The organism is Actinomycetospora soli (assembly GCF_021026295.1).
GTDB classification, from domain to species: Bacteria; Actinomycetota; Actinomycetes; order Mycobacteriales; family Pseudonocardiaceae; genus Actinomycetospora; species Actinomycetospora soli.
In genome coordinates this window covers 1-56196 of sequence record NZ_JAJNDA010000020.1, presented here as the reverse complement: position 1 = coordinate 56196, position 56196 = coordinate 1, and the positions used below count along the sequence as shown (strand labels likewise).

Annotated in this window: 54 protein-coding genes and 5 pseudogenes (1 of these 59 only partly in view); 22 read left to right on the top strand and 37 right to left on the bottom strand. The window is 73.9% G+C overall.

All coding sequences use genetic code 11. The annotated features are described in order from the left end of the window. From LN037_RS25660 to LN037_RS25635, 6 genes are all read right to left on the bottom strand, one after another. Window positions 1–54, bottom strand: partial view of an acetyl-CoA C-acetyltransferase gene (locus LN037_RS25660; protein WP_230758845.1) — the beginning only. The gene continues 1098 nt to the left of window position 1, outside the view; only the first 54 of its 1152 coding nucleotides appear in the window; the start codon lies at window positions 52–54; the stop codon falls past the left edge of the window. A 133-nt stretch (window positions 55–187) separates the two neighbouring features. Beyond that, window positions 188–808: a TetR/AcrR family transcriptional regulator gene (locus tag LN037_RS25655; protein ID WP_230758843.1), complete on the bottom strand. Its 621-nt coding sequence runs from the start codon at window positions 806–808 to the stop codon at window positions 188–190. Window positions 809–817: 9 nt separating this feature from the next. Then, complete coding sequence (locus tag LN037_RS25650) at window positions 818–1051, bottom strand: hypothetical protein (protein ID WP_230758841.1); 234 nt, start codon at window positions 1049–1051, stop codon at window positions 818–820. Beyond that, on the bottom strand, window positions 1051–1539 hold the full coding sequence (locus LN037_RS25645) for an aromatic-ring-hydroxylating dioxygenase subunit beta (RefSeq protein WP_230758839.1): 489 nt from the start codon (window positions 1537–1539) through the stop codon (window positions 1051–1053). Before LN037_RS25645 ends, LN037_RS25650 begins: the two co-directional genes overlap by 1 nt. Beyond that, on the bottom strand, window positions 1536–2792 hold the full coding sequence (locus LN037_RS25640; RefSeq protein ID WP_230758836.1) for an aromatic ring-hydroxylating oxygenase subunit alpha: 1257 nt from the start codon (window positions 2790–2792) through the stop codon (window positions 1536–1538). The genes LN037_RS25645 and LN037_RS25640 overlap by 4 nt, the downstream gene beginning before the upstream one ends. Beyond that, on the bottom strand, window positions 2789–4006 hold the full coding sequence (locus LN037_RS25635; RefSeq protein WP_230758834.1) for an enoyl-CoA hydratase-related protein: 1218 nt from the start codon (window positions 4004–4006) through the stop codon (window positions 2789–2791). The genes LN037_RS25640 and LN037_RS25635 overlap by 4 nt, the downstream gene beginning before the upstream one ends. Window positions 4007–4068: 62 nt before the next feature. Between LN037_RS25635 and LN037_RS25630 the strand changes: the two genes are divergently transcribed. Further along, window positions 4069–4827, top strand: coding sequence for an enoyl-CoA hydratase/isomerase family protein (locus LN037_RS25630; RefSeq protein WP_230758830.1), 759 nt, complete (start codon window positions 4069–4071; stop codon window positions 4825–4827). Window positions 4828–5410: 583 nt separating this feature from the next. Continuing rightward, complete coding sequence (locus LN037_RS25625; protein ID WP_230758826.1) at window positions 5411–7117, top strand: class I adenylate-forming enzyme family protein; 1707 nt, start codon at window positions 5411–5413, stop codon at window positions 7115–7117. Window positions 7118–7186: 69 nt separating this feature from the next. Here the strand turns inward: LN037_RS25625 and LN037_RS25620 are convergent, their stop codons facing one another. Further along, window positions 7187–8500, bottom strand: a complete 1314-nt coding sequence (locus tag LN037_RS25620; RefSeq protein WP_230758823.1) for a phytoene desaturase family protein — start codon at window positions 8498–8500, stop codon at window positions 7187–7189. A gap of 73 nt (window positions 8501–8573) precedes the next feature. On the opposite strand from LN037_RS25620, the gene LN037_RS25615 reads away from it, so the two are divergent. The 3 genes from LN037_RS25615 to LN037_RS25605 are packed head-to-tail and all read left to right on the top strand — an operon-like array spanning window position 8574 to window position 11009. After that, window positions 8574–9026, top strand: a complete 453-nt coding sequence (locus LN037_RS25615) for a MaoC family dehydratase (protein ID WP_230758821.1) — start codon at window positions 8574–8576, stop codon at window positions 9024–9026. A 14-nt stretch (window positions 9027–9040) separates the two neighbouring features. Beyond that, entirely contained in the window at window positions 9041–9904 is an 864-nt protein-coding gene (locus LN037_RS25610; RefSeq protein ID WP_230758820.1) for an SDR family oxidoreductase, read from the top strand. Between the two features lie 4 nt (window positions 9905–9908). Then, window positions 9909–11009, top strand: a complete 1101-nt coding sequence (locus tag LN037_RS25605) for an LLM class flavin-dependent oxidoreductase (protein WP_230758818.1) — start codon at window positions 9909–9911, stop codon at window positions 11007–11009. Here the strand turns inward: LN037_RS25605 and LN037_RS25600 are convergent. After that, complete coding sequence (locus LN037_RS25600) at window positions 10997–11740, bottom strand: SDR family NAD(P)-dependent oxidoreductase (RefSeq protein WP_230758816.1); 744 nt, start codon at window positions 11738–11740, stop codon at window positions 10997–10999. The genes LN037_RS25605 and LN037_RS25600 overlap by 13 nt on opposite strands. A gap of 18 nt (window positions 11741–11758) precedes the next feature. Between LN037_RS25600 and LN037_RS25595 the strand changes: the two genes are divergently transcribed. Further along, complete coding sequence (locus tag LN037_RS25595) at window positions 11759–12901, top strand: CaiB/BaiF CoA transferase family protein (protein ID WP_230758812.1); 1143 nt, start codon at window positions 11759–11761, stop codon at window positions 12899–12901. A 17-nt stretch (window positions 12902–12918) separates the two neighbouring features. Here LN037_RS25595 and LN037_RS25590 read toward each other — a convergent pair whose 3' ends face one another. Genes LN037_RS25590 through LN037_RS33880 form a run of 3 tightly spaced genes read right to left on the bottom strand, consistent with a single transcriptional unit; the run spans window position 12919 to window position 16704 of the window. Next, window positions 12919–14517 carry a class I adenylate-forming enzyme family protein gene (locus LN037_RS25590; RefSeq protein ID WP_230758809.1) on the bottom strand — a complete coding sequence of 533 codons (1599 nt, stop codon included), beginning with the start codon at window positions 14515–14517 and terminating at the stop codon, window positions 12919–12921. A 10-nt stretch (window positions 14518–14527) separates the two neighbouring features. Beyond that, on the bottom strand, window positions 14528–15724 hold the full coding sequence (locus LN037_RS25585; RefSeq protein ID WP_230758806.1) for an acyl-CoA dehydrogenase family protein: 1197 nt from the start codon (window positions 15722–15724) through the stop codon (window positions 14528–14530). Continuing rightward, window positions 15721–16704 carry an acyl-CoA dehydrogenase family protein gene (locus LN037_RS33880; RefSeq protein ID WP_230758803.1) on the bottom strand — a complete coding sequence of 328 codons (984 nt, stop codon included), beginning with the start codon at window positions 16702–16704 and terminating at the stop codon, window positions 15721–15723. Before LN037_RS33880 ends, LN037_RS25585 begins: the two co-directional genes overlap by 4 nt. Before the next feature lie 248 nt (window positions 16705–16952). Between LN037_RS33880 and LN037_RS25575 the strand changes: the two genes are divergently transcribed. Further along, window positions 16953–17111 carry a DUF6131 family protein gene (locus tag LN037_RS25575; protein ID WP_230758801.1) on the top strand — a complete coding sequence of 53 codons (159 nt, stop codon included), beginning with the start codon at window positions 16953–16955 and terminating at the stop codon, window positions 17109–17111. Between the two features lie 153 nt (window positions 17112–17264). On the opposite strand, the gene LN037_RS25570 is transcribed toward LN037_RS25575, so the two are convergent. From LN037_RS25570 to LN037_RS33875, 4 genes are all read right to left on the bottom strand, one after another. Further along, entirely contained in the window at window positions 17265–17822 is a 558-nt protein-coding gene (locus tag LN037_RS25570) for a GNAT family N-acetyltransferase (RefSeq protein WP_230758798.1), read from the bottom strand. An 85-nt stretch (window positions 17823–17907) separates the two neighbouring features. After that, on the bottom strand, window positions 17908–19170 hold the full coding sequence (locus tag LN037_RS25565; RefSeq protein WP_230758795.1) for a M23 family metallopeptidase: 1263 nt from the start codon (window positions 19168–19170) through the stop codon (window positions 17908–17910). A 115-nt stretch (window positions 19171–19285) separates the two neighbouring features. Beyond that, on the bottom strand, window positions 19286–19924 hold the full coding sequence (locus LN037_RS25560) for a response regulator transcription factor (protein WP_230758793.1): 639 nt from the start codon (window positions 19922–19924) through the stop codon (window positions 19286–19288). Further along, on the bottom strand, window positions 19912–21666 hold the full coding sequence (locus LN037_RS33875; RefSeq protein ID WP_230758790.1) for a sensor histidine kinase: 1755 nt from the start codon (window positions 21664–21666) through the stop codon (window positions 19912–19914). The genes LN037_RS25560 and LN037_RS33875 overlap by 13 nt, the downstream gene beginning before the upstream one ends. 199 nt (window positions 21667–21865) lie before the next feature. On the opposite strand from LN037_RS33875, the gene eat reads away from it, so the two are divergent. Genes eat through eutC form a run of 3 tightly spaced genes read left to right on the top strand, consistent with a single transcriptional unit; the run spans window position 21866 to window position 25391 of the window. After that, entirely contained in the window at window positions 21866–23278 is a 1413-nt protein-coding gene (gene eat, locus LN037_RS25550) for an ethanolamine permease (protein ID WP_230758787.1), read from the top strand. Then, on the top strand, window positions 23275–24654 hold the full coding sequence (locus LN037_RS25545; protein WP_230758786.1) for an ethanolamine ammonia-lyase subunit EutB: 1380 nt from the start codon (window positions 23275–23277) through the stop codon (window positions 24652–24654). Before eat ends, LN037_RS25545 begins: the two co-directional genes overlap by 4 nt. Then, window positions 24651–25391, top strand: a complete 741-nt coding sequence (eutC, locus tag LN037_RS25540) for an ethanolamine ammonia-lyase subunit EutC (protein WP_230758785.1) — start codon at window positions 24651–24653, stop codon at window positions 25389–25391. The genes LN037_RS25545 and eutC overlap by 4 nt, the downstream gene beginning before the upstream one ends. Before the next feature lie 31 nt (window positions 25392–25422). On the opposite strand, the gene LN037_RS25535 is transcribed toward eutC, so the two are convergent. Together LN037_RS25535 and LN037_RS25530 are read right to left on the bottom strand one after the other, a co-directional pair. Beyond that, complete coding sequence (locus LN037_RS25535) at window positions 25423–26142, bottom strand: SGNH/GDSL hydrolase family protein (protein ID WP_230758784.1); 720 nt, start codon at window positions 26140–26142, stop codon at window positions 25423–25425. A 180-nt stretch (window positions 26143–26322) separates the two neighbouring features. Next, window positions 26323–26592, bottom strand: coding sequence for a DUF2277 domain-containing protein (locus tag LN037_RS25530; protein ID WP_230758783.1), 270 nt, complete (start codon window positions 26590–26592; stop codon window positions 26323–26325). 157 nt (window positions 26593–26749) lie between these two features. On the opposite strand from LN037_RS25530, the gene LN037_RS25525 reads away from it, so the two are divergent. Then, window positions 26750–27880 carry a hypothetical protein gene (locus LN037_RS25525; protein WP_230758782.1) on the top strand — a complete coding sequence of 377 codons (1131 nt, stop codon included), beginning with the start codon at window positions 26750–26752 and terminating at the stop codon, window positions 27878–27880. Window positions 27881–27957: 77 nt separating this feature from the next. On the opposite strand, the gene LN037_RS25520 is transcribed toward LN037_RS25525, so the two are convergent. The 5 genes from LN037_RS25520 to LN037_RS25500 all read right to left on the bottom strand — a co-directional run bounded on the left by LN037_RS25520 (window position 27958) and on the right by LN037_RS25500 (window position 32797). Continuing rightward, window positions 27958–29415, bottom strand: a complete 1458-nt coding sequence (locus LN037_RS25520; RefSeq protein ID WP_230758781.1) for a phytoene desaturase family protein — start codon at window positions 29413–29415, stop codon at window positions 27958–27960. Window positions 29416–29546: 131 nt separating this feature from the next. Beyond that, a complete protein-coding gene (locus LN037_RS25515) occupies window positions 29547–30146 on the bottom strand; it encodes a DUF3556 domain-containing protein (protein WP_372460535.1) in 600 nt (199 codons plus the stop codon). Window positions 30147–30395: 249 nt separating this feature from the next. Continuing rightward, the gene (locus tag LN037_RS25510) at window positions 30396–31280 is read right to left on the bottom strand and encodes an IS3 family transposase (RefSeq protein ID WP_230758776.1); all 885 of its coding nucleotides are present in this window, start codon (window positions 31278–31280) and stop codon (window positions 30396–30398) included. After that, window positions 31280–31579, bottom strand: a complete 300-nt coding sequence (locus tag LN037_RS25505) for a transposase (RefSeq protein ID WP_230758773.1) — start codon at window positions 31577–31579, stop codon at window positions 31280–31282. The genes LN037_RS25510 and LN037_RS25505 overlap by 1 nt, the downstream gene beginning before the upstream one ends. A gap of 276 nt (window positions 31580–31855) precedes the next feature. Continuing rightward, window positions 31856–32797, bottom strand: coding sequence for a GlxA family transcriptional regulator (locus LN037_RS25500; RefSeq protein ID WP_185717352.1), 942 nt, complete (start codon window positions 32795–32797; stop codon window positions 31856–31858). A 107-nt stretch (window positions 32798–32904) separates the two neighbouring features. Between LN037_RS25500 and LN037_RS25495 the strand changes: the two genes are divergently transcribed. Next, window positions 32905–33216, top strand: a complete 312-nt coding sequence (locus LN037_RS25495; protein ID WP_006247389.1) for a putative quinol monooxygenase — start codon at window positions 32905–32907, stop codon at window positions 33214–33216. Between the two features lie 777 nt (window positions 33217–33993). Beyond that, window positions 33994–34611: pseudogene (locus LN037_RS25490) on the top strand (transposase family protein); the annotation flags it as partial. Between the two features lie 48 nt (window positions 34612–34659). Here the strand turns inward: LN037_RS25490 and LN037_RS25485 are convergent. After that, window positions 34660–34749, bottom strand: a pseudogene (locus LN037_RS25485) (hypothetical protein); the annotation flags it as partial. A 127-nt stretch (window positions 34750–34876) separates the two neighbouring features. Between LN037_RS25485 and LN037_RS25480 the strand changes: the two are divergent. Together LN037_RS25480 and LN037_RS33870 are read left to right on the top strand one after the other, a co-directional pair. Beyond that, window positions 34877–35680 (top strand): annotated as a pseudogene (locus LN037_RS25480) (RsbRD N-terminal domain-containing protein); the annotation flags it as partial. Next, a pseudogene (locus LN037_RS33870) lies at window positions 35581–35997 on the top strand (helix-turn-helix domain-containing protein); the annotation flags it as partial. The pseudogenes LN037_RS25480 and LN037_RS33870, both read left to right, overlap by 100 nt. A 134-nt stretch (window positions 35998–36131) precedes the next feature. Here the strand turns inward: LN037_RS33870 and LN037_RS25470 are convergent. Next, complete coding sequence (locus LN037_RS25470) at window positions 36132–36788, bottom strand: DUF3159 domain-containing protein (RefSeq protein ID WP_230758769.1); 657 nt, start codon at window positions 36786–36788, stop codon at window positions 36132–36134. A gap of 183 nt (window positions 36789–36971) precedes the next feature. Between LN037_RS25470 and LN037_RS25465 the strand changes: the two genes are divergently transcribed. Next, window positions 36972–37820, top strand: a complete 849-nt coding sequence (locus LN037_RS25465) for a helix-turn-helix transcriptional regulator (protein WP_230758766.1) — start codon at window positions 36972–36974, stop codon at window positions 37818–37820. Window positions 37821–37855: 35 nt separating this feature from the next. Beyond that, complete coding sequence (locus LN037_RS25460; RefSeq protein ID WP_230758763.1) at window positions 37856–38788, top strand: magnesium transporter CorA family protein; 933 nt, start codon at window positions 37856–37858, stop codon at window positions 38786–38788. A 3-nt stretch (window positions 38789–38791) separates the two neighbouring features. Here the strand turns inward: LN037_RS25460 and LN037_RS25455 are convergent, their stop codons facing one another. The 4 genes from LN037_RS25455 to LN037_RS25440 are packed head-to-tail and all read right to left on the bottom strand — an operon-like array spanning window position 38792 to window position 41839. Beyond that, on the bottom strand, window positions 38792–39550 hold the full coding sequence (locus tag LN037_RS25455; protein ID WP_230758760.1) for an alpha/beta fold hydrolase: 759 nt from the start codon (window positions 39548–39550) through the stop codon (window positions 38792–38794). Next, window positions 39547–40239 (bottom strand): DUF998 domain-containing protein, encoded by a 693-nt coding sequence (locus LN037_RS25450; RefSeq protein WP_230758758.1) that lies wholly within the window; start codon window positions 40237–40239, stop codon window positions 39547–39549. Before LN037_RS25450 ends, LN037_RS25455 begins: the two co-directional genes overlap by 4 nt. Before the next feature lie 2 nt (window positions 40240–40241). Continuing rightward, a complete protein-coding gene (locus LN037_RS25445; protein ID WP_230758756.1) occupies window positions 40242–41321 on the bottom strand; it encodes a DUF1206 domain-containing protein in 1080 nt (359 codons plus the stop codon). 38 nt (window positions 41322–41359) lie between these two features. After that, on the bottom strand, window positions 41360–41839 hold the full coding sequence (locus tag LN037_RS25440) for a cupin domain-containing protein (RefSeq protein ID WP_230758754.1): 480 nt from the start codon (window positions 41837–41839) through the stop codon (window positions 41360–41362). Between the two features lie 140 nt (window positions 41840–41979). On the opposite strand from LN037_RS25440, the gene LN037_RS25435 reads away from it, so the two are divergent. The 3 genes from LN037_RS25435 (at window position 41980) to LN037_RS25425 (ending at window position 44991) form a co-directional block, all read left to right on the top strand. Next, the gene (locus tag LN037_RS25435; RefSeq protein ID WP_230758752.1) at window positions 41980–43335 is read left to right on the top strand and encodes an MFS transporter; all 1356 of its coding nucleotides are present in this window, start codon (window positions 41980–41982) and stop codon (window positions 43333–43335) included. A gap of 57 nt (window positions 43336–43392) precedes the next feature. Continuing rightward, the gene (locus LN037_RS25430; RefSeq protein ID WP_230758750.1) at window positions 43393–44160 is read left to right on the top strand and encodes a GAF and ANTAR domain-containing protein; all 768 of its coding nucleotides are present in this window, start codon (window positions 43393–43395) and stop codon (window positions 44158–44160) included. Window positions 44161–44244: 84 nt separating this feature from the next. Then, window positions 44245–44991 (top strand): SDR family NAD(P)-dependent oxidoreductase, encoded by a 747-nt coding sequence (locus LN037_RS25425; RefSeq protein ID WP_230758747.1) that lies wholly within the window; start codon window positions 44245–44247, stop codon window positions 44989–44991. A gap of 15 nt (window positions 44992–45006) precedes the next feature. Here the strand turns inward: LN037_RS25425 and LN037_RS25420 are convergent, their stop codons facing one another. Further along, entirely contained in the window at window positions 45007–45993 is a 987-nt protein-coding gene (locus tag LN037_RS25420; protein ID WP_230758745.1) for a TIGR03617 family F420-dependent LLM class oxidoreductase, read from the bottom strand. A 130-nt stretch (window positions 45994–46123) separates the two neighbouring features. Next, the gene (gene glsA, locus LN037_RS25415) at window positions 46124–47113 is read right to left on the bottom strand and encodes a glutaminase A (protein ID WP_230758742.1); all 990 of its coding nucleotides are present in this window, start codon (window positions 47111–47113) and stop codon (window positions 46124–46126) included. 173 nt (window positions 47114–47286) lie between these two features. Here glsA and LN037_RS25410 point away from each other — a divergent pair, with 173 nt between their 5' ends. Beyond that, a complete protein-coding gene (locus LN037_RS25410) occupies window positions 47287–47733 on the top strand; it encodes a hypothetical protein (protein ID WP_230758739.1) in 447 nt (148 codons plus the stop codon). 54 nt (window positions 47734–47787) lie between these two features. On the opposite strand, the gene LN037_RS25405 is transcribed toward LN037_RS25410, so the two are convergent. The 6 genes from LN037_RS25405 to solA form a co-directional block, all read right to left on the bottom strand. Next, window positions 47788–48552 (bottom strand): alpha/beta fold hydrolase, encoded by a 765-nt coding sequence (locus LN037_RS25405; protein WP_230758736.1) that lies wholly within the window; start codon window positions 48550–48552, stop codon window positions 47788–47790. A gap of 96 nt (window positions 48553–48648) precedes the next feature. Next, window positions 48649–49752 (bottom strand): mandelate racemase/muconate lactonizing enzyme family protein, encoded by a 1104-nt coding sequence (locus tag LN037_RS25400; protein WP_230758733.1) that lies wholly within the window; start codon window positions 49750–49752, stop codon window positions 48649–48651. Continuing rightward, on the bottom strand, window positions 49753–50685 hold the full coding sequence (locus tag LN037_RS25395; RefSeq protein WP_230758728.1) for a PDR/VanB family oxidoreductase: 933 nt from the start codon (window positions 50683–50685) through the stop codon (window positions 49753–49755). It lies immediately after the preceding gene. After that, window positions 50676–52106: an aldehyde dehydrogenase family protein gene (locus LN037_RS25390; protein ID WP_230758725.1), complete on the bottom strand. Its 1431-nt coding sequence runs from the start codon at window positions 52104–52106 to the stop codon at window positions 50676–50678. Before LN037_RS25390 ends, LN037_RS25395 begins: the two co-directional genes overlap by 10 nt. Further along, a complete protein-coding gene (locus LN037_RS25385) occupies window positions 52103–53407 on the bottom strand; it encodes an aromatic ring-hydroxylating oxygenase subunit alpha (RefSeq protein WP_230758722.1) in 1305 nt (434 codons plus the stop codon). The genes LN037_RS25390 and LN037_RS25385 overlap by 4 nt, the downstream gene beginning before the upstream one ends. A 73-nt stretch (window positions 53408–53480) precedes the next feature. Next, window positions 53481–54665, bottom strand: a complete 1185-nt coding sequence (gene solA / locus LN037_RS25380) for an N-methyl-L-tryptophan oxidase (RefSeq protein ID WP_230758718.1) — start codon at window positions 54663–54665, stop codon at window positions 53481–53483. Between the two features lie 129 nt (window positions 54666–54794). On the opposite strand from solA, the gene LN037_RS25375 reads away from it, so the two are divergent. Then, window positions 54795–55727 carry a LysR family transcriptional regulator gene (locus LN037_RS25375; RefSeq protein WP_230758715.1) on the top strand — a complete coding sequence of 311 codons (933 nt, stop codon included), beginning with the start codon at window positions 54795–54797 and terminating at the stop codon, window positions 55725–55727. 152 nt (window positions 55728–55879) lie between these two features. On the opposite strand, the pseudogene LN037_RS25370 reads toward LN037_RS25375, so the two are convergent. Further along, window positions 55880–56196, bottom strand: a pseudogene (locus tag LN037_RS25370) (alcohol dehydrogenase); the annotation flags it as partial.

The following is a 56196-nucleotide window of genomic DNA, read 5'->3' as shown; positions in this document are numbered from 1 at the left end:
GTTGCGCCGGCCGACCGGGCTGCGGACGGCGTCGACGATGTAGGCCTCGGGCATGGGCACCTCCGCGTGCGGGAACTGGGTGCGCCGAGTTTAATCCAGAGTAAGAACTTCGGACAGGGGAGTGTGGCGACCTGCTGACGTCCAGCGTCAGCGGTGGGCCACGGCTGACCCGCACCCGCACCCGCCGTCAGGACGGGCGGAGACCCCGGCGCACGATCCGCTGGGTGATCGCGACGACCTCCTCCAGCGGGTTGCGCTCCGGGTCCCACCACTCCGGCGCCCAGTTGAGCGCGCCGAGCACGAGCATCCGGGCGGCCCGGGTGTCGACGTCGGGGGACATCTCCCCGGCGGCGACGGCCTCCTCGACGAGCCGGCGCCAGACGTCCGCGTACTCCCGCTGCCCGACGAGCTGGCGTTCGCGGATGTCGGCGGGGAGCTGTCCGGCGTTGCGGATCGCGGCCTGGGAGAAGTCCGAGCGGCCGAGGACCACCTCGAGGTGCGCGGCGACCGCGCGGGCGATCCGCTCCATCGCCGGGGTGCCGACGGGCAGCGCCTCCATGGATGCGACGACGTGCTCCATGGTGGCCCGCTGGCCGACGGTGACGACCTCCTCGAGCAGCTCCTCGCGCGAGGTCCAGTAGTAGTAGACGGCGGGCGCCTGGACCTCGGCGAGCGTGGCGACGTCGGAGAGCCGGGTCCCGGCGTAGCCCTTCCGGCTCAGCACCTGGGCGGCGGCGAGCAGGATGCGCTCCCGCGTCCGCGCGGACTTCGCTCCCTCGCGCACCGGCCCGGGCCGTTCTCGTGCCACGGCCGGAGCCTACGGTCCGCCGCCCGCGGACCCGTCGTCACGCCACCGGTGCCGGGACGGGTCGAGCAGCTCGCGCAGGAAGCCCTCGGGCGCCCAGACGATCGACTCGAGCTCCAGCGCGTCGAGGAACCGCACGGCGCCGGACCGGAGGTCCTCGAGGCGCAGCCGAGGGCTGTTGCCCTGCGTGTCGAGCGAGACCCGCACGGTGGCGAACTCGCTGGCCACCAACCCGTCGTCGTCCATCAGAGCAGGAACGACATCGAGGGCAGCGCGCGGTCGGAGTCGACGAGCACGACCTTCTTGCCCGCCATCCGCAGCTCGCCGTCGACCCGGCGCAGCCGGTGGGTCACGCGGCCCACCCACCACGTCGAGCCGCGGTCGCGGGACTCCAGGACCTGCACCACCGAGGTGACGACGGTGTCCGTGCCCTCCTGCCCGAGGACCTCGACGTTGGTGACCGAGCGGCACAGCCGGGAGAGCGGTCGTTGGGAGTGGCGCTTGCCGGTCTGCAGCTGCTTGATGCGGGTGGCGATGCGGTTCCGGTTGTCGAAGATGATCGACATGTGAGTCCGTGGGTCCTGGGCGTCGTCGACCGGGACGTGGTAGGTCGCGTCGTCGGTCCAGAGCGCCTCCCACGCCTCGAGCTCCCAGGCGTCGGCCAGGCGCGCCTCCCGGTAGAGGAACGCCGCGGCCTCGGCGAGCGCGATCGTGCCCTCCTCGACGGCGGTCATGCCGGGTCCATGAGCGTGAGGTAGTGCGCCCACATCGCGCGCATCGACGTCTCGTCGGTGGCGGTCCCGACGGTGAACCCGCGCTCGTCGGTGCGCTCGCGCTGGAGGCCCCGGCTGAGGTCGAGCCACTCCGGTTGCCGCTGGGCGACGCCGCGCTGGTTGCGCTCGTACATCTCGGCGTCGTCGGCGAGCAGCATCCCGGCGGGGCCGACGGAGCCGACGCACTGGGTGACCAGCCGGCGGTTGAGGTCGGGCGCGCCGGCGAACTGGATGGCCGTGACGTGCTGGACGGTGCGGTCGACCGCGAGCGGCTGGATGACGAAGAGCTGGATCTCGGCGATGAAGAGGTTCGGGAAGATCATGACGTGGGGTGACCCGTTGATCATGATCTCGTCGCCGGTCTCCTTCCCGTACGCCGCGCGCATCGCGGCCGCGTAGTCCGGAATCCTCGCCTCCGGGGTGCCGGCCCACCCCATGGGGACGCCGAGCTTGCGGAACTCGGGGCTCAGGTCGTTCTCCGAGTGCCCGCCGCCCAGGGCGCGGGTCACCGCGGTCGACTTGTCGCTGTAGAGCGCGCCGATCCCGCTGCCGGAGATCGAGAAGATCGACGAGTGCACGAACTGCGGGTGGTAGCCGTCGGTCTCGTTCTCGACGAGCATCTTCCAGTTCGCGGTGACCTCGTGGCGGACCCAGCCCGCCGTCAGCTCCACCTCGCCCTCGGGGGAGAGGCGACACAGCTGGTCGATGCGCTCGGCGGCCGCGCCGAGGTGCTCGCGCAGGGTCGGGCCCTCGGCGGCGAGGCTCGCGAAGACGAAGCCGCGGTAGCTCTCGACGCGGGGGGCGGCGCCGAGTCCGGCGAGCCGCTCCTTCGCCTGCGCACCCCCGTAGCCCTGGTTGAACGGGAACCCGAGGAGCTCGCCCGTGTTCGCGAACGTCCACCCGTGGTACGGGCAGCGGAACGACGAGGAGTTGCCGCGGTCGGCGTCGCAGACGAGGTTCCCGCGGTGCGAGCACCGGTTGTGCAGGACGTGGATCGCCCCGGTGCGGTCGCGGGTGAGTACCACCTGCTGCGGGCCGATGTTCTTGCGGACGTAGTCGTTGGGCTGCGGGATCTCACTGGTGTGCCCGACGTAGACCCACGTCGTGTACCAGATGCGCTCGAGCTCCTGCGCGTAGATCGCGGGGTCGGTGTAGAGCGACCCGTGGACCCGGTCGGGCTCGACCCGTGACCGGAGGTCGGTGGTGGTGGTCAACGGTCTCCTCCTGCGTGCCCACGGAACACGGGACGACGCTTGGCGACGAAGGCCCGGATGCCCTCGCCCGCGTCGGCGGTGGCCCCGGCCGCGCTCATCTCGGCGGTCTCGGCCACCAGCTGCTCGGAGAGCTCGGTCTGCCAGCTGGCTCGGAGCAGCCGCCGCATCCGCCCGAACGCGGCGGTGGGTCCGGCGGCGAGGCGGTCGGCGAGGGCGCGGGCGCGCGTCTCGACCTGGTCGGCGGGCAGGACCTCGGTGACGAGGCCCCACTCGTACGCCTCCCGCCCGTCGAGGCGACGGTTGAGCAGGAACATCTCCTGCGCCCGCCGCATCCCGACCACGCGGGGCAGGTACCAGCTGTTCGCGCCGTCGATGGCCAGCCCGATCGCGCCGTAGCCGAGTACGAAGGCCGCGTCCTCGGCGGCGACCACGATGTCGGCGACGTGCGCGAGGCCCATCCCGCCACCGGCCGCGGCGCCGCGCACCGCACACACGACGGGGACGTCGAGCGCGGCGAACCGGTCGAGCGCCAGGTGGTAGAGGTCGGTCATCTGCCGCAGGCGAGAGGCGCGCTCGGCGTCGTCGGTGTGCGCGAAGAACGGCAGGTCGCCGCCGACGCTGAGGTTCCTCCCGGCCCCGCAGATCAGGACGGCGCGCACCGCAGGGTCGGCGCCCGCCCGGAAGGACGCCTCGTAGAGGTCCTCGACCATGGTCGGGTCGATCGCGTTCCCGGCGTCGGGCCGGTTCAGCCGAACCGTCGCCACCCCGCCGTCGACCTCGTACTCGACCACCCGCAGCGGGCGCTGCCCGGCAGGCGGCGCGGGGAGCGCGGCCGCCCAGCGGGCGCTGTCGGTGTACTGCGCGAGCCCGACGATCCGGTCGTCGTCGAAGGTCAGGACGTGCGCGAAGGCCGCGTCCAGCGGGGCGCCGCCGTCGCGGGCGCTGCCGGTGTAGCGGCCGAGGACGACGAGCCCGCCGTCGGCGAGGGGGAGCATCCGCTCCGGCTCGGCGCGCGCCCGGTAGTTACGCCCGATCGCCCACCAGAAGTCCTGCGTCATCGCCTCGGGGCCGGTGTGGCGACCGCCCAGGTCGAGGGGCAGGCCCTCCGTCGTCTCACCGACGAAGTCCGGGTGGAGCAGGTCGGCGAGCGTGGCGGCGTCGCCCGCGGCGAGCGCGTCGTAGAGCGTGCGCGCGAGCTTCTCGCGGTCGGACATCGGCACTCCCTCGGCTACAGTTCTAATCCAGATTAGAACATAGCTCGACGAGGAGGTCTCCCATGTCGGACGCCCCGGTCCGCACGCGGGTGGAGGGGCGCGTCGGCCACGTGACGCTGAACCGGCCGCACGCGCGCAACGCCGTGACGATCGGTCTCGCCGACGGGCTGCACGACGCGCTGGTCTCGCTGGCGGGTGGGGTCGCGGTCATCGTCGTGCGGGGCGCCGGGGGCACGTTCTGCGCCGGGGGCGACGTCGACGAGGTGGCCCGGCTGGCGGCGGACGGGCCGTCGGCGCTGCGGGTGCTCTTCGAGCGCTTCGGGCGCGCCTGCGCTGTGGTCGCCACGCTGCCGGTGCCGGTGGTGTCGGTGGTCGAGGGCCACGCGATGGCGGGCGGCTTCGAGTTCATGCAGGCCAGCGACATCGCGCTGGTCCGCGACGACGCGGTGATCGCCGACAACCACCTCGCCGTCGGCCAGGTGCCCGGGGGCGGCGGGTCGCAGCGGTTGCCGCGGTTGGTCGGCCCGCAGCGGGCGCTCGGGCACATCCTGCTCGGCGACCGGCTCTCCGGCCGGCAGGCCGTCGAGTGGGGGCTGGCCTACCGCTCCGCGCCGGCCGAGGAGTTCGAGGCGATGGTCGACGCCGTGGTGGCCCGGTTGGCGAGCCGCGATCCCCAGGCTGTGGCCCGCACCAAGCGTCTGGTGCACGAGGGGCTGCGGCTGCCGCTCGAGGACGGGTTGGCGCTGGAGACCGACGTCGTCGTGGAGCACCTGGCGGACGGGGCGGCGGAGCGGCTGGTCCGAGCAGTGCGGGCGCGGTAGGCGGCTCCCCGGGGCCTTGTCGCGGGCTTCCGGCGCCTGCGCCCCGCCTTGTCGCGGGCTCTCGACGCCTGCGCCCCGCCTTGTCGCGGTGAGTCACGGCCCCGGCCACCTTGTCGCGGGCTTCCAGTGCCTGCGTCCCGCCTTGTCGCGGTGATTCACAACGACAGGGTGGCCGGGGCGGGTGAGCTCACAACGACAAGGTGGCCGGGGCGGCCTGCGGTCCGGTCCGCGCGGGTCCGGCCACCCCGCCTTGTCGCGGGCTTCCAGCGCCGGCGTCCCGCCTTGTCGCGGTGATTCACAACGACAAGGTGGCCGGAGTGAGTGAGCTCGCCGCGACAAGGTGGCTCGGGGTGGGTGAGCTCGCCACGACCAGGCGACCGGGCGCCGGGCGACCAAGATCCCGACGAGCCGCGCAATGTGATCGCCCAGCGATCACATCGCGCGGCTCGATCAGATCTTGGGACCACCGACGTCGTCACCACCCGTGGCGATCACGTGACGGAACTGGACATGGTCCGGCCCACATCTCTTCTCTACTCTTGATTAAAAGAACCGGGGGCCAACGATCAGGAGTGGGTGCTGCATGACCGAGAGCCTCGACGAGCGCCGGGACGCCCTGCGTCGCCGGTTCCCCGTCTGGACCCCGATGACGTTGCACGAGCGGCTCGCGCAGCTCGCGGGCGAATTCGGTGAGCGCCCCTTCGTCATCACCGACGACCGCACGGTCACCTACGCCGAGACCGACGCCTGGTCGCGCCGTCTCGCCGACGGTCTGGCGGCACTGGGTGTCCGCCCGGGCGACCGGGTCGGGATCGTCATGGCCAACTACCTCGAGTTCGTGCCGCTGAAGTTCGCCGTTGCGCGGGCGGGGGCGGTCGCGGTGCCGTTCAACTACCTCTACCGCACCGACGAGCTGCGCTACGTGCTCGAGCAGTCGGCGTGCCAGGTCCTCGTGACGATGACCGGGTTCATGGGCCTCGACCAGCTCGGAATGCTCGACGAGATCGCCCCCGGGTGGGACCGCGGCGAGCAGACGGCGCTGCCGGAGCTGCGCGAGGTGGTCGTGCTGTCCACCGACGGGCGCACCCGCGACGGCGTCCGCTCCGTCGCCGACCTGGAGAGCCTGGGTACCGCGCACGCGGGTGCCGCCGACGGCCGTGGCGCCGAGCCGGGCGACGTCGCGGACATCCTCTACACCTCGGGCACCACCGGCTCGCCCAAGGGCGTGCTGATCACGCACGACGCGAGCCAGCGCACCGGCTACGCCTCCGCGCTGACCCGCGCCTTCGGGGACGGGCGCCGCATCCTGTTCTCGCTGCCCTGCTACCACATGTTCGGCTACGTCGAGGGCCTCATGGCGGCGATGATGGTCGGTGGCGCGATCGTCCCGCAGACCGCGTTCGATCCCGGGCGCTACCTCGAGGGCATCGAGCGCCACCGTGCCACGGACATCCTCTGCGTCCCGACGATGACGGTGGCCCTGCTCGAGCACCCGGACCTCGCCACCCGCGACCTCTCGAGCCTGCGCGCCATCCTCTCCGGTGCGGCGCCGGCTCCGGTGTGGCTGTGGGAGAAGGTCCGCGACGGCCTCGGGGTCGACGAGATCGTCACCGGCTACGGCATGACCGAGCAGGGCGGCGCCATGACCCTCTCGCTGCCCGAGGACCCGCTCGAGGTCATGGCGACGACGGTGGGCCGGGTCAAGATGGCCGGCGTCGCCGGAATCCCGGAGCGCGACGGCGACCTCACCGAGTTCCGCACGATCGACGTGTTCGACGGCGAGCCGTTGCCCGACGGGCAGGAGGGCGAGCTCACCGCGCGCGGGCCGACGAACATGCTCGGGTTCTGGGGCAAGCCCGAGGAGACCGTACTCGCGCTGTCCGACGACGGGTGGGTGCGCTCGGGCGACCTCGGCATCGTCCGCGCGGACCGCTACCTCGTGCTGACCGGGCGCAGCAAGGAGCTCTACAAGTCCGGCGGCGAGCTCGTGATGCCGAAGGAGGTCGAGGAGGTCCTCTCCCGCCACCCCGGCGTCAGCCAGGCCTACGCGGTGGGCGTGGCCGACGACCGGTGGGGCGAGATCGGCGTGGCGTGCATCGTCCGGAAGCCCGGCGCCGAGGTCGAGGCCGAGGAGCTGATCGCGCTGTGCAAGGAGCAGCTGGCGCGGTTCAAGGTCCCGCGCCGGGTCGTGTTCCTCACCGCCGAGGAGCTGCCCAGCACCCCGACCGGGAAGATCCAGAAGTTCCGGCTGGCCCGGATGGTGGCCGAGCGCGCCCCGGTGGCGGGCTGAGCCGCCGTCAGCCGTGGCCCACTGCTGACGACGGACGTCAGTGGTGGGCCACGGCTGACGCGGGCGACCTCAGATCGTCGCCGGGACCGGGTACCGGGCGGTGATCTCGGAGACCACGATCTTCGCCGTCTCGGCACAGGCGGTCGTGCCGCCGTTGGCGTACTGCTTCACGGCGTCGCCGACGTTCCACAGGTTCGGCACCGGCGTGGTGTGCGTGATGTCGAAGCCCGCCACGGCGCGCTGGGGCGGCCAGCCGTCGCGCCACACCGACGTCGAGAGGATACGGGCGTCGGCGAACCCGGGGATCTGCTCGTGCAGGTCCTGGTGCAGCAGCTCGGTCTCGGCGGCCTCGTCGAACGGACCGGTCGCGGGCTGGGGCACCGACGTCCCGTTGTAGAGGTGCCAACCCTCCGGCGCGGTCTCCGGGCAGGTGGCGGTGAAGTTCGCGACGTAGGCCATGCGCCGGGTCTTCGCGAACGACAGCAGGCCCGGTGCGTCGACCAGCGGCGTCCGGCTCGCGAAGTTGACGACGATCATCGAGCACGGCGTGGTGTCCACCGTCGCCACGTACTCCGCGGCGAGGCGCTCCCGCCCGACGAGGTCGGCGGTCGCGGCGGGCCCGACGTCGCTGACCGCGACCCGGCAGTCCACCTCGACCTGCTCGCCGGGGCGCGCGACGGTCACCCCGGCGACCGACCCGTCGTCGTGCAGGCGCAGGTCGGTGACCTCGCTGTCGAGCCAGACCTCCCCGCCGCATCCGACGACGACCTCGGCGAGCGCCTGCCAGATGCCGATCGTGCCCTCGGGGCAGAACCCGAACTTCTTGAAGGCGCTCTTGCGCGTGAAGTAGGTGAGGAACACCTGCGCGGGCAGCTCCTCGGAACTGACCGCGAACACCGACCCGCACATGTTGCGGAAGATGCCGTGCACGTTCTCGTTCGACGTGTAGCGCCGGATCCAGTCGGCGGTGGAGAGTGACCCGGTCGGCATCCCCTCGTCGGTGCGGGCGGCACCCAGCCCGTCGAGCAGCTTCGCGCCCTGCCGGGTGAGCTGGGAGAGCAGGAAGCCCCAGCCGCCGCCGGTCACGTCCACGTCCTTGCCGCCGATCCGATAGAGGATCGGCGGCTTCGGACGGCGGACGTCGAACCGCGCCCCGACCTCGGCGAACGTCTCCTCGGTGACACCGCCGACCTCGATGACGATCGCCCCGTTGTTCACGGTGAACCCGTCGATCACCTCGCTCGAGGCGCGGCCGCCGACGCGGTCGAGCCGCTCGACCACGAGCGTCCGGTAGCCCTGGTGCGACAGGCGGGCGGCAGCGAAGAGGCCGCCGGCCCCGGCACCGATCACGAGCGCGTCGAACCGGTGCTCCGGGTTCGCCATGGGTGTCCTCCTCGACCGCAGCATGTTTTAATCGAGATTAGAACAAGGGCTCGTCGAGCAGCAAGGAGGTCCGATGCGGACGTTCGCCGGGGTCGACGAGGTGCTCGCCGCGGTCGGGGAGACGCTCGGGCCGGGGGAGTGGGTGACGGTCGACCAGAAGACCGTCGACACGTTCGCCGACGCGACCGGGGACCACCAGTGGATCCACGTCGACCCGGAGCGCGCGGCGCAGGGGCCGTTCGGCGGGCCCATCGCGCACGGGCTGCTCACGCTCTCGCTGCTGCCGGTCCTGCTGGCCGGGCTGTACCGCATCGAGGGCGTGCGGATGGGTGTGAACTACGGCTTCAACAGGGTCCGCTTCCCGGCGCCCGTCGCCGTGGGGTCCCGGGTCCGCGCCACTGCCACGGTCGCGGAGGTGACTCCGCTGGACGGGGCCGTGCAGGTCGTGTTCGCCACCGTCATCGAGATCGAGGGCGAATCGAAGCCCGCCTGCGTGGTCGAGAGCGTCGGCCGCTTCTACGTCTGAGAACGGGAGGACCAGTGTCCGGAGTCGAAGGTCGCGTCGTCGCCGTCACCGGGGCGGGCGGTGGGCTCGGCCGGGAGTACGCCCTGCTGCTGGCCCGGCACGGCGCGCGCGTCGTGGTGAACGACCTGGGCGGTGCCCGGGACGGCACCGGGTCGGGCCACTCCGCGGCCGACGCCGTCGTCGAGGAGATCCGCGGTGCCGGCGGTGAGGCGGTCGCGAACCACGACAGCGTCGCCGACCCGGCGGGCGGCGCGCAGGTCGTCGCCGACGCGGTCGAGGCGTTCGGGCGCATCGACGGCGTCGTGGCCAATGCCGGGATCCTGCGCGACGGCGCGTTCCACAAGATGAGCGAGGCGGACTGGCAGGCGGTGCAGGACGTCCACGTCGGCGGCGCCTTCCACGTCGTCCGCGCGGCCTGGCCGCACTTCCGCGAGCAGCGCCACGGGCGCGTCGTCGTCGCCACGTCGACGTCGGGCATCTACGGCAACTTCGGCCAGGCGAACTACGGCACCGCCAAGGGCGGGCTGATCGGACTGATCCGCACGCTCGCGATCGAGGGCGCCCGGTACGGAATCCTCGCCAACGCGATCGCGCCGATGGCCGCGACCCGGATGACCGCGGACATCGCGCCGCCCGAGGTGCTGGAGAAGCTCGGGCCCGCGCACGTCGCGCCCGTGGTGGCGCATCTGCTCGGCGACGAGTGCACGGACTCCGGCGAGGTGATCGTCGCGGGTGGCGGGCAGGTCCACACGGTGGCCTGGTTCCAGTCGAAGGGCGTCACGTTCGCCGACGTCCCGACCCCGGAGCAGGTCACCGACCGCTGGGCCGAGATCACCGACCTCTCCGGCGCCACGCCCGGCGTCAACCCGGTGGGGTGAGCGCGTGCACGTCGGGATGGGGCTGTTCTTCCAGGGGCTGGAGCCCGGCCGCGACGACCACGACGTCGTGCGCGGCGGCCTGGCGCTCGCCGACCAGGCCGAGCCGCGCGGGTTCGACTCGATCTGGACCGCCGAGCACCACTTCACGCGCTATCACATGATGCCGAACCCGGCGCAGCTGCTGACCTATCTCGCGGGCCGCACGCGCACCGTCCGGCTCGGCACCATGGTCATGGTGCTGCCGTGGCACGACCCGGTCCGTGTCGCCGAGGAGATCGCCTGGCTGGACTCGGTGTCCGGCGGCCGGGTGCTGCTCGGCCTCGGTCGCGGGCTCGGCGCGATCGAGTTCGACGACTTCCGCCTCGAGATGGGGGAGTCGCGGCAGCGGTTCGTCGAGTACGCCACCGCGATCTCGGCGGCCTTCGAGTCCGGGGCGATCGAGCACGACGGCGAGCTCTACCGCCAGCCCCGCGCGGAACTGCACCCGCCGGCGTTCACCACGTTCCGCGGGCGCACCTACGCCTCGGCGGTGTCGCCGGAGTCCGCCCGCATCATGGCCGGTCTGGGTTATGGCCTGATGCTGATCGCGCAGAAGCCGTGGGAGGTCACGGTGCGGGAGACCGCGGAGTACCGCGAGCTCTACCGGTCGATCCACGACGAGGACCCGCCCGCGCCGGTGCTCGTCAACTTCACGACGATCGACCCCGACCCGGCCCGCGCGCGGGACCTGCACGACGAGTACGCCACGGCCTACGCCCGCTCGACGATCGAGCACTACGGGTTCACCGACCCGCGCCTCGAGACCGTGCCGGGCTACGAGTACTACGCCGGGCTGCGCCGGAACATCGAGAAGCACGGCCTGCCCGCGTTCAACCGGTTCCTCGCCGACCTGCAGATGGGCGGTACGCCCGACGAGCTGGTCGAGCAGACCGTCGAGCGGGTCCGTGCCCTCGACGCGGGCGGTGTGGTCAACCTGTTCGCCTTCGGCGGCATGCCCCAGCACGTCGCGCAGCGGGCGGCGGACGTCTACGCCGAGCAGGTGCTCCCGCGGCTCGCCGCGATCGACGTCCACCGCGACGTCGGGCTCACGGCTCAGAGGGCGTAGCCGCCGTCGACGTTGAGCGTCTGACCGGTGATCCAGCCGGCGCGGGCGGAGACGAGGAAGCGCACCGCCTCGGCCACGTCCTCCACCGACCCGAACCGCCGCAGCGCGAGGTTCGCGCGTGCCGTGGCGAGGAGCTCCTCGGTGTAGTCGCCGCGCGCCACCAGCTCGGACCACATCCCCTCGCCCTCGAGCAGCCCGACCCCGACGCAGTTCGCGCGCACGCCGTACCGGCCCTCCTCGGCGGCGATGCCGCGGACGGTGGCCGCCACCGACGCCTTGGGTGCCGAGGAGAGCATGTCCTTCTTCGAGTAGCGCTCCACCGCGGGCGTCACCAGCGCGACCATCGACCCCTGCGTCCCGCGCAGCACCTCGATGGCCGGGTGCAGCAGGTTGTAGGCGGCCACGGTGTCACCGAGGAGCTGGTCGCGGTACTGCTCCGGGGTGATCGTGGAGATGTAGCGCATCGGGATGTGCGGGCCGGCCGCGTAGACGACGGCGCCGAACGGTGCGGACCGGACCACCGCTGCGGTCGCGGCGGCGTCGGTCAGGTCGACCTGCGCGACGACGGCCCGCCGCCCGGCCGCCTCGACCTCACCCGCCGCGACCCCCGCGGCGTCGACGCCGTGCCGGTAGGTGAGGACGACGTCCCACCCGTCCTGCGCCAGTGCCCGGCACACCGCCCGGCCGATCCCGCCCGATCCGCCCGCCACCAGTGCCCAGGAACCGTCCACCCCCGTATTCTAATCTGTATGAGAATCGCGGGTCCGCTCTCCGGTGTCACGGTCGTCGAACTGGCCGGGATCGGTCCGGGGCCCTTCGCCGCGATGCTGCTCGCCGACCTCGGCGCCGACGTGATCCGCGTCGACCGGCCCACCGGCGCGGGACTGGCCCCGGCGCCGCCCACGGCCGACGTGCTGAACCGCGGGAAACGCTCGGTCGTCCTCGACCTCAAGCGTCCGGAGGCGGTCGAGGCCCTGCTGGCGCTCACCGCGACCGCCGACGTCCTCATCGAGGGCAACCGCCCGGGCGTCACCGAACGCCTCGGGGTCGGACCCGACGACGTGTGGGCCCGCAACCCGCGCCTGGTCTACGGCCGCATGACCGGCTGGGGGCAGGACGGGCCCTGGGCGCACACCGCCGGCCACGACATCGGCTACATCGCGCTCACCGGCGCGCTGCACGCGATCGGTCCGGCGGACGGTCCGCCCGTGCCGCCCCTCAACCTCCTCGGCGACTTCGGCGGCGGGTCCACCTACCTCGTCATCGGCGTCCTCGCGGCGCTCGCCGAGGCCGCGCGCACGGGCCGCGGGCAGGTCGTCGACGCCGCGATCCTCGACGGCGCCTCGCACCTGCTCGCCGCGATCCACGCCATGCTCGGCTCCGGCCGCTGGACCGACCGCCGCGGCGCGAACATGCTCGACGGCGGGACGCCCTACTACGCGGTCTACGCCACCGCCGACGGTGGACACATGGCGGTCGGGGCACTGGAACCGAAGTTCTACGCCGAGTTCCTCCGCCTGCTCGGCGTCGACGAGGACCCGGCCCGCCAGCACGACCGCGACCACTGGCCGGAGCTGCGCGCCACGATCGCCGCCGCGTTCGCGAGCCGCACGCGCGACGAGTGGGCCACCGTCTTCGCCGGCACCGACGCCTGTGTCGCGCCCGTCCTCGGACTCACCGAGGCCGCGACGCACCCCCAGGTCGCCGCGCGGGGCAGCGTCGTCGAGCACGACGGCCGCCTCCAGCCCGGCCCCGCGCCCCGCTTCTCGGGCCATCCCGTGGCCGACCCCGCGCCGTCCCCGGCGCCGGGTGCCCACTCCCGGGAGGTGCTCGCCGCGGCCGGCGTCGACGTGGACGCGCTGCTCGCCTCGGGTGCCGCCGTCCAGGCCTGAGCGTTCCCGACGTCGGGTCAGGTCAGCTCGCGGAGCTCGCCGGACGTCGCGAGCTCCGCGAGGCGGAACTTCTGCACCTTCTGCGTGGGCGTCAGCGGGAAGTCCTCCACCACGAACCAGCGGCTCGGGATCTTGTGCGGGGACAGCCGCTCCCGGCAGTGCGCGACGAGCTCGTCGCGCAGACCGGACCGTTCCTCCCGCACCCGCAGCACGGCCGCGACGATCTCCCCCGACCTGTCGTCGGGAAGGCCGAGGACCGCCGCCCCGACGACCGCCGCGTGGCTGACCACCACGTTCTCGATCTCCGGCGGGGCGATGTTCTCGCCCTTGCGGATGATCAGCTCCTTGAGCCGGCCGGTGAGGCGGAGGTGGCCGCGGTCGTCGAGCGCCCCGAGGTCCCCGGTGTGCAGGAAGCCGTCGGCGTCGACGGTCGCGGCGGTGGCCTCCGGGTCGTGCAGGTAGCGGAGCATCTGCTGGTACCCGCGGGCGCAGATCTCGCCCGGTTCGCCGAGCGGGACGACCTCGCCGTCGACCGGGTCGACGACCTTCACCTCGACGTGGGGCAGCGGGCGACCGACGGTCTCGAGCTGGTCGGTGCGGGCGTCGTCGGGGCGGGTGGCGGTGAGGACGGGAGCGAGCTCGGTCTGCCCGAACAGGTTGATCACGGAGGCCCCGAAGACGTCCTCGGCGGCCTGGATCATCGTGGGGGAGACGGTCGCGGCGCCACCCATCGCGGTGGTCAGTCGCGGGGCGGGCCGGTCGGCGGCGCGCTGGGCCTCGAGCAGGGCGCCGAGCACCGCCGGGACGTAGAACAGGACCGACGCCGCCTCGCGGTGGATCAGCGCGAGGACCGGCCCGGGCGCGAACTGCTCCACGAGCACCTCGGTGCCAGCGAGACACAGCGGGCCGAGGGTGCCGATGACGCACGCCGCCGTGTGGAACATCGGCAGCGGGTTCACGCACGCCGCGCCCGGCGCGGCCCGCGTGACGTGCATCGTCAGCTGCGCGACGTTGACCAATGACCGGTGGCAGAGCAGGACGCCCTTCGGGTTCCCCGTCGTCCCGGACGTGTACTGCAGCATCACCGGCGCCGACGGGTCGGCCGGCTCCGCGGCGACCACCGCGTCGTCCGCCGCGTCGGCCTTCCAGCGGGCGGTCTCGGCGAGGCTGATCGCGGTGACGCCGGGGAGGTCGCGGGCGATCGCCGCCATGTCATGGTCCCGGCTGCGGTCGGCGTGCAGCAGCACCGTCGCGCGCGAGTGGTCGAGGGCGTACTCGAGCTCGCGCCGGCGCAGGACCGGGTTCAGGGCCACGAGGACCACGCCCGCGAGCGCGGCGCCGTACTCGATCACCGGCCACTCGACGACGTTCGGCGCCCACAACGCGACCGGCTCCCCGGGCTCGACGAGGCGGGCGAGGGCGGCGGCGACGCGGCGGGCCTCGTCGAGCAGTTCGGCGTAGGTCAGCCGGACCTCGGTGCCGTCGCCGTGCCGCGTGCCGACGAGCGCGAACCGGTCGGGGTGCTCGGCCGCCCGACGGACGAGCAGGGCGCCGACGGTCTCCTCCCACAGCGGGGGCGTGGTGTCCGCGGGGCGGTACGAGGTCGTGAGGGCCATCGTCGGCTCCTCACCCGCGCCGCAGGTCGCGGAACGGGACGTCACGGTCGGTCTGCGGCTCGCGGGGCAGCCCGAGCACCCGCTCGCCGAGGACGGTGCGCTGGATCTGCTCGGTGCCGCCGGCGATCGAGAGCGACGGCGCGTAGAGCTCGCCGTAGGCCCACAGCTCGCCGTCGGGGTCGGCGGGGTCCCACGCGACGGCGTCCGGTCCCGCGACCTCCAGCGCGAGCGCGGCGACCTGGGTGGCGAGCCGTCCGGCGGCGAGTTTGCCGATCGACGCGAGGGCGCCCGGGTCCCGCCCGACGCGCACGTCGCCCGCGACACGCCGGGCGAAGAGCTCCACCTGCTGCTGCATGACGTAGGCGTCGGCCACGGCCCTCCGGACGAAGGGGTCGCCGGTCCGGCCGGTCCGCCGCGCCAGGGCGACGACGGCCTCGAGCGTGACCGGCGAGCCGATCGGGCTGTCGGCGAGCGCCGCCCGTTCGTTCATCAGCATCAGCGTGGCCGCGCGCCAGCCCTCGTCGACCGCGCCGACGACGTCCCCGGGCCCGACCCGGACGTCGTCGAGGAACACCTCGTTGAACTCGGCGTCGCCGGTGGCCTGCCGCAGCGGGCGGACCGTCACCCCGGGCGCGGCCATGTCGAGCACGAACATCGTGATGCCGCGGTGCTTGGGCTTCCCGGGGTCGGTCCGGGCGAGCAGGAGGCCGCGGTCGCTCTGGTGGGCGTAGGTCGTCCACACCTTCTGCCCGGAGACCCGCCAGCCGTCGCCGTCCGGGGTCGCACGGGTGGCCAGCGCCGCCAGGTCGGACCCCGCGGCGGGCTCGGAGAACAGCTGGCACCAGACCTCGTCGGCCCGCAGGAGCGGCGGCAGGTACCGCTCCCGCTGCTCCGGCGTGCCGAGGGCGAGCAGCACCGGACCGCACATGCCGAGGCCGATGGTGAACAGGGCGGAGAACGTCTCGAACCCGGCGGCCTCCTCGTCGAAGGCCGCCCGGAACTCCGGGCCCAGCCCGAGTCCGCCGTACTCGGCCGGCCAGGTGATCCCCGCCAGCCCGTGCTCGGCCAGGGCGTGCTGGTGGACCCGGGCGGCGGCGACGTAGTCGCCGGGGGCGCGCGACCGGCTCGGGGCGTCCTCGTGGCGGCACCCCTGGCGGGCGAGGAAGTCCGCCGCGCGGCGGCGGAAGGCGGGCACGGTCTCGGTCACGACGCGGCCCTCGCCAGGCCCGCGTGCTCGGCGAGACGGTCGGCGTCGTCGGCGGGGGACCCGAAGAGGACGGCGGAGGCACGGGCCCGCCGGAAGTACCGGTGTGCGTCGTGCTCCCAGGTGTAGCCGATCCCGCCGTGCGCGCGGATCGCGTCGCCGGTGAGCCGGACGAACGCGCGCGTGCAGGCCACGTGCGCGGTGCGCGCGGCCGCGTCGAGCTCCGGGGCGGTCGTGGCGGGGTCGGCGGCCAGCGCCACCGCGTGCTGCTGGGCCGACCGCGCCAGTTCGAGCTCGACGAGCATGTCGGCGAGCAGGTGCTTCACGGCCTGGAACGACCCGATCGGCCGCCCGAACTGGACGCGCTGCGTTGCGTACGCCGTGGACATCTCCAGCACCCGCTCCGCGCCGCCGATCTGCTCGCAGGCCAGCAGGGTGACGGCGAGGGCGGCGATCCGGTCGGGGTCCGCGGCGATCGTGCGGCGGGGCGCGTCCGCGAGGTCGAGGTGGGCCTGACCGCGCGTGAGGTCCATCGTCGTGAGCGGGGTCCGGACGACGGACGCGAGCTCGACCACCGTGACCGTGCCGGCGGTGTCCCCGACCAGCACGAGCACGTCGGCGACGTCGCCGTCCACGACGTGGCGGCCGTCGGAGGAGAAGGACACGGTCGCGAGGCGGTCGCCGCGGACGACCGGGCCGACGTCCTCCCCGCCGGCCGCGAGCGCGAGACCGGCCAGCGTCGTCGTCAGGAAGGGGGAGGGGAGGTTGGCGCGGCCGACCTCCTCGGCCACGACGGCGAGCTCGACGGGCCCGTAGCCCGAGCCGCCCTGCTCCTCGCCGATCGCGAGACCGGCGACGCCGAGCTCGTCGCAGAGCCGGCGCCAGAGCGCCCGGTCGTACCCGTCGGCCCGGGGGTCGGCGGTCCCCAGCAGACCGCGCACCGAGGCGCGCAGCTGCTCGTGTTCGGAGGCGTAGAGCGGCACGCCTTTGAAGCTAGACTAAAAACGAGTGGCCGAACAAGGCCGCGTCCGCCGAGCCGGAGGGGGTCCGTTCGCCGCCGCCGGGAATGATCGCGTTGCCCCGAGCGCGCCCGCGGATGACGCGTCCGGCGCAATTCCGTCCGGATCGGTAACCGAGCAGTACCGCTGAGCGAGGGAATTCGTTGTCGGGCCAGTCAGGACGAAGCCACCGTCCTGTCCGACGTCACTCGCTCCCCGCTCCGGAGGCATTCATGATCATTCTGGGCATCATCCTCATCGTCGTCGGCTACGTGGCACCCGTGCCGGCCTTCGTCGCCACCATCGGCTGGATCCTGCTGGTGGTCGGCCTGATCCTCACCGTCCTCGGCGCCGTCGGGCGCGGGGTGGGTGGCCGCAAGACGTACTTCTGATCGCGCGTCGCGGGCCCACCCCTGGGGTGGGCCCGCGGCCGATCGGTACGCAGGGGAAGGCACGGACCGGCTGTCTGCTCAACCGGCCCGTGCTCCGGTCCCCGGAATACCCCGGCCGACGCCATTCCATGGCGGGCCATCGAATTCTCGCGGTCAGATCTCCTGGCCGTTGCGCTCCACCGGGCCGGCCGGCCACGCGTCGAGCGGGGCGAGGACGGGCAGCAGCATCCCGTTGCGCCGGTCGTGCTCGGTCCGGTGGTCGATTCCGACCGAGCACAGGTCGGTGTCGGCCAGCGCGACCCAACCCGAGCGTGCGTAGAACGGACGCAGGTCGGGGTCGCAGGTGAGGAAGCCGTAGGGCGCGGCGAGCTGCACGAGGGTCCGGCGCACCACGTCGAGGAGTGCGCCCCCGAGGCCCTCGCCCTGGTGCCCGGGGTGCACGGCGACGAGCCCGACGTCTCCGACGAGCTGCGAGTGCCCGCCCGCGCGCAGGAAGCGCCGCACGACGCCCGCGTGGGCCACCAGCTCGTCGCGCTGCCACCCGAGGACGCGCAGCTCGGGGCGGGCGCCGGCCCAGCTGTGTCCCGGCGTGAACACCGTGGTGGTGGCGGCGTAGCTGCGCGCCAGCAGCGCGCCGACGACCTCGTGGTCCGCCGGGCCGAGGTGGGTTTCCCACGCGAGCTGCCACTGCGTGCTCGACGTCCCCGTCACCCGGCTCCCTCCGCCCGTCCGGCGCCCGAGCCTACTCGCGGAAGGAGGAAAGGTCCGGTCAGGCGGGAGCGAAAGGTCCGGTCATTCAGCCCGCCGCGGGAGGTGCGGGGAAGGTGACGGCGCTGTAGATCAGCGGCAGCTCGCCCGACCGTGGTCCCGCGGGCGGCTCGGCGACCAGGGCGTCCGGTGTCACGGTGCCCTGCCAGGTGAAGGTGTCGATCTCGAACGGCAGGTTGGTGGCCGTGAGGGCCTGCGTCGAGTCCATGAGCTGGAAGTGCAGGTGCGACTCGCTGGTGTTGCCGGAGTTCCCGGTGCGCGCGATCTCCTGGCCCCGCCGCACCCGGTCACCCACCTTCACCCGTGGCGACCCGGTCTTCAGGTGGGCGTAGAACGCGTACGCGCCACCGCCGATGTCCAGGACGACGCGGTTGCCGCCGAGGTCGGACACCGCGAGCGGCAGGAACTGCCCGGGCTGCGCCTCCGGCAGTCCGCCCTCCACCGCCACGACCGTGGCGTCGGCGACCGCGAGCACGGGCTGGTCGAAGGTGAAGTAGTCCTCGTTGCGGGTCCGGTCGCCCCGGACGGTGGCCTGGGTCCCGGCGGCCAGGTCGACGATCGGCCGGGCGGTCAGGTCGAAGCGGGACCAGTCGACGGCGTAGCGCTCGCCGCCGTTGATGCGTCCGCCGAGCGGCACCATCGCGCCGCGGTGCGGGGAGAGCTCGCAGCAGGCGTTCACCGCGACCCAGTCGGGTCCGGTCAGCGGAGGCCCGACGACCCGCGGTGCGGGCCCGTCGATCCGCACCGGTCCGGTGATCTGCTCGCTCTGCGCGGGGAAGCCCGAGGCGAACTCGGCCTGGTTCGGGGGGAGCGGACCGTAGGTGGCGCGGACCCGGTGCACGACGGCGGCGGGCACCGCCTCCCGGGTGTCGTAGGCGTCCTCGAGGATGAGGAGTGCGGTCCGCCCCGCCGGGACCTCCGTCGCCGGGGCCGGGGGCAGCGTGTAGTCCCCGAGGACCAGCGTGCGGGCGACGACCTCCGGCCCCGAGATCGCGCCGACCACCCGGCCCGTCGGGCCGTCGGCGAGGGACTCCACGGAGGTGACGGTCGCCGCGCGGGGGCCGGCGTTGAGCACCTGCAGTTCGTAGACGACGTGGAAGCGGCCGTCGGTCCCGCGCACCGGCGACGGCGACTGCGGCACCGGCGTGATCACCAGCGGTTGGAACACCGGGGGGTCCGGCGGCCCGGGCCGGACCGGCACCGCCACGTCCCCGGTGGACGGCGCGCCCGGAGCGCAGGCGGCGAGGAGCGCGAACGCGGCGAGGACGGTCGCGAGACGAGCACCACGCATGGTCGGCTCCGGGCGGGTCGGCGGACAGGATCGGCTGTCCGTCGACGCTAGGCAGCTCCGCCCCGGGAGCCCATGGACCTGGGTCCAGGGGTCGGGCGGGGACCGGGGTCGCTCCTCAGCCCGTCAGGTAGCGGACGACCGCCAGGACACGCCGGTGGTCGTCGTCGGTCACGGGGAGCCCGAGCGCGTCGTAGATGCCCGACGTGTGCGCCACGACGGCCTTCTCCGTGATGTCCAGCCGACGCGCGATGCCGCTGTTGGTCCGGCCCTCCGCGATCAGGGCGAGGACCTGTCGTCGGCGGGGCCCGAGCGCCTCGATCGCCGGAGCGGAGCGCGACAGCATGGCGGAGGCGACCTCGGGGTCGAGGGCGGTCCCGCCCGCGGCCACGCGGCGGAGGTCGGCGCAGAAGCCGGCGCTGTCCGCGATGCGGTACTTGAGCAGGTACCCGACCCGCGCGGCGTCCGTCCCGAGCAGTTCCCGCGCGTACCGGTGCGCCACGTACTGGGACAGCACGACGACGCCCGTGCCCGGCATCGCCGCACGGACGCGCAGCGCGGCCCGGAGCCCGTCGTCGGCGTGGCGCGGCGGCATGCGGATGTCGGTGAGCAGCAGGTCGGGGCGCAGGCGCCCGACCAGCTCCACCACCTCGTCGGCGTCGGCCGCGCTGCCGACGACCTCGATGCCGGCCCGTTCGAGGACCAGGGCCAGCCCCTCGCGCAGCAGCGCCTCGTCCTCCCCGATCACGACCCGCACGGCACCTCCAGCACGAGCCGGGTCCCGCGGCCCGGCGGACTGTCGAGGAGCAGGGTGCCGTCGAGCGCACCGACCCGGTCGGCGATGCCGCGCAGCCCCGCGCCGCCGCCGATGCGCGCCCCGCCCACCCCGTCGTCGTCGATCTCCACCCGCAGCCGGTCGGCCACCCGGGCCACCTCGACCGCGACCTTGGTGGCCCGGGCGTGCTTGACGGCGTTGGTCACGGCCTCGACCACCACGTGGTGGACCGAGCTCTCGATCGCGGGCGGCAGGTCGTCGTCGGCACCCTCCTCGGCGGAGAGGAGCAGCGGCAGCGGGCTGCGGTCGGCGAGCTCCTCGATCGCGGCGACGAGGCCGCGCTCGATCAGCAGGGTCGGCAGCACGCCCTGCACGAGGTGGCGGAGCTCGGTGACGACCTCCTCGATGCCGCGGCGCACCGCCTCGAGCGAGCCGGCCTCGTCGACCGACGCCTCCGAGGCGGTGATCGCGAGCAGGACGAGGCGGCTCTGCAGCCGGTCGTGCAGGTCGCGGGCGAGCCTGCGGCGCTCGCCGTCGCCGGCGGCGAGCAGGCGGGCGCGGGAGGCGCGCAGCTCGTCGCGGGTGGCGGCCGTCTCCGCGGCCAGCCGCTCCCGCTCGGCGGCGAGCGCGACGATGCGGCCCGCGGAGCGGACGGGCCCGGGGTCGGGGTGCAGGGACCGGTCGACGACGACCACGGCGATCTCCCGCGCGCCGAGCTCCACCGGCACGGCGAGCCGGCCCGAACCGGCCGCGGGGAGGGTCACGACGGCGCCGGCCTCGTCGACCCACGTCGGGTCCGGCTCCTCCGGCAGGTCGACCCGGAACGCGAGCAGCAGCGAGTCGTCGCCGAGCGCCCGGGCGAGGCCGTCGCGCAGGTCGCCGTCGCGGGCGGGCCGGGCGACCCACGCGGCGAGCTCCTCGAGCTCCCCGGCCCGGGCGAACCCGCCGCGCAGCATCGCCACCGCGAAGGCCACCGGGACGCCGGCCTGCACGAGCAGCTGGGCCAGCGGCACGACGACGGGGTGCACCCCGGCGTACCGGGTGAGCGCGCTGAGCACGGAGATGCCGAGCACCGCGACCGCGCCGTAGGCGTAGACCGGCAGCAGGGCCCGTCGTCGCTCCCGGTCGGCCGCGACGAGCCGCCGCACGAGCACCGCGGCCACCGCGGCGAGCAGCACGGTCGCCGCCACGGACTGCGCCAGGGTGGCGGCCGCCGCGACCGCCGGACGGTCGGCGACGAGCAGCGGGGCGTAGGGCGGGTCGAGGGGCGTCGCCGCGTAGCGCACGGGCTGGGGCGCGATCGCGACGACGTACCCGGCGCCGGCCAGCGCCCGCGTGCCCCACCCGTCGAGCACGCCGGACGGGAAGGCGAGCAGGGCGTGCAGCACGACCGCGATCGGCAGCCAGGCGGCGACCTGCCCCACCGCGATCAGCGGCGGCACGAGGGTGTTCACGAGTCCGGCGGCGAGCCACGCGAGACCCCCGGCGACGAGCAGCGGTCCGGTGCGGTTGCTCGGCCGCCGCGCCCACGCCACCGCCCCGACGACCGTGAAGACGACGCCGGTCAGCGGCAGCAGCACGAGCAGGCCGTAGGGCGCCTCGGGGCTGCCGAGCAGCAGCACCATCTCGACCACGGCGAGGAACAGGACCGCCCCGGTCAGCGCGGTCAGGGCGAGCCGGAGCGTGCGCGCGGCCGCGCTCGACCGTCCGCGCGTCGGGTGCACCCGATCACGGTGGCACGTCCCCCGATCGGCGTCGAGCCGTCGTCGTGCCCGCGTCCGGACGCGCCGGTTGCGCCGGGTGTCGGCACCGCGCGGTCGTTCTCGCCGGATTTACCCGACGGTGCTTCTCGCGACCTCACACGGTTCCTACGGTTCTCCCACCGCCGGCACCGGGACCGGCCCGAGCAGGACGGAGCCGGCCATGACGACGACGGGAGTGGGTCCGGACGCGGACGACGAGTACCTGGCGAAACGGCAGCTGCGCAGCGGCGCCGCCGGGTGGGTCCTGCTGGCCGGGCTCGGCGTCAGCTACGTGATCTCCGGGGACTACTCGGGCTGGAACTTCGGGCTCGCCGAGGGCGGCTTCGGTGGTCTCGCGATCGCCGGCGTCGTCATCGCCGCGATGTACTTCGCGATGGTCCTGGGCATGGCCGAACTCTCCAGCGCCCTCCCGACGGCGGGGGGCGGCTACACCTTCGCCCGCCGCGCGCTGGGCCCGTGGGGCGGGTACGCGACCGGCACCGCGATCCTCATCGAGTACTCCATCGCCCCGGCCGCGATCGCCACGTTCATCGGCGCCTACGTCGAGTCCCTGCAGCTGTTCGGCATCACCGACGGCTGGTGGGTCTACCTCGCCGCCTACGCGATCTTCGTCGGCATCCACCTCTCGGGCGCCGGTGAGGCGCTCAAGGTCATGTTCGTCATCACCGCGATCGCGGTGGTCGGGCTGATCGTCTTCGCGATCGCCGCCGTGCCGCTGTTCGACCCGGCGAACCTCGTCGACATCCCCGCCACCGACGCGGCCGGCGCGAGCGCGGCGCTGCCGTTCGGGCTGCTCGGGGTGTGGTCGGCGGTGCCGTTCGCGATCTGGTTCTTCCTCGCCGTCGAGGGGGTGCCGCTCGCGGCCGAGGAGGCCCGCGACCCGCGCCGCGACGTACCGCGCGGCATCGTCGTGAGCATGCTCGTCCTGGTGGTCACCGGGGCGGCCGTGCTCGTGCTGTCCACCGGCGCCCTCGGGGCGCAGGCGCTGTCGCAGTCGGGCAACCCGCTCGTGGAGGCGCTCGGCACCGGGGTCGCGGCCACCGTCGTCAACTACATCGGGCTGGCCGGCCTGATCGCCAGCTTCTTCTCGATCATCTACGCGTACTCGCGCCAGACCTTCGCGCTCTCCCGCGCCGGCTACCTGCCGCGGGTGCTGTCGGTGACGAACTCCCGCAAGGCGCCGACGCTGGCGCTGATCGTGCCCGGCGTGATCGGCTTCCTGCTCACCTTCACCGGCGAGGGGGCGACCCTGCTCAACATGGCGGTGTTCGGCGCGGCCCTGAGCTATGTCCTGATGATGGTCAGCCACATCGTGCTGCGCCGCCGCGAGCCCGACATGCCCCGCCCGTACCGCACGCCGGGCGGCACCGCGACCACCGGCTTCGCCCTCGTCGTCGCGTGCATCGCGGTGGTGGCGACCTTCCTCGTCGACACCGTGGCCGCGCTGTGCGCCCTCGGCGCGTTCGCGCTGTTCATGGCCTGGTTCGGGTTCTACTCGCGCCACCACCTCGTCGCCGCCGCGCCGGACGAGGAGTTCGCCGCGCTCGCCGCCGCCGAGGAGGCCCTGAAGTGACCCGACGGATCACGCTCTCCGGGCACACCTACGAGTTCGCCGACCTGAAGGCGCTGCTGGCCGCGGCCACGCCGGAGCGCTCGGGCGACGCCCTGGCGGGGGTCGCGGCCGCCTCGGAGCAGGAGCGGGTCGCGGCCCAGTGGCTGCTCGCCGACCTGCCGCTCGCCACCTTCCTCGCCGAGCACGTGGTGCCCTACGAGGACGACGAGGTCACGCGGCTGATCGTCGACACCCACGACGCCGCGGCGTTCGCCCCGGTGGCCGCGATGACGGTGGGGGAGTTCCGCGAGTACCTGCTGCGCCCGGAGACCGACACGCGCGGCCTCGAAGCCGGCCTCACCCCGGAGATGGTGGCCGCGACCAGCAAGCTGTGCCGCGTCCAGGACCTCGTCTCGGTCGCGCGGCGCACGCCCGTGGTCACCGCGTTCCGCTCGACGATCGGGCTGCCGGGCACCCTCGCGACCCGCCTGCAGCCCAACGACCCGACCGACGACCCGCTCGGCGTCAGCGCCGCGATCGTCGACGGGCTGCTGCACGGCTGCGGCGACACCGTCATCGGGATCAACCCCGCCACCGACTCGCCGCGGCGCACGACCGACCTGCTGCACCTCATCGACGACGTGCGCGAGCGCTACGCCATCCCCACCCAGAGCTGCGTGCTCGCCCACGTCACCACCACGCTGCAGATCCTGGAGCGCGGGGCCCCGGTGGACCTCGTGTTCCAGTCGATCGCCGGCACCGAGGCCGCCAACGACGGGTTCGGCGTCACGCTGGACCTGCTCCGCGAGGCCCACGAGGGCGCCCTCGCGCTCGGGCGCGGCACCGTCGGGACGCAGTGCATGTACTTCGAGACGGGGCAGGGCTCGGCGCTGTCGGCCGACGCCCACCACGGCGTCGACCAGCAGACCCTCGAGGCCCGGGCCTACGCCGTGGCGCGGGCGTTCGACCCCCTGCTGGTCAACACCGTCGTCGGGTTCATCGGCCCGGAGTACCTGTTCGACGGCAAGCAGATCATCCGCGCGGGGCTGGAGGACCACTTCTGCGGCAAGCTGCTCGGCCTGCCGATGGGCGTGGACGTCTGCTACACCAACCACGCCGAGGCCGACGCGGACGACACCGACGTGCTGCTCACCCTGCTCGGCGCCGCGGGCTGCCCGTTCGTGATCTGCGTGCCGGGCGGCGACGACGTGATGCTGCACTACCAGTCGCTGTCGTTCCACGACGCGCTCTACGCCCGGCAGACGCTCGGGCTGCGGCCCGCGCCCGAGTTCGCCGAGTGGCTCGCGCGGATGGACCTGATGACCGACGACGGCCGCGTCCGGGAACTCACCGCCGACGCGTCCAGCCTGCGGGTGCTGACGGCGGGTCTGCGATGAGCGCCGACCCGCTCGACGCTCTCCGGCAGGCGACCCGCGCCCGCGTCGCGCTCGGCCGCGCGGGCGACGCGATGCCCACCGGTCACCTGCTGACCCTGCGCCAGGCGCACGCCGCGGCCCGCGACGCGGTGCACGACCCGCTGGACGATGAGGCGCTCGCCCACGAGATCGAGGCCGAGCTCCGCGTCGGGGTGTGTCGCGTGCGCAGCAGCGCCCCGGACCGGTCGCGGTACCTGCAGCGCCCCGACCAGGGGCGTCGCCTCGCGGAGGACACGGAGCTGCCGCGCGGCGAGCACGACCTCGTGATCGTCGTCGGCGACGGGCTCTCGCCGCTCGCGATCCGCCGGCACGCCGTGCCGATGCTGCGCGAGGTCCTCGCGCGGCTCGACGGCTGGCGGGTCGCCCCCGTCGTCGTCGCGACGCAGGCCCGGGTGGCGCTCGGCGACGAGATCGCGACGGCGGTCGGGGCGCGCAGCGTCCTCGTGCTCATCGGGGAGCGGCCGGGCATGAGCTCGACCGACAGCCTCGGCGCCTACTTCACCTACGACGCGCGCCGCGGCCGCCGCGACTCCGAGCGCAACTGCCTGTCCAACGTCCGCCCACCGCACGGCGTCGACTACGCCCCGGCGGCCGACACCCTCGCCATGCTCATGGCCGAGGCGCGGCGGCTGAAGCTCTCGGGCACGGCGCTCAAGGCCGATCCGGCGCTCGCCGCCGCGGAGGAGGGGCCTTCCTGACGACGGGTCGTGCCGGGTCCGGCGGCCCGGCTCAGAGCCCGGCCGCGCGCAGCGCCGCGTCGACCCGCTCGGCCATGACCCGGTGCCCGGCGTCGGTCGGGTGGATGCCGTCGGCGCCGATCAGGCCGGCGGGGCGGGCGAACCAGCCGTCGGCGACGGGGTCGATCCAGGTCGCGCCCGCGTCCGTCGCGGCGTCGCGCACCGCGTCGCGGATCGCGCGCACCGGCGCCGGCGCGGTGCCGTCCGACCACACGGGGCCGATGACGACGAGCCGGGCCTGCGGTGCCCGCGCGCGGAGGTCGCGGTACAGGGCGGCGGCCGCGGCCCCGACGCGGTCGGGGGACGAGCCGGCGTCGTTGCGCGACCCCTCGACGATGACGAGGCGCGGGGCGGCGGCGAGGGCCGCGTCGAGCTGGGCGGGCTGGTAGGGCGCGGCGCCGGGCAGGGTGGCGACGTAGCCCGTGCCGCCGATCGCGGTGGAGGTGACCGTCCAGTCCCGGGGGCCGGCGACCAGCGAGACCCAGTTCGCGGCGCCCGTCCCGCCCTGGGCGGTGCCGGTGGTGAAGCTGTCGCCGATCACCGAGACCGGTGTGCTGGGCCGCGCGCTCCCGGCGAGCGTCGCCGTGGCCACCCGGGCCTCGTCCGCACGCCGCTGCTCGGCCGCGCTCTTCGCGCTGATCGCCACGAGCAGGGCGGCGAGGACCGCGAACACCGCGACGGACAGGACGATCGTGCGACGGCGACGGGCCATGGCTCCCCCGGACGAACCAGTTGGTACGACTGGACGTCGGCAGTTGGGCCGTTCGCGTTACTCGCCGGTCGCGTCGCCGGGCCGGCTGTGCGGGGCCGTCGTCCGGCTGACCGTCGATGGCGCGCTGCTCCCACCGGGTGCGTGCAGATCGCCATCGTCGCCGAGCGGCCCCGCCCGGGGTCAGCGGCCGTAGCGCTCGCGGGAGCGTTCGCGGGCCTTCGCGGCCTCGACCTCGCGGTCCTTGGGCGGAGCGGTGGTGACGAGCTCGTCGAGCAGGGTGCGGGTGCTCGCCGTGATGTCGGCGACGGCGCGGGCGAAGGCCGCCTCGTTGGCCTTCGACGGGCGTGCCGACCCGCTGATCTTGCGGACGAACTGCAGCGCGGCCTCGTGCACCTCGTCCTCGGACGCCGGGGGCTCGAAGTTGTGCAGGACCCGGATGTTGCGGCACATGCCCGCGATGGTGCCCCACGGACGGTGAGCGGCGGGAGGGTCGCGCACCGCCGTAAGTCCGGTTCTCCGCCGGGGCGTCACCCGGAGGGTGCAGCGTCGTTGCCTCCGTATCGACGCATCACGCGGCACCGGCGCCGCAGGAGTGGGAGGTCCGGCCATGTCCGTCCCGGCACGCGGGCTCGCCCGCCACCTCGTCATCGCCGGCTCCGTCACCGCGGGGCTGCTCGGCGGAGGGGCGGCGGCCCTCGCCGCGCCCGCCGCACCCGGCGGCGGCCAGGTCATCCCGGCCTCCTGCGGCAAGACGGTCTCCGCGAGCCCGGGCGACCAGGTCCGCATCACCTCGCGGACCGGCAAGGCCTACAACGTCAACGTGACCCAGCAGTCGCCGTCCACGCAGGTCTGGTCGGCGGGCCCGCTCTGCCAGGTGCGGGTCAACGCCGTGCAGCGCGCGGTCGCGCCGGCCGCCGTGACCCCGGTGGCGCCGGTCGCCCCCGTCGCGCCGGTCGCCCCCGTCGCCCCCGCCGCCGGCACCGCGCCCGCCGCCGGTGCCCTCCCGCCGGTCGCCCCGGTCGCGCCCGCCCCGATGTCGGCCGCCGCACCGCGGGCCGCCGCGCAGGCGCCGTCGTCGCTGCTCAGCCCCTCGTTCGCCGGCGCCCCGGCGGGCGCGGCCGCCCCGGGTCTCGCGCCCGGGTTCGCGCCCGGCGCCCTGCCCCCCGTCGCCTCCGGCCCCGCCGTCGCCGACCCCTCGACCGCGGTGAACCGCACCGCGGAGGGTCGCCCGGACACCGGCGAGGGCCCCTCGGACGTGCCGCTGGTGCTCGGCGCCCTCGCCGTCGGTGCCGCGGCCGCCGGCGCGATCCGGTACCGGATGCTGCACCGCCGCATGACCGCGGACCAGCCCGCGACGCCCGAGCCCGCGCCCGTCGCCGAGGGCGGTCGCCACGCCGCCCCCGCCGTCGAGGACGAGCAGGCCACGCAGCTGGCCCCGGTCGCCGCCCCGGTCGCCCCCCAGGCCGTCGAGGACCGCGTCCCCGAGCACTGGGTCGACGAGCACTGGGCCGACGAGCGCTTCGCCGACCACGCGCCGGTGCGCGCCAGCTTCGAGCCGGCCCCGTGGGCGCCGAACGCGTTCGAGCCCACCGCGTACGTCCCCGAGGCCACGGCGTTCGAGCAGGCCGACACGACCGTGGTCGCGCGCTTCGACCCGGAGACGTCGCTGGTCGACGCCGACATCGACCCCTACGCCGACACCACCGTCGTGGAGCGCGTCCCGGCCGGACGGGTCTGAGCGCCGAGCACGGCACCACCCCCGCCGGAACCGGTGCCGTCGGCACCGGTTCCGACGGGCGTGACCGGGCGCACGACCTACCGGGAGCGCAGCTCCGCGAGGGCCCGGTGGGCCGCGTGCCAGCCCGCCATGCCGTGCGCGCCGGGTCCCGGGGGAGCGGCGGCCGAGGCGAGCCAGTGCCCGGGGAGCCCGGTCGCGTAGGGGTCGCGCAGCGGACGTGGCCCGAGGGCCAGCTGCACCGGGTCCTTGGCGCCGGCGAGGATGTCGCCGCCGACCATGGTCGCGTTGGTCGCGGCGAAGCCCGCCGTCGTCGTGACCGAGGTGCCGACGACGCGGTCGCGGAAACCGGGGGCGAACCGCTCGATCTGTGCCGTGACCAGGGCCTCGACCTCGGCCTCGGTGCCGGGCCAGCCGAGCGGGACGTGCGCGTAGGCGTAGACCGGGACCACGGCGCCGCGGGCGCGGCCCGGGTCGGCGACGGACTGCTGCCCGACGAGCACGAACGGCCGCCGGGGCAGCTCCCCGCGGTTCGCGGCGGACTCCGCGGCGGCGATCTCGGTGGCGGTCCCCCCGACGTGGACCGTGCCGGCCCGTCCGACCTCGGGCGCGGTCCACGGCACGCCGCCGTCGACGGCGTAGTCGACCTTCACCGACCCGATCCCGCGGCGGAACCGCCGGTACGCGCGGCGGGTCGCGGGCGGCAGGCGGTCGCCGAGGATGCGCAGGATCGAGGCGGGGTCGAGGTCGTGGACGACGACGTCCGCGCCCGCCAGCTGGTCGGCCGAGGTGACCCGCACGCCGGTCTCGACCGTCCCGCCGAGCTCTTCGAGCCGGGCGACGAGCGCGTCGGCGATGGCCTGCGAGCCGCCGACCGCGACCGGCCAGCCGGCGTGGTGACCCGCCGTCAGGATGCCGAGGCCGATCGCGGAGGAGAGCGGCTCGGTGTGCGGGCGCATCGCGTGGGCGGCGACGCCGGCCCACAGCGCGCGGGCCCGCCCGGTGCGGAACACGCGCCCGAGCACCGCGGCGGGCAGCACCGTGGGGGCCCCGAAGCGCGCGAACAGCACCGGGCGGCGCGGGACGTGGACGACCGGCCCGAGCAGGTCGGGAGCCAGGTCGGGGTAGCGCCGCGACGGTCCCGCGACGAGGGCCCGGTAGCGCCCGCCGTCGGGACCGAGGCCCGCCGCGGTCGTCGTGACCGAGCGGTGCAGCAGCGCCGCGGACCCGTCGTCGAGCGGGTGGGCGCAGTCGACCTCGGGCCACGCCCACCGCAGCCCGTGGGCCTCGAGGCCCGCGAGCGCGGGGGAGTCGACGGCCATCGGGTGGAAGCCCGAGCAGTGGTCGACGAGCAGCCCGGGACCGAGCGGGGCGTGGGTCCGGGTCCCGCCGCCGATCTCGGACTCGGCCTCGAGGACCGTGACCGAGCAGCCGGCGGCGGCGAGGACGACGGCGGCAGCGAGCCCGTTGGGCCCGCTGCCGACCACGAGCGCCGTCGCTCCGGTCGAGCTCCGCTGCGCTCCGTCTCCGACCGTCACGCCGGCAGTGTCCGCGATCCCTCGGGGACCGGCGCGGCGGAGGCGGCCGCCGGGTGGCCGGGCGCCGGGACGTCGGAGCCCTCCCGACGCCAGGTCGGGTGCAGCGGGATGGGCCCGTCCGGCAGCCACGGCTACGCGTCGACGGCGTCCTGCACGCTCCACCAGCCGCGCTCGACCACGCCGAGCGCCGCGTCGATCACCTGGTACTCCTGGATCCCCTTGTGGATGGGCTGCGACTCGACCCAGGCCACCACCAGCTCGCCGGGCGCGAAGTGGCAGCGGCGCTGCAGGGCGGCGATCAGGGCGGCGTCGTGCAGGTGCCCGTCGCCGAAGTTGAAGCCGATCACGGAGTTCGCGGCGAACTCGGCCTCGCGCACCGTGGAGCGGTCGACGTCGGGGACGTGGGTGAGCAGCAGGGAGAACAGCCCGCGGCCCTGCGAGTGCATGGAGCGCCACGCGGCGGTCTGCTGCATGGTCACCTCGGCGACGAGGGGCTCGTAGCCCAGCGCCTGCAGCTGGTGGACCTGGTTGCGGCACGGCCGGACGACGGCGTCCAGCTTGTCCTCGCAGCCCGGCGCGAAGGCCCAGAGGGCGGAGGCCCAGTTGCCCGCGTACTGGCGCATCGACGGGGTGAAGGCGACGAGGTCGGGCCGCAGGTTGCCGAGGACCGGGAAGAACACGAGGCCCGCGACCAGCGGGACGAGCAGCCACGCCGGGTCCATGTCCCACACCGCGAAGCCCGCCTGGTTGGGGGCTCTTCCCAGATGAGGGTGTAGGTCGGCCGGGCGCGTCGGTCCGCAGATAGACGTCGAGGTCTCCCGACGGTGGAGGTTCCTACGCCATCCATCCGAAAGACCTCGACGTGTCCGACGCTACCCCGCCGGCCGGCTTCGGCCGCCCTGACCTGACCGCCTTCGCGGCTCATCCCAATCGACCCTGATTGAGCTTGACCCCGTAGACCGGACACCTGGGGTGTGGGGTCAGTGATCTTGGTCGGGGCTGGTGTGGCGGGCTTCGAAGTCGACCGGTGAGAGCATTCCGATGCTGGAATGGCGTCTGATCGGGTTGTACCAGCACTCTATCCACTCGAAGATCCCGGTCGCAAGTTCAGTGCGTGATTCCCACTTGCGGGAGTCGAGCAGTTCGAGTTGCATCGTGCCCCAGAACGATTCCATCATCGAGTTGTCGTAACAGTCACCGATCGAACCCATCGACGGGACGATCCCCGCCTCGACCAGACGCCGCCCGAACGCCCACGACGTGAATTGTGACCCGTGGTCGGAGTGCAGGACCGTGGAGCCGTCGCTGATCGGTTTCCGGCGCAGGATCGCCATACCGAGGGCGTCGGTGACCAGTTCGGTGCGCATGTTGTCATCGATTGACCAGCCCACGATCCGTCGTGAATACACGTCGAGGACCGCCGCAGCGTAGATCTTTCCTTCCCTGGTGTGGTGTTCGGTGATGTCGGTGACCCACAGCCGGTCCGGGCCGGCGGCGGTGAAGTCCCGGTCGACCAGGTCCGGGTAGGGGTCGGCGGCAGGGTCGCGTCGGGTGCAGCGGCGGGTGCGGCGCCGGTAGAGGCCCTGCAGCCCGGCCTCGCGCATGAGCCGGGCCACCCGCTTGTGGTTGACCCGCTCGCCGAGCCCGAGGACGAGTTCGGCGTGCACCCGCGGCGCGCCGTAGGTGCCGCGGGACTCGCTGTGGATCTTCTCGATCACCTTGGCCAGCAACTCGTTCTGCTGGGCGCGCCCCGATTTCACCCCGGTCCGCCATTCGTAGTATCCGGAGCGGGAAACGTTCAGGACCCGGCAGGCCACCGTGACGTCGATGCCGTCGTCGGCGAGTTCACAGACCAGCGGGAACACTACTTTGGGAGGACGTTCTCCTTCGCGAAGTACGCCGCGGCCCGCTTGACGATCTCGAGTTCGACCTCGAGTCGTTTCGTCTTCTTCCGCAGCTCGGCGAGCTCGGCTCGCTCATCGGTGCTCAAGCGGCCCTGCTCGACGCCGTTCTTGCCGTCGTCGGCGTCGGCCTGGGCCATCCAGTTCCGCAGGCAGGACTCGGAAATGCTGAGCTCTTTCGCGATCTGGGCGACGGGTTGCTCGCCCAGACGGGCAAGCTCGACCGCTCGACGCCGGAACTCAGGCGCGTGTGGGGCAGGCACGAAGACGATCCTCCCTGGCGGACCGGGTCCACCTCAGGCGAGGTGTCCGGTGGGAGGGGTCAAGCTCAGATCGGGTCTGCTGACCCCCTCGACGAGAACGCAGCGACATCACAGCCACCCAACCCCGACCGTCCGGGAAGCCGGGGCACGTCACATGGCCTGTGCTGCGGGCGTGTCGCGTGGGTCGTCCAGGGGCGACGCAGGAGCGTCGACGCGACGTGCTGAGAGGTGGTTCCAACCGAGCGCTAGGACACCGGCTACAGGCATGGCGATAGGTCAGGAACGGCGTCGCTCCCTGCGCAGGAGGGAGCGCAGAGTCTCGGCGTTCGCGTAGCCGACCCGTCGCGCGATCTCGGCGGAGGTGAGGTCCGTGGTTGCTGAGAGGTGCCGAGCTCGTTCGATGCGAAGCCGTTGGACGAAGCCGAGCGGAGTGAGGTTGAGCGCCGCACGGACTCGTCGTTCGAGGGTGCGCCGGCTGGTGCCGAGCGACTGCGCGACGAAGGCGACGTTGAACGGTTCGTCCAGGCGGACGCGCACGAAGCGTTCGAACTCGACGACGATCGGGTCCTCGTGCCGGAGATGTTCGTAGGCGACGAAGGCCGCCTGCGACGGGCGCTCGTCGATGATGAGGAGCTTGGCGACATGTTGGGCCAGGTCGGGGCTGATCGATCGCACGAGTGAGAGCGCGAGGTCGATGTGGGCGAAGGCGGCGCCGGCGGTGACGAGGTTCCCGTCGACCACGACCATGGTGTCGAGATCGAGGGCGACGGTCGGATAGCGCTTCAGGAACTCCGGCCCCAGGAACCAGCTGGTCGTCGCCCGCCGATGATGCATCCGTCCGGTCTCGGCGACGGCGAACACGCCGGTGCACGCCGCGGCGATCCGGGTGGTCGCGTCGTCGAGGCGCCCGAGTGAGGCGATGACCGAACGAGCATCTCGGCTCTGGAGGGCGTCGTGGGTCGCGGCGGCCGTGAGGGTTCCAAGCGCAGGGACGACGACCACGTCGAACTCTCCGGACTCCGACAGCGGGTGGTCCACCGACAGGGTCATCGATGCCGTCGTGGTCACTCGCCGTTTCGGTCCGAGGATGGCGAGTTCGATCGGGTCGATCCGCGGGTCGACGTCGCCGCGGGCTCCGTCGGCCACCCGCACGATGTCGATGACCGACGCGACCGCCGAACCGAAGCAGCCGTCGATCGCGATCAGTCCGATACGCATGGCGCGAACAATAGCAATACTGCCGTATACGCCACTCCCCACCGGCCCTCGCTCGTCATACGCTGAACTCGCCCCACGAAGAACCCCGACTTCAAGGAGAACCCCTCATGTCCACACCCGCATCACTTCCGTATGCCTTCGTCGCCAAGATCGTCGCGGCCGATGGACAGCACGACGCGCTCGCCGATCTGCTCGCCGGCGCTGTCGCACTCGCCAACGAAGAAGTAGGAACGATTGTCTGGTTCGCGGCTAGGACCCACGCCGACACCTTCTGGATCTTCGATGCATTCCCCGACGAGGCCGCTCGCGACGCCCATGCCAACGGCGCCATCGTCGCAGCCCTGATGGCCAACCAGCACCTCCTCGGCGCAGCACCCGAGATCCTGGCGGCCGACGTCCTGGCGTCCAAGCTCCCGTAGTCCGCCAACGCACGAGACGATCGCGCCCCGCCGAGCCGTCGGACCCGACCGCCTCGACACCCGCACCACGTTGACGATCCCCGACGGGCCGATCACGAGGAGGCCAGGCAACACCGGGCGCAAGCCTGGAGCGGCACTGTTTCACCGGTGGTCATCGAGAGAGCCAGCGCGGTTCCATGGCAGCGCAACTGTGTCAACTTGCCCTCCGTCCCGCGCGGCGCCGTGGGCGGGTCGTGGTTGCGATCCGTTGCCGTGACGGGAGACGCGTTGCGCGTCGCGGCGATGACGGGTCGTTGGCGTTCCGGGGCGTTGCGTTCGTGCGCGCCGCGCGTGCGGCATGGAGCATCTCGCTGCGCACACAACGATCGCTGCGCCGACGCACCGTTGACACCTCGCACGTCCAGGTCGCGACACAACGCCACGCTGCGTTGCCGAGCGGAGCGAGGCATATCGGCACACGGACAGGAGGCCGGCCGCGAGCGCTCGGCCGGCGAGGGGGCCGTCGCAGAGGAGAGCGACGTCGGTGTCGGGCAGAGCCGTGAGGCCAGCGCATCGCGCGACCACCAGAACCGAACCGCCCCTGCCCTGCGTTTGCGCAGGTCAGGGGCTGTTCGCCGGAGCCGCCTGTCGGAATCGAACCGACGACCTAATCACGTCGGCTTTGCGGGCTCTTCCCAGATGAGGGTTGTAGGTCGGCCGGGCGCGTCGGTCCGCAGATAGACGTCGAGGTCTCCCGACGATGGAGGTTCCTACGCCATCCATCCGAAAGACCTCGACGTGTCCGACGCTACCCCGCCGGCCGGCTTCGGCCGCCCTGACCTGACCGCCTTCGCTCGACTCGACGGCCTCGGTCTGAGCGTGACCGGGCAACGACTTGAACCGGATCGTGCGGTCCTCGCGTGCCGCGTGGTGGAACCAGATCAGTCTTGCCGACGGTGCGGCAGCGAAGGCGCTGCTCGTGACACCGTGATCCGGCGGTTGGCCCACGAGCCGCTGGGCTGGCGACCGACCGTGCTGGAAGTTGTAGTGCGCCGCTACCGCTGTGCCGACTGCGGACACCTGTGGCGCCAAGACACCAGCGCCGCGGCGGAGCCACGCGCGAAGCTCTCGCGCACCAGGTTGCGGTGGGCGCTGGAAGGGATCGTGGTCGCACACCTCACCGTCGCCCGTGTCGCCGAGGGACTCGGGGTCGCGTGGGACACCGCCAACGACGCGGTCCTGGCCGAAGGCAATCGGCTGCTGATCAACGACCCCACGCGGTTCGAGGGCGTGAAGGTCATTGGCGTCGATGAGCACGTCTGGCGCCACACCAGGCGTGGCGACAAAAACGTCACCGTGATCATCGACCTCACCCCGGTCCGCGATGGCGCCGGCCCAGCAAGGCTGCACGACGTAGGTCGTCGGAATCATCTTCGGCGTGCCGAACCCGTGATCGACCCAGTGCAGGGCCAGCACCTTCATCCGCTCCATCAGCGGCCGCTGCAGGAATTCCGCCGGCTCGACCGGCGGGAACGTCCCCGTCGTGAATCCCATCATCTCTCCTCCCGACTGCGGCGAAACGGTAGGGAGGGGTTGTGATCGGGACCATATTCCCCGGTCACGAAGCCGGTGGGGACCGTTGTGCCGCCGGCACAAACGGTGCTGGATAGGCTCCGCCGGCATGGAGCAGGCCGACGTCGACGCCGTCGTCGCCACGGTCGCCCGCGGCATCGCCGGGACGCTGCCGGCGCTGACCCGCGAGATGACCGAGCACTTCGTCGAGGTCATCCCGGAGTTCCGGCACGACGACGCCGTGCGGGAGCTGATGGTCTCGAGCACAGCGTCGAACCTCTCGGCGATCGTCGACCTGCTCGAGCACGGCATCGCGTTCGACGACCTCACCGTGCCGGTGGCCGCGGCCGAGTACGCCCGCCGTTTCGCGCAGCGCGACCTGTCCCTCGAGGCGCTGCTGCGGGCCTACCGCCTCGGGGAGCACCGCTTCGTGCAGTGGTCCCTGCGCGCGCTGGGCGGGCTCGACCTCGACGCGCGGACCGTCCTCGCCGCGACGTCGGAGCTCGGGGCGCGGACCAACCGCTACATCGACCAGGTCATCGAGGGCCTCATCGACATCTACGAGGAGGAGCGCCGCACCTGGGACGCGCGATCGGACGCCGCGCGCGCCGCGACGATCCGCGCCGTGCTCTCGGACCCCGACCTGGACGTCGGCGCGGCCGAGGAGACGCTCGGCGCCCCGCTGCGCGGGTGGCACCGGGCCGCGGTGCTCTGGGCGCCCGAGCCGGGACCGGTGATGCGCGACGTCGAGGCCGGCCTCGTCGCGGTGGCCGGCCGCGCGCCGCTGTCGGTCCTCGCCGAGCACGACTGCCTGTGGGTCTGGTGGAGCGCGACGACCCGCCTCGCGGTGCGGCCCGCGGCGCTCGCGCGGCTGGCCGGCGCCCACCCCGGCCTGCGCGTCGCGCTCGGCGGCGCGGGGAGCGGCCTCGAGGGCTTCCGGACGAGCCACCGGGAGGCCTGGCGGGCGCGGGCCCTCGCGGAGCTGCGACCGGACGGGCCGGCGGTGGTCGACTACGACGAGGTCGCCCTCCCGGCCCTGCTCGCGGAGCACCACGAGGACCTGCACGCCTGGCTGCGCGCACCCTGGGCGGGCTCGCCGCGGCCGACGAGGCGACGGGCCGGCTCCGCGAGACGCTGCACGCCTACCTCGCCGCCGACCGCAGCTCCTCCGAGGCGGCCGCGCGGCTGCACCTGCACAAGAACACCGTGCACTACCGGCTCCGCCGCGCCGAGGAGGTCCTCGGCCACCCGGTCACGGAGGGCCGTCTCGACGTCGAGGTGGCCCTGCTCGTGTGCCGGCACCTGGGGTGGCCCCCGGTCGTCCCCGCCGCGGAGGCGCCCGCCGCGGCAGCGGCGCCGACGGGTCAGGCCGGGGACGGGGCGGCGGTGACGGCGCGCCGGGCGGCGACGAGCGTGACGGCGGCGAGCACGGCGAAGGCGGGCGCGGCGGCGACGCCGAGGGCGGCCAGGACCGCCGGCTGGTCGTCGAGGTAGGCCACTCCGCGCAGGGCGAGGTTCACGGCGTGGAACGCGACGCCGGCGAGCGTCGCCAGCGTGTAGACGCGCAGCAGGGCGGGGTGCGAGCGCCAGTCGTCGGGACCGCCGACGAGGCGGTTGAACAACGTCCCCGCCACCGGTCGGCGGACCAGTACCGAGCCGAGGAAGACGACGCCGAGGACGGCGGGCAGGAGCGTGGGCAGCAGGAAGAACGCCCGGGCCTCCCCGGAGACGGCGGCGGCGACCGCGCAGACCCCGGCGAGGGCGAGGCCGACCAGGACGCCCCGGACCGACTCGCGGCGGGCGAGCCGGAGGCCGGCCGCGGCGGGCGCGGCGACCGCGAGGGCGACGAACGCCCAGGTGAGCCCGGCGACGGCGTCGGCGACGACGAAGGCGACGGCGGGCGTGGCGGCGACGAGGATGCCGGTCGCCCCGCCGGAGCGGGCGAGGGTGCGGCGCAGCGCGCCACCGAGGGACTCCTGGTCGTGCTCGTCGACGGGCGGTGCGGGATCGGTCGTCGTCACGGGTCCTCCGCGGTTCGGGGTGTGTGGTCCCGACCGTGGCCGGTGCCCGCCGGCGCAGCCACGGCCTCCCGATCCGAGGCTCGCGGATCCGGTTCGTGCCCCGACGGGGGGATCGGCGGTCCGTGGCTGCGGCGCGGCGTCGCCGGTAGGAACGGGGGCGGCGGCTGACGAGAGGACGCGCGGATGATCGACCGGACCGGGCTGGCGGACTTCCTGCGGCGGCGCCGCGAGGCGCTGCAGCCCGAGGACGTGGGGCTGTCCCGCGGGCCGCGGCGCCGGACGAGCGGGCTGCGCCGCGAGGAGGTGGCGGCGCTGTGCCACATGTCCACCGACTACTACTCGCGGCTCGAGCGCGAGCGGGGCCCGCAGCCCTCCGAGCAGATGATCGCCTCGATCGCGCAGGGGCTGCACCTCTCGCTCGACGAGCGCGACCACCTGTTCCGGCTCGCCGGCCACCGTCCGCCCCTGCGCGGCGCCACGAGCGAGCACGTCAGCCCGGGCCTGCTTCGGATCCTCGACCGACTGACCGACACCCCGGCCGAGATCGTGACCGAGATCGGCGAGACGCTGCGCCAGACCCCGATGGGGGTGGCCCTGACCGGCGACACCACCGCCTACACCGGCCCGGCGCGCAGCCTCGGCTACCGGTGGTTCACCGATCCGGCGATGCGGGCGCGCTACGCCCCCGAGGACCACGCGACCCTCTCCCGGGTGTACGTCTCCGGGCTGCGCGGCATCGTCACGCTGCGCGGGCCGGAGTCCCGCGCCGCCGGACTCGCCGAGCTCCTGCTCCCGCAGAGCGAGGAGTTCCGCCGGCTGTGGGAGACCCACGAGGTGGGCGTCCGCCCGGCCGACGTCAAACGCTTCGTGCACCCCGAGGTGGGCCTGCTGGAGCTCAACTGCCAGACGCTGGTCGACCCCGCGCAGTCCCACCTGCTGCTGGTCTACACGGCCGTCCCGGGCACCGAGAGCCACGAGAAGCTGGAGCTGCTGTCGGTGCTCGGCCCGCGACCCGTCGTCCGGAGCGAGTAGCTTCCGCGGCGGTCTCCCCGGGTAGACCAGCCGCCGTGCTCGTACGCGACCGGATGGACCTCGAGGAACTGGACGCGCGCCACGCGCGGCGCGAACCGACGTGGCTGGACCTGCGGGACCCCGACCCCGCGGAGCTGGAGGCCGTCGCCGGGGTCCTGGGGCTGCACTCGCTCGCGCTCGAGGACAGCCGGGAGTTCGGCCAGCGCCCGAAGCTCGACCGCTACCCCGACCAGCTCCTGCTCGTGGTGTACGGGCTGACCATGGAGCCCGGCGGCGTCCCGGAGCTGGTCGAGGTGCACGTCCACGTCGTCGACGCGACCGTGGTGACGATCAGCCGGAGGCCGCCCGCGCAGCTCGACCGGGTCCGGCGCCGGCTCGACGGCGGCGACTGCAGCACGGGCGAGCTCGTGTACCGGGTGATCGACGCGGTGGTCGACTCCCTCACGGAGGGGCTCGAGGTGGTGGCCGACGAGGTCGACGCCTTCGAGCGGACGATCTTCGACCACCCCCGCGCCCGGGACCGCGACCGGATGGCCGTGCTGCGGCGCGGGCTCAACGGGCTCCGGCGCACGCTCGCCGTCCAGCGCCAGGTGTGGCCGCGGATCGTCGAGCAGGTGGTGGCGATCTCCGCCGACGCCGAGGAGTCGCGGGCCTACCTGGCGGACGTCGGCGACCACCTGTCGCAGGCGCTCGACGAGATCGAGGCGGACCGCGAGTCCCTGCAGGGGATGCTGGACACGTACTCCAACGAGGTGCAGGAGCGGCTGACGATCGTCGCGACGATCTTCCTGCCGCTGACCGCGCTCACCGGCTTCTTCGGCACGAACTTCCAGTGGATGCTCGACCACATCGGCTCGGGCTGGGCGTTCCTCGTGTTCGGGGTGGGCGGGACCCTGGTGTCGTGCCTGGCGATCGTGCTGTGGCTGCGCCGGACCGGGCTGCTGGACCGCACGCGGCCCGAGGACTGACCCTCACCCGAGCAGCGACCGGATCGCGGCGGCCACCGCGTCCGGCCGGTCGAGGTGCACGAGGTGCGCGGCGTCGGCGAGCAGCAGCGGGGCGGGGGCCCCGAGCCGCGCGGCGAGGTCGCGCTGGACCGCCGGCCAACGACCGCCGCCGGCCGCGCCGACCACCAGCCGCACCGGGACGGCGGGCGCGGCGCGCTCGCGCTGCCACGCGAGGATGCCGGCCTGCAGCGGACCGTGCCCGAACCAGGCGTCGACCGTCGTGGTGGCCCAGGCGCGGGAGCCGTAGACGGCCCGGAGCGCGGCCGGTGCCAGGCGGTCCCGACGGCGGGTCGTGGCGAGCCGGACCCCGAGCCGGCGCAGGCGCGGGCCGAGCCACGTCGTGACGCCCGTGGCCAGGACGAGGTCGGCGACCCGGCGCCCGAGCGCGCTCAGTGCGGTCGGCGCGAGGCGCACCGAGGCCTCGTGGGAGGCGTCGACCAGGACCGCGCCCGCGACGTCGGCGCCCGAGAACACGAGGGCCTGCACGTGGAGCCCGCCCGACGAGTGCCCGACGAGCAGCAGGGGCCGCGCCGCGTCGGCCACCCGGGCGGCGAGGCGGGCGGCGACGGCGTCGGGGGTCCAGTCCGCGCGGTCGCGCAGCGGCGGGGCCTCCGCGGGGTCGACGACGAGCACCGCGACGTCCGCGGGGAGGGCCCGCACCACCTCGTCCCACTCGGCGGGCGTCGACCCGAGCCCCGGAACCACCACCACCGTGCCGGTCACCGCCGGCTCCAGCGCGAGCCGGCCACGATCACCAGGCCGATCGTGACGAGGACGGCGGAGAGCGTCAGGACCTGCACCCGCTGCACCCATCCGACGACCGCGTCGAGGCCCAGCCCCACCGTCTCCTCCAGCACCACGACCAGCCCCGACGACGCGATCAGCGCCAGCCCGACGAGGAGCGTCCCCTCGAGCGGCGAGGCGGGCTGGTCGGCACCGCGGTCCCGGGACCGGGCGACCGCGAGCAGCCCGACGGCCCCGATCGCGGCGGCGTTGGCGAGCAGGCTCGACACCTCGTGCACGCCGAACGCGAGGGCCGACCGGGACGCCTCGGCCGCGGCGCACGGGGCGTCGGCCGACGGCGCGCACGTCATCGGCGCGGCGACGTCGAGCAGGGTGGCCACGCCGAACAGCGCGAGGGCGACGCCGGCCCCCCGCACGGCGGCCACCCGGCCGCGTCGCACCACGTGGCCGCCGGCGAGGACGACGACGAGCCCGACGACGGCGTCGACGGTGCGGAACACCGCGCTGTGCGGCTGGTCGAGCGCCGCGAGCTCGCTGACGTAGGAGCGCCCGGGGTCGAGCCGCGCCCCGAGCAGCGGGGTCGCGAGGAACGCCGAGTAGACGACGCCCGCGGCCACCGTCACCGACCCGACCACGCGGTCGGTGAGCGCCGCGCGGCGCGAGGCCACGGTCATACCCGCCGCGCCCGGGACTCGGCGAACGTGTACAGCCCGAACGCGACGAAGCCGAGGGCGACGACGAGCAGCAGGACCGTCCCGTACGGCTGGGCGGCGAGGGTGGTGAGCGCCTGGTCGAGTCCACCGGCCCGCCGCGGGTCGGTGGACAGCGCGGCGAGCCCGAAGAGGACGCCCACGACGGCGAAGGCGACGGCGCGCGCGACGTGGCCGACGACGCCGAGCCACTCCACGGGCCGGCGCAGCCGGTCGGGGAGTCGGTCGTAGTCCAGGTCGTCGGAGAAGGTGCGGGCGATCCCGGTGTAGGCGGCCGCCACGGCGATCCCGACGACGACCAGCCCGAGGACGGCGACGAGCACCCGGCCCGCCGGGAGCGCGAGCAGCGCGGCCGAGGCGGTCTCCGTGCGGGTCGAGCTGGAGCCGCCCGAGGAGCCGGTGAGCAGCAGGCGCGCCCCGGCGACGGCCACGGCGAGGACCGCGACGCACTTCGCACCGGCCCCCGTCCGCTTGCGGAACCGCACCCCGCCCGACGTCCACCGGAAGCCGGCGGCCGCGCCGAGACCCTGCCAGAGCGCGAAGGCCACGAGTCCCACCACGATTACGGCGAGGGCGACGACCCCGACCGGGCGGTCGACCAGCTCGCCGAGCGCGCCCTGCTGGTCGGGTTCCCCGCGTCCCGCGACCGCGAGGTGGACGGCGATCACCCCGATCAGCACGTGCACGAGCCCGTACCCGACGAGCCCGACCCGCCCGAGCAGCTCGACGGCGCGCACGGGGGCCTCGCCCTCGCCGGCCGCGCCCAGGCCGGTGAGCGCGCCGTGGGTCCGGTGGGCGGCCTGCGCGGTGCGCGCCCGGACCGCCGCGGCGACCCCGTCGGCCCGTGCGGCCCGGCCCGCCGCGTCGTCGGCCCGCGCCTGCGCCCTCGCCGTGGCGCGCCCGGCCCGTCGTTGCAGCCGGTTCGACGCCGCGTCCTCGCGCGAGGTGTCGGCGGCCGCGGCGTCGCCGGTCGGCTCCTCGGTGGTGATGGCTCCTCCTCGAACACCCCGCACGTGGCCGTGGAGCGCCCGAGTACCCACCCGTGTCCCGCCGGTCCGCGAGACGCGCGTCTCGCCGCTCAGGCTCCCGGGACGGAGCCCGGCGGGAGGAAGTCCACGTCGTGCAGCGCGGACTGCCGCACGACCTCGTCGGGATCGGTGAGGTCGTGGAGCCGGTCGAAGAGGTGGGCGAGCCGCCCGGTGGGGCTGACCCAGAACAGGGCGCGGGCGTCGGCCTCGGAGCGGTTGTAGTACGCGTGCGGCAGGCCGCGCGGCATCAGCACGGTGTCGCCGGGCCCGGCGGTCTCCCACTGCCCGTCGAGGTAGAGCGTGAAGACGCCCGCGAGGACGTGGATGTGCTCGTCCTGCTTCGGGTGCACGTGCGGCGGCACGCCCGTGCCGGGCGGGTCGAGCGTCTCGAACGCGAAGCTCGACTCGCTGACGGCCCGGGCCCAGTAGGTGTGGCCGAGCACGTTCCACACACGGCGGTACTGGCCCTCACCGGCCCGCACGATCCCCTTGGGCAGGGGACCCAGCACGATCTCGTCACCGTCGACCATGCCGGGACCGTACTGCGGGGGCGGCCTCGGGAGGACCGTCCGTTCCTCCCGTCCACCGGGACGAACCTGGCGATCTCGGGCGGCCGCCACCTATGGTGCGCGTCACACCACACCGCGTCACGCCAGGTCGGAGGACGTCGATGGAAGCCGCCGCGAGCGCCCGCCCCGCCCCGACCGCGAAGGAGACGCGTCGCGTCGCCTCCGCGACGCTGATCGGCACGTCGATCGAGTGGTTCGACTTCTTCGTCTACGGCGCGGCCGCCGCCCTCGTGTTCAACAAGGTCTTCTTCCCGACGGCGAACCCGCTCACCGGGACGCTGCTCGCGCTCTCCACGTTCGGGGTCGGGTTCGTCGCCCGGCCCTTCGGCGGGGTGGTGTTCGCCCACTTCGGGGACCGCATCGGCCGCAAGTCGATGCTCGTGCTGTCGGTGCTGATGATGGGCGGCGGCACGTTCGTCGTCGGCCTGCTGCCCACCTACGAGGCGATCGGCGTCGCCGCGCCGGTGCTGCTCGTGCTGCTGCGGATCATCCAGGGCATCGGCCTCGGCGGGGAGTGGGGCGCGGCCGCCGTCATGGCCGTGGAGTACGCACCCCCGCACCGCCGCGGGTTCTTCGGCAGCTTCCCGCAGATCGGGGTGCCGGCCGGCATGCTGATCGCGAACGTCTCCCTGCTCGCGATGTCGGCCGCCATGTCCGACGCGGCCTTCATCGCCTGGGGCTGGCGGGTGCCGTTCCTCGCCTCGATCGTCCTGGTCGCCGTCGGGATCGCGATCCGGCTGAAGGTCGCCGAATCGCCGGTGTTCGAGGCGGCCCGGGCCGAGGGGCGGATCGAGCGCCAACCGGTGCTCGCCGTGCTGCGACGCCAGCCGCTCAACGTGCTGCGCGCGGCCGGCCTGCGCTTCGCGGAGAACAGCACGTTCTACATCCACACCACCTTCGTCCTGACCTACGGCACCGTGGTGCTCGGGATGGCCCGCGGCGACCTGCTGATCGCGGTGATCGTCTCCTCCGCCATCGGGCTCGCGACGATCCCGTTCTACGGCTGGGCCTGCGACCGCTTCGGCCGCCGCGCGGTGGTGCTGTGGGGCTCGTTCGTGCTGCTCGCGATGAGCTGGCCGTACTTCTGGGCGCTGGACACGCGGTCGCTGCCGCTGATCGTCCTCGCGACGGTGATCGCGGTGAACGTCGGCAACTCGGCGGTCTACGCCCCGCAGCCGGCCTACTTCTCCGAGCTGTTCGAGCCCGAGGTCCGCTACAGCGGCGCCTCGATCGGCGCCCAGGGCGCGAGCGTGTTCGCCGGTGGTCTGGCCCCCGTGATCGCGACCGCCCTGCTCGACGCGACCGGCGGCTACGACTGGATCGCCGTGTACATGTCGGCGATGGTGCTGATCACGATCGTGACGGCGTTCCTGTCGCCCGACCCGTACAAGGAGTCGCTGCGCGCGGGCGGGACGGCCACCGTGGCGCGGGACGACGAGCGCTCCGCGTCGCTCTAGTCGGGCTCCGGGCGACGTCGGCGTGTCATCGCCTTCGTTCATCGGGTAGTGGGTCCCATGGCGTCCACACAGGAAGGCGACCGCGACGACCAGGTCGCCCGGGAACCGGGGGAGCGGATCGGGGCCGACCTCGCGCACACCCTCGAGGAGGCCGCCCGCAACCTGCTCGAACGCGGGGACTCGGAGGGGATCGACCACACGCTCGGCCTCGTCGTGCGGGGCGCGATCCAGTCCGTGCCCCACGTCGAGCAGGCCGGCGTCTCGCTGGTCACCAAGGGCGGACATGTCGAGTCCCACGCTCCCAGCAGCGAGGTGGTCCACGACCTCGACCGGTTGCAGAACGAGCTCGGCGAGGGTCCGTGCCTGGACTCCATCTGGAACGAGCAGCGCACCCTCGTCGACGACATGAGCCGCGCGCACGACCGATGGCCCCGCTACGCCCGGGCGGCCGCGGAGCGCGGCATCGGGTCCCTCATGTCCTTCCAGCTGTTCGCCCAGCGCGGCAGCGCGGGCGCGCTCAACCTCTACTCCTCCCGCACCCACGTGTTCGACGAGGGCACCGCCGACACCGGCCGGCTCTTCGCGGCGCAGGCGGCGCTGGTGCTGCACGGCGCGAAGCGCATCGAGGGCCTCACCGTCGCCGTGGAGAGCCGGGACACGATCGGGCAGGCCAAGGGCATCCTCATGGAGCGCTTCGGGGTCGGACAGGAGCGGGCGTTCTCGATGCTCGTCGAGTCCTCGCAGAACACCAACCTCAAGCTGGCCTCCGTGGCGGAGTGGCTCGTGCGCGAGGCCGAGGACGCGGGACGCGGCCCGGCCCGCTGACCCTTCCCGCGCCCCGTCGTCCGACGGTGACCCGGGCGATGGTCCACCCTCTCCCGGGAGCAACCGGGGGAGAGGAGCGTGGTCGTGGAGAGCGAACTGGGCGGCCGGGTCGTCGTCGTGACCGGCGGGAGCCGCGGACTGGGCCGTGAGGTGGTGCTCGCGTGCGCCGAGCGCGGCGCCCGGGTGGTGATCGCGAGCCGCAAGCTCGAGGCGTGCGAGGAGGTGGCCGCGGAGGTCCGCGACCGCTTCGGCGCCGAGGCCCTGCCCGTCGCGGTCAACGTCAGCGACTGGGCGCAGTGCGACCACCTGGCCGACACCGTGCGGGACCGCTGGGGCCGGGTCGACGTGCTCGTGAACAACGCCGGGCTCTCCCCGCACTACCCGAGCCTGCCCGAGGTCAGCGAGTCGTTGTTCGACAAGGTCGTCGCGGTGAACCTGCGCGGCCCGTTCCGGCTGACGGCGCTGATCGGCTCCCGGATGGTCGACGACGGTGGCGGGTCGATCATCAACATCGGGTCGATCGAGGCGATCCGGCCGAGCCCGCAGGCGCTGCCCTACGCGGCCGCCAAGGCCGGCCTGCACGTGCTCACCGAGGGCTTCGCGCAGGCGTTCGGCCCCACCGTGCGCGTCAACACGATCCAGGCCGGACCGTTCCTCACCGACATCTCCGAGCACTGGGCCGAGGGCATGCGCGAGGCGGTCGAGTCGCAGGTGGCGCTGGACCGCTGCGGCGAGCCGCACGAGATCGTCGGCGCGGTGCTGTTCTTCGCGACGACGGCCTCGTCGTACGCCTCCGGGTCGGTCCTGCGCCTCGACGGCGGGTGGCGCTGAGCGGGGTCCCGCCCCTCACCGCCGCAGGAGGTCGACGAGCTCGGCGAAGTGCGTGGGCGGGGGCGGGGTGTCGCCGGGCCGGTTGAGCCGCAGGCGGTCGGCGACGCCGCCGTAGCGTGCCCGCAGGGTCCGGGCGGCCTCGCCGGGGGAGCCGACGGCGCACATGGCGTGCAGGAGGTCGTCGTCGACGAGGGCGGGCATGTCGTCCCAGCGCCCCTCCTTGGACATCCGGTGCAGCTCGGTCTGCAGGTCGCCCTGCCCGTGGAGCTCGAGCACCCGGCGGTAGGCGGGGGTCGAGCCGTAGAAGGAGATCTGCCGGCGCACCGCCTCGACGTCGCTCTCGTCGAGCGCGACGAACGGCGAGAGAGCGATCTGCAGGGGCGCGGCGTCCGCCGGCCGGTGCGCGGTGACCTCGGGGACGATCACGTCGCGCAGGTACGCCTCGGTGCAGAACGGGTGGACGAACAGGCCGTCCGCCACCTCGGCGGCGACGCGGAGCATCCGCGGCCCGACCGCGGCGAGGAAGACCGGCGGCGGGCCGGAGGGGTTCGCGGGCGGGGTGAACGCCGGGGCCATGAGCGTGTGCTCGTAGAAGCGGCCGCGGTGCTCGAGGCGCTCCCCGGTGGCCCAGGTCCGCCAGATCGCGCGGAGGGCGAGCACGAACTCCCGCATCCGGTCGGCCGGCTCCGACCAGGGCATCGAGAACCGCCGCGCGACGTGCGGCCGGATCTGGCTCCCCAGCCCGAGGATCAGCCGCCCCTCCGAGAACCGCTGCAGGTCCCAGGACGGGTACGCGACCGTCATCGGCGTGCGGGCGAACGCGATCGCGACCGACGGCCCGAGCGCGAGCCGCTCCGAGTGCTCGCACGCCAGGGTCAGCGAGAGGAACGGGTCGGCCCGGTTCTCGGTGTTCCAGGCCCCGTCGAACCCGATCTCCTCGATGGCCCGCACGTCCCCGGCGACGGCGGTCAGGGACGTGTCCAGGCGGGCGTCGATCTTCATGAGGCGTTCCTACCGGGCCCGACCCGTCGTCGGGAACGCCCTCGCGGTCCGACCTCGTAGGCAATTGATCATGCCGAGCGCGACAGGCCGGGCGTCGCGCTCGACATGATCATCTGCCTACGGCCCGGACCTATCGCTGCCGGTCGGGCTGGGCGACGCGGCCGAACACCGACTCGGCCGGGTCGGCGAAGACGTGCAGCCCGAAGGACTCCGAGAGCTCGCGGCACAGGGCCACGCCGCGGACCGAGTTGCCGTGGACGTCGAGGCCGGGGGAGTAGGTGCCCAGCCCGAAGTACTCGGGGAGCACGCAGACGATCCCGCCCGAGACCCCGCTCTTGGCGGGGATGCCGACCTCGGTGGCCCAGGTACCGGCGGCGTCGTACATGCCGCAGGACATCATCACGCTGACCACGTCGCGCACGTGCGACCGCTCCACCGCGCGCTCGCCGGTCAGCGGGTTGAGCCCGCCGTTGGCCAGGGTCGCGCCCATGACGGCGAGCTCGGCCGCCGTCACCGTGATCGAGCAGGCCGACAGGTACACCTCGACGATCCGGTCGATGTCGCCGTGCAGCATGCCGAGCGAGCGCATGAGGTAGCAGAGCCCGACGTTGCGGTCGTTGCTGCGCAGCTGCTCGTCGAGGATCGCCCGGTCCACGTCGAGGTGCGGGTTGCCGGTGTAGCGGCGGTAGCGCTCGACGATGCGTCCGACCTGGTCCTGCGCGTCGAACCCGTCGACGAGGCTCGCCGCGACGAGCGCCCCCGCGTTGATCATAGGGTTGTAGGGCCGGTTGTTGGCCTCGTCGAAGCTGATCGAGTTGAAGGGGTCGCCGGAGGGCTCGACGCCGACGTGGCGCATCACCTCGGCCCGCCCGTGGTCCTCGAGCGCCAGGGCGTACGTGAAGACCTTCGACACCGAGTGCAGGGGGAAGCGCACGCCGCAGTCCCCGATCGACCAGCAGGTGCCGTCGACGTTGACGCCCGCCACGCCGAACAGGTCGCGCTCGGCCTCGGCCTCCGGCGGGTAGTAGCTGACGACGTCGTCGAACGGGCTGCTCCCGTGCCGGGTGTGCAGCTCCTCGAGCTGGTCCTGGACGATCTGGCGTTCGCTCGGGTCCACCATGGCCCGGAGTGTGCCGGAACGCCGGAGCTCCGGAGTGGGGTCCCCGCTCCGTTGTGTCGCCGCGGTGACACACGCAGCGTGACGGCGGTGGCGGTGCTCCCGCCCGCGGGCGACGAGGCTCTGCGGGGTCGGGCCGCCGTCCCAGGAGCGGCCCCGCAGCGAGGAGCACCGCCATGACGCAGCACGACACCCCCACCGCCGCCACCGCGACCGCCGGGTCCGCCGCGACCGCCGGGTCCGCCGCGACCGCCGGGTCCGACGCCGAATCCGGGTCCGGCACCGCGGAGGCCCCACCGCCGTCGTCGCCCGGGAGGTCGCGGGTCGGACCGGTCGCCGGGCTCCTGCTGGCGATCGTCTCGATCGTGTTCTCCGTCGTGCAGCTCGTCGGCGGGCTCGGGGAGATCGGCGACCTGTTCGGCCCGGGGGAGGTCCCCGGGGAGCGGATCGCGAGCCAGGTCAGCGGCGCCGGCGGCTCGGGGTTCTGGATCTGCGGTGACCTCCGGGCCGAGGTCGGCGCGACCACCACCTGCTCGACGCCGGGTGACCCCACGGCCGGCATCCGCGCCACCGTCACGGCCGTCGACGGGGACGTCGTGAGCTACGACCTGGAGTCGACGTGACCTGAGCGCGGGGCCCCGACCGGAGCGGTCGGGGCCTCCGCCCGCCGGTCGGCGTCACCCGTCGAGTCCGCCCCAGAAGGTCGTGAGGGCCGCGGCCACCGGGGTCGGGGTCTCCTCCGGCCACCAGTGCCCGACGCCCGCGAGGCGGGCGATGCGGGCGCCCGCCTCGCGAGCGGCCCACTCGTGCTGCTCCACCGTCCCGCTGGCCCGCTCGACGTCGTCCAGCGCGATGAGCGCGAGCCCGGGTCGGCGGGCGGCGTCGGGGAGCAGCGTGCCGGCCTCGGCCATGGCCGGCTGCCGGGCGGCGCGCAGCAGGGCGAGGACGGCACCGCCCATCTCGGGATCCATCCCGGCCGCGACCCGCTCCGCCATGCGCCCGGTCATCCCCAGCGCCGAGGCCACCGCGAGCCGCTGCTGCAGGTCGCCTCCCCAGATCTCGCGCACCGAGGCCTCTCCGGGGCCCTCCTGCTGCCACACCTGGGCCCGCGGGTGCCAGGCGTAGTCGGGTGCGAACACGCCGAGGGCGTCGGAGGCCCAGCTGCGGATCAGGTCCGGACGGCTCATGGCCAGGTGCGCGACGTGGATGCCGCCCCAGTCGTGACCGACGAGGTCGACCGGATCGCGGAACAGTTCGAGCTGGGACGCCAACCAGTCGCGGTAGCCGGTGGGCGACCGGTCGAAGCCCCGGGGTGCGGGGACGCCGAAGCCGGGCGGGGACAGGGCGACCGCATCCGCCCGGTCGAGCTCACCGATCAGCGGCCCCCACGCGGCCGCCGACTCGGGGTTGCCGTGGACGAGGACGAGGGGAGTGCGCGGCATGGAGTCACCTTCCCGATAACTTGTTAGATGACACGCAAGTTATCGGAGGACGACGCTCCCGTCGAGAGGGGTGGGGTCGGCGGGGGCGTCGTCCGGTCAGTCGTAGGTCGCCACCGGGGTGAGCCGGTCCGGGTCGGGCCGGACGCCGAGGCCGGGGCCGGCGGGCACGGCGATCCGTCCGTCGCGGACGACGACGGGGTGCTCGTCGTCGTAGTGCCCCTCGACCCAGTCGTGGGCGATCCACGTGCCCTCGAGCAGGCGCGGGTCGACGGTGGCGGCGAGATGGACGCAGGCGGCCGCGATGACGTCGCCGCCCCACGCGTCGTCGACGGTGTGCGGGAGCGAGCGCAGCGCGCAGAGGTCGCGTGCGACGGCGGCCCGCGTCGGCCCGCCGAGGCGGGTGACCTTGAAGGAGAAGCCGTCGGCCGTCCCGCCCGCGACGACGCGCAGGACGGTCGCGACGTCCTCGGTGTTCTCGTCGAGGAAGACCGGGTGGACCAGCCGGCCGCGCAGCGACTCCATCTCCTCGACGGGGGCGCAGGGCTGTTCGAGGGTGAACGGGACGTCGGCGCACAGCCGGTCGAACTGGAGGGCGTGCGCCGCGGTCATCGCGCGGTTGGCGTCGACGGCGAGCCGGGCCCGGCCACGGATCGCGTCCCAGGTGGCGCGCACGGACTCGACGTCGCGGTCGAGGTCGCGGCCGCCGACCTTGAGCTGCACCCGCCGGTACCCGGCGGCGACCTTCTCCGCCGCCGCGCGGGCACCGACGTCCGGGTCGCCCACGATCACCGAGTAGTACGACGGCACCGAGTCGACGAGGGCACCGCCGAGCAGCGTCGACACGGGCACGCCGAGCTGCCGGCCGAGGAGGTCGAGCACGGCGGTGTCCAGCGCGGCCTTCGCGTACCCGTGGCCGGCCAGGAGCCCGTCCATCCGGGCGGCGAACGCCCGGGGGGATTCGATCTCGGTCCCGACGAGCCCGGGCGCCATCTGCTCGAGCGCGGCGCGCGCGCCGAGGGCGTGATGGGGCTGGTAGACGGGCCCCAGCGGGCACGTCTCGCCCCACCCGCTGCGGCCGTCGTCGGTGACGATCTCGACGAGCGTGCTGTCGAGCGCCTCGACGGTCGTGTGCGACATCCGGTACGCCCCGCCGACGACGGGGAGCAGCGCCTGGTGGACACGGATGCGGGCGATCTTCACCTACAGCTCCAGGCGCAGTCGGGTGCACCCGCGCTCGGCACGGGACACGCAGATCATCAGGCAGGTGTTCTCCGCCTGCTCGGCGCCGTCGAGCACGGAGTCCCGGTGGTCGGCACGCCCGTCGAGGATCGGGGTCTCGCAGCTGCCGCAGGTGCCCTCGCGGCAGGAGAAGTCGACGGGGAGGTTCAGCTCCTCGGCGATCTCGAGGATCGAGGCCTCCGCCGGGACGGTCGCCGTGAGCCCGGAGCTCGCGAACTCGACCTCGAAGGCCTCGTCGGGCCCCTCGGCCTCGACGACCTTCGGCGTGAACCGCTCGAGGTGGAGCGCGGACCGGTCGAGGACGTGCGTCTCCACGGCCGCGAGCATCGGCTCCGGTCCGCAGGCGAAGACGAGCGTGTCCCGGCCGGCCGGCCCGAGGACGTCGGCGAGGGGGAGGAGCCCCTGCTCGTCCTGCGGGACGAGGGTGACCCGGTCGCCGTGGACGGCCAGCTCGTCGAGGAACGCCATCGACGACCGGGTGCGTCCGCCGTAGAGCAGGGTCCAGTCCGCGCCGCGGGCCTCGGCGGTGGCGATCATGGCGAGGATCGGGGTGATGCCGATGCCGCCGGCGACGAACAGGTAGCGGGCGGCGGGCGCGAGCTCGAAGTGGTTGCGGGGCGCGGAGACCTCGACGAGGTCGCCGACGTCGAGCTTGGTGCAGACGAACTCCGACCCTCCCCGCCCGGCGGGTTCACGCAGGACCCCGAGCCGCCAGGCGCCGCGATCCGCCGGGTCGGAGGACAGCGAGTACTGGCGGACCACACCCTCGTCGACGGTGACGTCGACGTGGGCGCCCGCGGTCCAGGTCGGCAGGTCGTCGCCCCCCGGGTGCGCGAGGGTCAGGGAGACGACGCCGTCGGCCTCGTCGCGGCGGTCACGGACGATCAGTTCCACGGGGCTCTCCTCCGGGCGACGACGGTCTTGCGGGCGAGGTAGCTCTCGAGGGCGACGAGGCCGCGTTCGCGTCCGGTGCCGGAGAGCTTGGTGCCGCCGAAGGGGACCGCGGGTCCGCCGGCGAAGTAGTCGTTGATCATCACGTAGCCGGCGTCGACGCGGTCGGCGATGCGCAGGGCGCGGTCGATGTCGGCGGTGTGGATGCCGACCCCCAGGCCGTAGTCGGTGGCGTCGGCGAGCTCGAGGGCCTGCTCCTCGGTGTCGAACTCGAGCACCGCGAGGACCGGCCCGAAGATCTCCTCGCGGGCGATGCGCATGGTCGGTGCGACCCCGGTGACCACGGTCGGCGCGACGAAGTGCCCGGCGCCGGGGAGGGTCTGCGGCGGAACCGGGGCGTGGGCGCCCTCGGCGCGGCCGAGCTCGACGTACCCGTCGACCCGTCGGCGGTGGTCGGCGCTGACCATCGGTCCGAGGTCGGGGTCGTCGGCCGGTGCGCCGAGCGTCAGGGCGCCGGCCCGCGCGCGGATGCGCTCGACGAGCTCGGCGGCGACGGCGCGCTCGACCAGCAGGCGCGAACCCGCGTCGCAGTACTGCCCCGAGTTGGCGGTGAAGCCGGTGACGACCTGGCGTGCGACGTCGTCGAGGTCGGCGTCGGCGAAGACGATCTGCGGGCTCTTGCCGCCGAGCTCGGTGACGACGGGGGTGACGTGCTCGGCCGCCGCGCGCAGCACCGCGCGGCCGGTGGCGACCGAGCCGGTGAAGGTGAGCGACCCGATGCCCCGGTGCGCGGCGAGGGCGGCGCCGGCCTCGGCGCCGAGCCCGGTGACGACCTCGTAGGTGCCGGTGGGGAACCCGGCGGCCTCGACGAGCCCGGCGAACCGCAGCGCGGTCAGCGGGGTCTGCTCCGCGGGCTTGACCACGGCGGTGTTCCCGGCGGCGAGGGCGGGCGCGACGCTGCGGCAGAGCATGGAGAGCGGCGCGTTCCAGGGCACGATGTGCGCGGTGACCCCGACCGGTTCGGGCGTGGTCCAGGCGAGCGTGCCGGGGCCGAGCGGGATGGTGTCGCCCTGCAGGGCGGTGGCGGCGCCGGCGTAGTAGTCCAGGTAGCCGACGCAGCCGGCGATCTCACCGCGCGCCAGGGCGGGTGGCTTGCCGGTGTCGAGCGACTCGAGGCGCGCGAGTTCGTCGGCGGCGGCGTCGACCTCGGCGGCGAGGCGTCGCAGGGCGCGGCCCCGCTCGAGCGGGAGGGTGTCGCGCATCGTGCGGGTGGCGGACCGCGCGGCGGCGACCGCCCGGTCGACCTCGGCGGATCCGCCCCGGGCGACGTGCGCGACGGTCACCTCGGTGGCCGGGTCCTCGACGGGCAGCGTGCGCCCGTCGAGGGCCTCGTGGGCGCGGGGGACCTCGACGGTGGCGGTCACGGGTCGGGGAACATCCGCGTCATGGTGTCCTCGTCACCGCCCGGGACGCGATCGAGGCCGACCATCTTGTCGATGACCATGTTCTGGAACCGGTGCAGCGGCTCCTCGAAGCGGAAGCACATCCGCCCGCCGCGGTAGGCGGGGTTCTCCAGGCCCTCCTGGACCCGTTCCACGATCTCGAGGTCCTGGCGGTTGACCAGGTCCCAGAACTTGGCGAGCTGCTCGATGCCGGCCTCGGCGTCGGGGTCGTCGGCCGACTCCGGGTGGGTCAGCAGGACGGCGGTCTCGACGGTGCGGTTCGCCGCGGCGGGTCGGTTGAACAGCACGAACGCGTGGTTGGGCAGCACGACGAGCGCGGTCGAGGGGAAGAGCCACACGAAGCGCCCCGCGTCGGCGTCCTGCCGACCGAGCGAGCTCAGCGGCGCGAGTCCGTCCCAGCCGCCCGCGTCCGTGTTGCCGGACACCGGGGTGGTGCACATGCCGGTGTAGAGCCCGGGTCCCTGCCAGCGGTAGTGGTCGGAGAACTTCGACACCTGGTTGAGCTCGGGGTGCACCCAGGGCAGGTGGTAGTACTCCATGAAGTTCTCGCCGACGAGCTTGTAGTTCGCGGCGACGTCGTAGGTGAGCCGGCGCTGCGCGGTCCACTCGTCGAGGCGGTAGTCGGCGAACCGCTGCGGCAGGTCGCCGAGGGCCGTCGTCAACGGCTGCGGGTCTGGCGAGAGGTTGACGAACAGGAAGAAGCCCCAGCTGTCCACCGACACCGGCAGCAGGCCGTAGTCGGCCTTGTCGAAGCCCTGGGCCACCTGGTCGAAGACGGCCTCCTCGCCGGCCGGCACGTCGGAGCCCTCGAACAGGGGCGTGCCGAGGCACGCGCCGTCCGTGTCGTAGGTCCAGTTGTGGTACGGGCAGCGGATGCGGTTGCGGTGGCCGACCTCGCGGGCGTCCGCGTCGAGCAGCTTCGTCGCGCGGTGGCGGCAGACGTTGTGGAAGCCGCGCAGCTCGCCGTGGCGGTTGCGGGTGATGAGGATCGAACGCCCGGCGACCTCGACGACGAGGCACCGCCCCGGCGCGTCGACGTCGCCGACGAGGCCCACCGCGACCCAGCTGGTGGTGAAGACGCGCTCCTGCTCCTGCGCGAAGAACTCCGGCGAGCAGTAGGCGTCCGGGATGAGGGTCGAGGCCAGGTCGACCGGCAGCCGGGTGTGCCGGTAGGTCTCCTCCTCGGTGAACCGGGCCGGGTCGACCGGGCGGGCCGGGAGCGCGGCGTTCGGGTCGGTGGCGCGGGCGACGGTCCCGGTCATCGCGGGGACTCCTCTCGGCGGCGGGTGCGAGGTGTGGGGCGGGAGCGCGGCCCGCTCGGTCACGAACCAGGGCTCAGACATGGAAGCTGCGCGGGAACGTCGGGTCGGTCAGCGCCGGCCGGTCGAGCGTGAACGCGTCGACCGGGTGGGCCGGGGCGCGGTCGAGGGCGAGGTCGGCGAGCAGCGAGCCGATGAGGGCGGCGAACTTGTAGGCGTGCCCGGCTCCGTTGGCGACGACGATCTGCGGGTGCTCGGGCAGCCGGTCGAGGATGAAGTTCTGGTCCGGCGGCACGGTGTAGAGACAGGTCTTCGAGTACAGCTCCGGCCCCAGGAAGCGGGGCACGTGGGCGTCGAGGAACGCGGCGTAGCGCTCCCGGCGCACGTCGTCGGGGACGAAGGAACGGGAGTCGGCCGTGGTCTCCTCGCCGCCCATGTGCTGGCCGAGCTTCGTGGCGACCTCGCCGTAGACGGGGAAGCCGTAGAAGTTGTGGGCGCCGTGCCACATGAAGACGGGGAACCGCGACGGCGCGAACTCCGCGAGGTGCGGGGTCGAGTAGTAGGTGACCTGCTCGCGCAGCACGGTCAGCGGCAGCTGCAGCCCCGTGTCGGCGAGCACCTGGTTGGTCCACGCGTCGGCGGCGACGACGACGCGGTCGGCGCGGATGGTGTCGGTGTCGGTGACCACGACGACGCCGTCGCCGTCGGGTCGGATCGAGCGCACCGGGGTGTGCGACCGGACCTCGGCGCCGTGCGCCCGGGCCAGGGCGAGGTGGGTGGCGTTGGCGCGGGCGGCGTCGACGATGCCCGATTCCGGCTGGTAGAGGGCCTGCACGTCGCCGGAGACGGAGAACTGGGGCCAGCGGGCGACCAGCTCGTCGGCGTCGAGGACCTCGTAGGCGTAGCCGAAGCGGTCGAACATCGCGGTGTAGCCCTCGATGTTGCGGCTGCCGGTCGCCGCGCCCCGGCGTGCGGCCCGGTCCTCCATGACGAGGCCGCCGGTGCGGGTGACGATCTGCTGCAGCGACTCGCCCTCCACCTCGTCCCAGGCCTTGTAGGCCGCCGACGCGAGCGCGGCGTACTGCGGCTGGTGCTGGGCGAGGCGGATGATCCGGGAGTGGTCCTGGGAGGCGCCCCGGGAGTGCCCGAGCTCGAACTGCTCGAGGCCCAGGACGCCGGGTCCGAGCTCGGCGGCGAGGCGGTACAGCGCGGCGGAACCCAGGCCGCCGCAGCCGACGACGATGGCGCGATACGTGTCCATGACGGACTCCAGAGATGTGGTGCGTGGGTGGGGTGCGGCGCCGGGCCCCCGGGGTGCTCACTCAGTCTGCGGTGATCAATTCATGGCGTCCAACGAAGGTTCGTACACGTGACCTTGTACGATCGGTACATGATCGATCGTCGGCTGAAGGTGCTCGAGGCGATCGCCCGGCACGGCACCGTCACCGCGGCCGCCGAGGTCTGTCGCATCACCCCGTCCGCGGTGTCCCACCAGATGCAGGCCCTGGCGCGCGAGCTCGACGTCGTGCTGCTCGAGCCGACGGGGCGCACGGTCCGGCTGACGGCGGGGGCGCACACGCTGCTCGAGCACGCGGCGGCGCTCGCGGCGCAGTGGGAGCGCGCGCAGGCCGACCTCGCGGCGCACCAGGACCGCACCGAGCTGACCGGGACGCTGCGGATCTGCGGGTTCTCCACCGCGGCCGCCGTCGTCGCGCCCCGGGCGCTCGCGCTGCTGCGTGAACGGCACCCGGCGCTGCGGGTCGGGCTCCGGGAGATCGAGCCCGCCCGGGCCTTCGACCTGCTCGCCGCGGGCGACACCGACATCGCCGTCGTGGTCGCGACGCCGAGCATCCCGCCGCGGACCGACCCGGCCTTCGAGCAGTCCCCGCTCTACCAGGAGCCGCTCGACGTCCTCGTCGGGCCGGACCATCCCGTCGCCGACCGCAGCGCGGTCTCGCTCGACGAGCTCGCGGCCGACCCCTGGGTGATGGGCTCGCCGGGCCGGGCCTACCACCAGCTCGTGACGCTGGCCTGCACCGGAGCCGGGTTCGACCCGGCCGTCGCCCACCACGCCGACACCTGGGACACCGGAGCCGCCCTCGTGGCCCGGGGGTTCGGGGTCGCGCTCATCCCGCGCCTGGTCGACCTGCCGGCCCACGACGACACCCGACGCATCCCGATCGCCGGCGCCTCCGTGCCCACCCGGCACGTGATCACCGCGGTGCGCCGCGGGTCCGCCGACCAGCCCGCCGTCTCCGCCGGGCTCGCCGCGCTGCGCGAGGTCCGCCGCTACGAGCTGCCGGAGCTGACGGTGACGGGCTGAGTACGCCGGACGACGCGGCACCCGCACTGTTGAACAGCGGTACACGGTCTTGTGCAGGAGATGGACACGGTCATGGATGATCAGGGCCCGCCACGAACGGGCCGTCCGTCACGGTCGAGCGTGACGGGCGGCGCGTCCGTGCGGCAGCGGTGTCAGCCGTGCACCACGACCCCGCGGATGATCTTGCCGTCGCGCAGGTCCTGGTAGCCCTCGTTGACCTGGTCGAGGGTGTACTGCTTGGTGACGAGTTCGTCGAGCTTCAGCGACCCCTTGTTCCAGAGCCGCAGGAGCCGGGGGATGTCGTGGTGCGGGTTGCACGACCCGAACTGGGCGCCGCGGAGGACCTTCTCGCTGCGGACCATGAGGGCGCTGGGCAGCTGGATGGTGTTGTTCGCCGCGTTCGCCTGGCTGACCATCACCACGGTCGAGCCCTTGCCGACGATGTCGAACGCCTGCCGGATGACCGTCT

Coding starts and splice junctions, on each gene's coding strand:
- LN037_RS25650 (WP_230758841.1), bottom strand. CDS start 1,051: ATGGACGACGACGGGTTGGTGGCCAGCGAGTTCGCCACCGTGCGGGTC.
- LN037_RS25645 (WP_230758839.1), bottom strand. CDS start 1,539: ATGACCGCCGTCGAGGAGGGCACGATCGCGCTCGCCGAGGCCGCGGCG.
- LN037_RS25635 (WP_230758834.1), bottom strand. CDS start 4,006: ATGTCCGACCGCGAGAAGCTCGCGCGCACGCTCTACGACGCGCTCGCC.
- LN037_RS25630 (WP_230758830.1), top strand. CDS start 4,069: ATGTCGGACGCCCCGGTCCGCACGCGGGTGGAGGGGCGCGTCGGCCAC.
- LN037_RS25625 (WP_230758826.1), top strand. CDS start 5,411: ATGACCGAGAGCCTCGACGAGCGCCGGGACGCCCTGCGTCGCCGGTTC.
- LN037_RS25620 (WP_230758823.1), bottom strand. CDS start 8,500: ATGGCGAACCCGGAGCACCGGTTCGACGCGCTCGTGATCGGTGCCGGG.
- LN037_RS25615 (WP_230758821.1), top strand. CDS start 8,574: ATGCGGACGTTCGCCGGGGTCGACGAGGTGCTCGCCGCGGTCGGGGAG.
- LN037_RS25595 (WP_230758812.1), top strand. CDS start 11,759: ATGAGAATCGCGGGTCCGCTCTCCGGTGTCACGGTCGTCGAACTGGCC.
- LN037_RS25590 (WP_230758809.1), bottom strand. CDS start 14,517: ATGGCCCTCACGACCTCGTACCGCCCCGCGGACACCACGCCCCCGCTG.
- LN037_RS25575 (WP_230758801.1), top strand. CDS start 16,953: ATGATCATTCTGGGCATCATCCTCATCGTCGTCGGCTACGTGGCACCC.
- LN037_RS25565 (WP_230758795.1), bottom strand. CDS start 19,170: ATGCGTGGTGCTCGTCTCGCGACCGTCCTCGCCGCGTTCGCGCTCCTC.
- eat (WP_230758787.1), top strand. CDS start 21,866: ATGACGACGACGGGAGTGGGTCCGGACGCGGACGACGAGTACCTGGCG.
- eutC (WP_230758785.1), top strand. CDS start 24,651: ATGAGCGCCGACCCGCTCGACGCTCTCCGGCAGGCGACCCGCGCCCGC.
- LN037_RS25535 (WP_230758784.1), bottom strand. CDS start 26,142: ATGGCCCGTCGCCGTCGCACGATCGTCCTGTCCGTCGCGGTGTTCGCG.
- LN037_RS25530 (WP_230758783.1), bottom strand. CDS start 26,592: ATGTGCCGCAACATCCGGGTCCTGCACAACTTCGAGCCCCCGGCGTCC.
- LN037_RS25525 (WP_230758782.1), top strand. CDS start 26,750: ATGTCCGTCCCGGCACGCGGGCTCGCCCGCCACCTCGTCATCGCCGGC.
- LN037_RS25500 (WP_185717352.1), bottom strand. CDS start 32,797: ATGCGTATCGGACTGATCGCGATCGACGGCTGCTTCGGTTCGGCGGTC.
- LN037_RS25495 (WP_006247389.1), top strand. CDS start 32,905: ATGTCCACACCCGCATCACTTCCGTATGCCTTCGTCGCCAAGATCGTC.
- LN037_RS25465 (WP_230758766.1), top strand. CDS start 36,972: ATGATCGACCGGACCGGGCTGGCGGACTTCCTGCGGCGGCGCCGCGAG.
- LN037_RS25440 (WP_230758754.1), bottom strand. CDS start 41,839: ATGGTCGACGGTGACGAGATCGTGCTGGGTCCCCTGCCCAAGGGGATC.
- LN037_RS25435 (WP_230758752.1), top strand. CDS start 41,980: ATGGAAGCCGCCGCGAGCGCCCGCCCCGCCCCGACCGCGAAGGAGACG.
- LN037_RS25430 (WP_230758750.1), top strand. CDS start 43,393: ATGGCGTCCACACAGGAAGGCGACCGCGACGACCAGGTCGCCCGGGAA.
- LN037_RS25420 (WP_230758745.1), bottom strand. CDS start 45,993: ATGAAGATCGACGCCCGCCTGGACACGTCCCTGACCGCCGTCGCCGGG.
- glsA (WP_230758742.1), bottom strand. CDS start 47,113: ATGGTGGACCCGAGCGAACGCCAGATCGTCCAGGACCAGCTCGAGGAG.
- LN037_RS25410 (WP_230758739.1), top strand. CDS start 47,287: ATGACGCAGCACGACACCCCCACCGCCGCCACCGCGACCGCCGGGTCC.
- LN037_RS25405 (WP_230758736.1), bottom strand. CDS start 48,552: ATGCCGCGCACTCCCCTCGTCCTCGTCCACGGCAACCCCGAGTCGGCG.
- LN037_RS25385 (WP_230758722.1), bottom strand. CDS start 53,407: ATGACCGGGACCGTCGCCCGCGCCACCGACCCGAACGCCGCGCTCCCG.
- solA (WP_230758718.1), bottom strand. CDS start 54,665: ATGGACACGTATCGCGCCATCGTCGTCGGCTGCGGCGGCCTGGGTTCC.
- LN037_RS25375 (WP_230758715.1), top strand. CDS start 54,795: ATGATCGATCGTCGGCTGAAGGTGCTCGAGGCGATCGCCCGGCACGGC.